Genomic DNA, 50,837 nt, shown 5'->3' with positions numbered 1-50,837 from the left:
GACCTCGGATCCAGGGCCCGGAACCGGAACAGCACCAGGTGCTCGGCCATCTGCGCACGCAGTTCCTCCATGCGCTCGGCGATGGACACCCGCGGGCTGCCCGCGAGCGAGTCCCCGACGAGGGCGGCCACGTCGGACAGCTGCCGCTCCAGCTCCTCGTACTCGCCGACGAGGTCGCCGGCCAGGCACAGCGGGACCGTCTTCTCGCGGCGCCGGGCACCCTTGATGATCGCCTTGATGTCCTGGGCAGGCGGCGGGGTCTGGGTGGGCATCAGGCGACCGCCGCCGCAGTGGCCGGCGCGGTGGTCACCTTCAGCGGGGCCATCCACTTCATGACCTCGTTGGCCGCGGGCGCCTTGTTCGCGCGTTCGCCGCACGCGACCGGGTAGACCTCGACCTGCTGGCCGGAGGCCCACGCGGTGGCGTAGGTGAGGCCGCGGCGGATGACGAGGTAGCCGTGGGCACCGTAGACGAGAGTGGTGTAGGCGAGGTCCTCGGGGGTGGTGGAGCCACGCTTGAGGGTCAGCTCGGCGTCGTACTTGATGCGGCCGACCTCGGTGGTGTCGAACGTGGACGCCAGGGAACTGGTGTCGACGTCGGCGGTGGTCGGGTCCATCTTGAGGCCGTCGGGGGTGAGCCGGGGCGTCAGGTCGAGGCCGCCGTTGAGCTCGGTGGTGGTCGGCGCGTTGATGTTGGCGATGCTGGAGACCCAGGCCACCCGGGTCCTGCCGTCGCTGATGAGGTCGGACATGCGTGCTCCTCAGGGCATGCGAAAGACCCCGGGTGCCCGGGGCCTGCGGGGGGGTGGGTGGGTCAGATCGTCAGGAGCGCGGCGGTGACGCTGGTCGTCGACGAGTACGCCACCGCGCAGCTGCCGTCGACCGCCCCGGCGAACAGCTCGGCGGGGATCGGCCCGATCATCTTGTCGCCGGTGGTGGCGGGGACGGTGACGACCAGGTCGGCGGCGAGCTGGCCCCGGACGCGGCCGGTCGCGGTCAGCGTGACCGTCATCGACGAGCCCGCGGTGTTCTTGACGTGCAGGAAGTTGCGCTCGCCGCACGGCACCGTGGTGCTGGCGACGGCGGCCGAGTAGGTCGGGGTGGTGCCGGCCATGGCGATGGCCTGCGGGACCAGCTGGGGCATGGGGGCCTCCGGGTCAGGCGGGGATGGAGTGGATGGCGTACTGCACGGCGAGGTACCAGACCGCCGGGACGAGGTCGTCGTCGCGGGCGAGCGGCGGCCCGCCCAGGAGCTGCGGGCGCCAGCAGGACCGGCCGGCCACCAGCAGGGCGCCGTCCCAGGCCTGCGCGACCCGGTCAGCGGTGCCGACCGCGCCCTCGGGGGTGGAGCCGACGCACGTGGCCTGCACCATGGCCGCCAGCTCGGTGCGGTCGTCCGCGAGCGAGGCGGCCGAGACGACGCCGGGGTCGGGGTAGAGCACGACGTAGGTGTCCGGCAGCGGCGCCGGCCCGGCCGGGGCGCCGCCGACGTACACCGCGAGCGGCGTGCCGGGCAGCGCGGTGATCGCGGCGGCCAGCGCCTGGACATGCGGCAGGAGCTGAGGCGCCGTCACAGCAGCTCCTCCCCGAGTGCCTCGACCGCGGCCGCGAAGCGGGGCGCCTCGGCGAGCAGTGCGCGGCCGCCGTCGTTGTGCGGTGGGTTGCGCGCCGACCCGAACTCCAGCAGGTTGCCCAACGCGCCCTGCGGGCCGGCCTTGTCCGGGCCGATCTCCGCGCTGGTGCCGTGCCCCGGTCGGACGGTGATGTCGTAGCTGATGCTCAACGGGTACAGCCGGGCGTGCCGCCCAGCCGTCGCCGCCGCGTTGGCCCGCCAGGCGTTCTTCACGTTCAGCGCACCCCGGGCGACGACCTGCTCGGCCCGCCGATCGGCTTCCGCCCCAGCCCGGCCGAGGGCCTCGGCCAGTGCGCGCAGGCCCGTCACGTCCGCGCTCACGACCGGTCCTCCGCCGCGAGCCGCCACGCCGTGGCCGTCGCCGACTCCGCCACCGACGTCACCCACAGGGTCCGGCCAGTCAGCCGCAGGTCCGGCGACGCGTCGACCACCACCTGCACGCCCGGCACCACCCGGGCCGTCGCGACGGCCGACCAGGGCAGCGCCACCTCGTAGCGGCGCTGCACCACCAGCCGCTGACCCAAGTTCGCGTCCTCGGACACCGACTGCGTCGGCTTCACCCGGGCCGGGCCGGAGTACAGCTCGGTGAGGGGGTGCGAGGTCTGCCCAGTGGCCGAGTTGTACACCGGCTGGCCGGGCAACAGCAGCCGGACCGTGTCGATCATCAGCTCCTCGTGGGCGGCCCGGCCCGCGGCAAGGAGTTCGGACAGGGCGCTCATCGGCTCGGCGCCACGGAGAACGCGCTGGCCCGGTAGGGCCGCAGGTCGATCTTCTGCTGCGGGGAGAGGCGGGCGTTGCCGATGGTCTCGGCGGCGAAGGTCCGGGAGTAGTCGTCGATGCTCTCGGAGCGCAGATTTTGAGGGTTGCTCAGGTTCATCACTGCGAGGTCAAGGACCACGTCCTCCACGTCGCCCGGGGTCTCCGGATAGCCGTGGCTGTAGATGATGCGGACGCGCTCCGCCCACACGCCGATGGGGCGGACGTGGGGCCAGCCCATGAGGCGGGTGGGTGCCCAGACCTGGTCGCCGCGGGTGAGGTTGTTGCCGAGGCGGGTGTAGTCCCGGCCCTCGGCGCAGGCGTACTCATAGCCGGTGACACCGACGAGTTCGGTGACGGTGAGCAGGTGGGTGTCGTCAACGATCAGCGGGCGCTGCGGGAGCAGCAGGGTCCGGACGTTGCCGGGCAGGATGATGGTGTCGTTGGTGACGACGGTGAATGTCTGCTGGGTGTAGCTGCGGACGCGGGCGGAGGCGCGGCGCAGGGCGAGGTTGGCGCTGGCGTCGTCGAGGGTGCGGCCGAGGGCGGTTTCGAGGTCGTCCTTGGTGGCGAGCGGGGGCAGGCTCATGGCGCGTACCTCCCTTGGCGGCTACTCCGTGGTGGCGGGTTCGGTGATCTCGGTGAGCTTGGTGACGACGGCCTTGCGGGGCTTGTCCTTGGCCTGCTCGGCGGCGAGGGCCGTGCGGGCGCGCTCAAGGTCGTCGCTGACCCAGGCGAGGAGGGCGCCGATGGTGCCGTCCAGGGGCGGCTCGTCGTCGCTCTCGCCGGGCGGGTTGTCGTCCTGCTCGGGCTTCTGCTCAGGGACGGTGGGCGGTTCGGGGTCCGGCTTGAGGATCTCGACGTTGACGCCGCTGTCGTGGAGGTGGCGGGCGAACTCGCCGTCGTGTTCCGTACCGGCGGCGACGTCGATGACGGTGTAGTTCCAGTAGGTGCGGGTGGACTTCCTGACGCGGACGCGCATGGTCTCTCCTGCTCAGGGCGGCCGGCCGCAGTGGGGGGTGCCGCGGTCGGCCGGTTGGGTGGGGTCAGGCGTGCTCAACGACCACGGCGCGCTTGAACAGGGCGGCGTCGCCGGTGCCGAAGTCGGTGGGCACGCCGTAGTCGCCGACCCACGACCAGGTGGTGGACAGGACCTGCTGCAGGCGGTCCTGCGGGGGGCGGACGATGAGCGCGATGTCGACGCCCGCCGCGACGTTGACGGTCTTGATCTCGGGGACGTCCTGCACGCCGGTGCCGTCCAGGAGCGAGCCGAAGCCGTCCAGCGGCGCGGACATCAGGGCGCCGCCGCCCATCACGATGGGCCGGTGGATGGTGAGGGTGCCGGAGGAGCCGCCGAGGATGGTCGGCGCCTCGTTGTTGCGGACCCAGTCGATGCCCGCGAAGCGGCCGATCGACAGGTCGCGGTAGACCGGGGAATCGACGCGGCCCTGCAGGGCCTGCTTGAAGTCGGCGTCGGCGAACAGCTGCGCCTCGGTGTCGGCGTCGATGTGCGCGATGTAGTAGCCGTTGACCGTCGGCACGTTCATCTTCCGCAGCCGGGCGACGGCGGCGCGGAACATGGCGAAGGTCGCCAGGTTGGAGCCGGTGAGGTCGTAGGCGCTGTTGCCGGTGCCGCGGACGGAGACCGGGGCGTTGGCGGACAGGACGTAGTCGCCCTGGGCGTCGGCGCGGGCGGTGCCCAGGGTCAGGGTGTTAGTGCCGGCGTTGACGCCGACGACGGTGTTGGCGACGCCGGCGATGGTGACGTTCAGCGGGGTGGCGCCGGACACCGGGGTGGGCACGCCGTTGACGAGGACGGTCTCGAAGCCGGCGACCGAGTTGACGATGATCGAGGTGTCGGAGGTGCCGGTGGTGGTGCACCAGGTGCGGCCGCCCGAGTACGCCTTGTACAGCTTGTTGCGGCAAACCTGGTTGATGGACTGGCCGGCGTTGATGCCGAGGGTCTCCGCGTCCGCCATGAACTTGCTGGCCAGCGCGGTGGCGGACACCAGCATGTTGGTGTCCATGGAGTTGCCGTACTGGTCCATGGACACCGACCACTGCTCAATGCCGTACGTCGCCGCGGCCGGGTCGGAGCCGGTGATCGCGGTGGTGACCGGGGCGAGCAGGCCCTTGCGGGTGAAGGTCTTGGTGTCGCCGAGGCCGCCCTGCCATGCCTCGCTGTCGGCGAGCGCCGGGTAGAGGAAGTTCGGGACGAGTGCGTCCCGGAAGACCCGCTCAAGCATGCCGTTCTGCATCATCGGGCGGATCGCGGCGGGGACGTTGGAGCGGATGTCGTGCCGGGCAAGGTCGAACCACGTCGGGACGGCGGACTGGGCGAGCGTGGTGGGGGTCATGTGGACTCCTGGGTGATGTCGATGGACACGAGGTCCGGGTGCTGACGGGCGATCTGCTCCAGGCCGAGCAGGGCGGTTTGGGTGATGGCCGACACGGCGGCGCAGACGCGACCCCCTGCGGCGTGCTCCTCGTGGCCTGTCACCTCGATCGAGGTGCGCCCCGGGCCGAGCTGGGCCTGGATGCGGATCACGAGCGGAACCGGTAGCCGATGGAGCTGAGGAAGGCGTCGCGATCCTCGACGGAGACGTTGCGATAGTCGGTGGGCGGGGCGCTGGGGCGCTGGCCCTGTCCGGGGTCGGGCTTGGCTGCCGGCCGGGCGGGGGCCGCCGGTTCGGGGACCGGCGCCGGGGCCGGAACGGGCTTGGCCCAGTGGGGCTTGCGCTCCAGGAGGTCCTCGAGGTCGCGCTGGATGGCGTCGTTGTCGATCTCGCCGTCGCCGTCGACGTACTTGTCGACGTGGCGCATGAGGACTTCTGCGGCGTCGGTGGGGTCGGCGAAGTGCTCGCGGGCGTTGGACTTGATCTCGGCGGCGACGGCGCGCGCGGCGGCCTTGGCCGCGATCTTCTCAAGGCGTTCGGCCTTGGTGGTGGCCTTCTCCAGGTCGCTCTTGTCGCGGTCTTCGTACTCGCGGGTCTTGGCCTCGGCCGCCTGGCGGGCGCGCTTCTCGGCGGCGAGTTCCGCCTTCATCCGGTCGATGGCGTTCTTGCCCTTGTCGCGGAGCCCGTCGTCGGGGTCCTTGGGCTTGGCAGGGTCCTTCGGCTTGGGTCGGGGGTTCGGGTCGCCGCCGTCGGGGTCGTTCTTCGAAGCCGGGTCCGGGTCGGTGTCGTCGGGCTCGTTGCCCGGTTCGCTGGCCGGCTCGGGCTCCAGGGCCGGGTCGGGGTCGTCGTGGCGCGCGAGGTCGAACCAGGACGGCGCGGTGGCGGGGTAGATGGTGTCGGTGCGCATGGGTGCTCCCGTTGCGGGATCGGTGACCGGCGTTGCGCAGGTCAGATGATGTAGGCGTAGCGGCGCAGCATGTCGATTGCCTTGGCGCGGTCGTCGCCGGCCTGTTTGTAGATCTCCTCCGGCAGGAGACGGTGGGTGGTGAGGCGGAAGCCCTTGCCGGAGGGCGGGATGAGGCCGAGCTGGATGGCGCGTTCGCGTTCGCGGCGGGCGAAGATGCCGCGGCGTCCGGTGCCGTCGTGGGTCGCCCCGGCGCGGGCGCCGCCGGACTCGACGGTGTACATGCCCAGGCGGTTGGCGTCGCGGCGGCGGGCGTTGACGACCTGGGTGATGTCGGCGCCGTCCCGGATCGCCTCCGCGCCCTTGATCGTGAAGATCTTGTCCTGCTCGGCCCGGGAGAGGCTGTCGAAGTAGGTGCGGGGGTTGTTCTCCGGTCCGGCACGGGGCCGCGGGTGGCTGCGGGTGACGGGCATGTGCGTGCAGTCGCAGCGCGGGTGCCGGTCGAAGCCCTGGTTGTAGCGGTAGAAGGTGCCGGCCAGGGCTGCGCAGCGAGAGCAGGACGGCGGGCTGAGGACGCGGACGTAGCCGGTCGTGGTCCGGTTGCTGGTGATGGCGACGCCGGTGGCGCCGCGGCCGGCGTCGGCGACTTCGGTGGTGACGATCCGCAGGAGGTTGTTGAGCCCGCTGAGGGAGGCTGCGCGCGGGCTCTGCTGGCCGGCCAGCAGCTGCCACTTGGTCTCGATGACGGGCTGGTAGAGCAGGGACAGCAGGGAGCGGCCGTCGGCGGCACGGCCGGCGAACGCGCCGGGCCGTACGGTGCCGGCCGGGTCGGAGAAGGCGCTGTCGGCGGCGACGACCGCGGCGACGTAGTCCTGGGACGGCGCTGCGGCCTGAAGCTGGCCGGTGGTGACGGTCTGGGTGAGGGCGGGGCCCAGCGTGGCCCACTCCTGGTCGAGGTTGAGCGGGTCGGCGGCCAGCCACAGCAGTTGCGCGGTGTCGGCAGTGCGGCGGACGGTGCGCTGCTGCTGCAGGTAGTGGGCGGTGCCGATCTCCTCTGCGGTGACGGTGGGCATCGACACCTCCTTCGGTCAGGCCACGGCGGGCTCGGCTTCGGGAGCGGGCGTCGGAGCGCCCGGGGCGGTGTCGGCAGCCGGGTCGGGCCCGTCGGGCAGCGGCTTGGGGCCGTAGGTGGCGGCGAAGTCGCCGCCCATCGCACGGTCGAGGGCGTCCTGCTGCATGCTGCGCATCCGGGCGCGCTGCTCGGCGCTGTAGCCAAGGTCCTCCCACGCCTGCTCGGTGGGCAGCAGCCCGGCCGAGTGCAGCTTGACGACGGCGTCGGCCTTCTGCGCGTACGTCGGGGTAGCCGGGTCGCGCCAGACCGTCTCCAGGCGGCGCGCCCCGGGGCTGACCTCGCCGCCGCGCACGCGCAGGGCGGAGCGCATGGTGCGCTCCCACGGGCCGCCGAGGCCTCGCTGGCGGCGCTCGGCGCGCTTGACGAGGCGGGTCTCGGCGGAGCGGATGCCGTCCGCGGAGGGCGGGTTGTCGGTGGTCAGGCCGAGGTAGGCCGGGGGCAGGCCGGACAGGGAGGCGACGAGCTGGGCCAGCAGCCGGATCGAGTCGTGGAAGTTCGTCAGGGCGGCCTCGGGGAACTGGCCGTACTTGACGTCGGTGCCCTCGCTGACCCACAGCCTGCCGGCGAGCGCGCTGAACGCTCCGAGGGGCTGTCCGTCGGACCCGGCGAAGTCCTCGCGGGCCAGGCCGGTGGCCCACCGGCGCGGCATGGCGTGGAACTCGGCGGCGACCATCATGTCGGAGGCCTGCTTGTTGGCGGCGTCCGACAGCGGCAGCACGGCGCTCATCTCGGAGGTGCCGAGCGGGCACTTGATGCGCGGCCGGTTGGCCAGCACCTGCACGAGCGCGTCGCCGAGGTCGTGTTCCCAGCGGTCCTTCTCGACCCACTTGCCCTTGAGTAGTTCGTAGGTGATCCGCTTGTCGAGCAGGTAGAGGTTGGCGTGCTTGCTGGCCTGTTCGCCGGCGAATCCCGGCTCCTCCCAGCGCTTGATGCCCGCGAGAACGCCGCGGGTGCGCGGGTCGGCGGCGGTGTAGACGTCCAGCGGCGACTCGACGGTGATGAACGGCATGTCGGCGTCGTCCGGGTTGGGGCCGGTGATCGTGTAGGAGCGGCCGAGCCCGATGCTGTCGACGTGGGCCTGCTGGGAGTTCTCGTCGAGGTCGTTGGCCTGCCAGATCCCCCAGATGTCGTCGGCGGTCTCCTCGGCCTTGGCGTAGCGGAAGCCCTCGACGTCGAGGCGTTCCTCGAGGGAGTCGACGACCAGCTGGGGCCAGTTGATGACGACCTGCCGCATCCGGGCGCTGAGCTCGACCAGGAGCTCGGGGGCGAGGTAGGACAGCGGCTGGGTGCCCTCGTAGTAGGCGTTGAGCAGGTTGAGTTTGGGCAGTTCGGCGTCGTGGGCCTTGATGAGGTAGTTCAGCCACTCCTCGGGGGCGGCGTCACGCAGCATGGCGTCACCCCCCTCGGATGGTCATCGCGGTCGCGTCGCAGGCGGCCTCGTGGGCGAGAACCGCGGCGCGATCCGGCTTGGTCTGGTTGTCGTGCCGGAGGGCGTTGCCGGAAAGCGCGGCAAGCAGCCGGGCGAAGGCAGCGCGCATGGCCAGGCGTCGGTACGTGGGCCAGCGCACGATCCGCTTCTCGCCGTACTTCGCCGACCAGGCATCGATCTCGCCCTCCCAGTAGGACGGGTTGAAGTAGCCGCGCACCACGGTGTAGCGGTCCATCAGCTCGTCCAGGGCGGCGTGGACTTCCAGGCGCGGTACCTGGCCGCCCCAGTCAGCGGGGCTCCACACCGTCAACAGTCCCTGAGGTCCGTACGTCGGGGTGAACTGGTAGCCGTCCAGGGTCTCGGCCCGCAGGCTTGCGATGCCAAGCTCCGTGTGAAAGCCGTCGAAGCCGAGGACGACCGCGCTCCCGGGCGGTACCTGGCACTGCTCAGTTCCGATCGGCCAGGCACGACGAAGCGCATCCGCGTCGTCGGAGCAAGCGTCGTGGAGCACCGATGCCTCCTTGCAGGGGCCGGTCAGCGCAGGACGATGGTCCGGCGGGAACGGGCGGGCTTGGCGAGGCCGGCGGCGACGGCGTCGAACGCGGCTTCGTGGGTGAGGATCGACACCACGCTCATGTCGATCTTCTGGTGGGGCGCGGGCTTGGACAGGACGTAGCGGCCGCCGGCCCGGGCGGAGCGGCGGGCGTTGCCGATGTGGGTGCTGGTGTCTTCGCAGCCGTCGTGCCGGAAGGTGGCACTGGCCTTGGTGACGTCGGTCAGCAGGCGTTCGGCCGCGTCGTGCATCTGCACCGTGCGGTAGGTGGCCCAGCGCGCGACCCGCTTCTCGCCGTACTTCGCCGACCAGGCATCGATCTCGCTCTCCCAGTACGGGGGGTCGAAGTAGCCGCGCACCACGGTGTAGCGGCTCATCAGCTCGTCCAGGGCCGCGTCGACTTCCAGGCGCGGTACCTGGCCGCCCCAGTCGGCGGGGTTCCACACCGTCGGCAGCTTCAGCGAGCTGTACGTCGGCGTGAACTGGTAGCCGTCCAGGGTCTCGGCCCGCAGGCCGGTCCAGTCGTCGATGTCGGAGCCGTCGAAGCCGAGGACGACCGTGGTGCCGTCGGGCACCTCGCGCGGTTCGGCGAGGGCGTCCCAGCGGTGCCGGGCGAGCCACGCGCCCACACCCGCGACGATCCGGTTGCCGAAGAACCGTTCGGCCTGCGCCTGGTCCCGCTCCAGCAGCTCCAGGGCCTCGCCCTCGATGACGTCGAGGTCGACCCACCAGGAGTCGCCGTACACGGCCCGGTGGATGAGCCGCCGCTCGGCCTTCTTCCGGTAGTCCAGGTGCCCGGGCGCCTGGGCGAAGTCCCGGTAGATGTCCTTGACCTTGGCCTCGTAGGTGCGCTGCGCGACCGAGTTCTCGGATGGGTCCCAGCCGTTGGTGGTCTCGGTGCTGCGCCCGCCCATGCCGGCCAGGCCGCGGCGCTGGGTGTCGGCGACGCGCTGCATCTTGTTCTGGGCCGTCCAGATGCCGGTCTCGTCCTGGGGGACGAACGTAACGCGCTGGCCGAGCCGGGACTGGGCGGAGGAGGTGACGGTGTCGATCCGGCCGCCGCCGGGGAGGCGGATGAACTCCTCACCGGTCTTGGGGATCAGCTCGGACAGCGGGCCCTTGTCGATCATCGGCTTGAGCGCGCCGTAGATGTTGTCGGTCTGCTCCTCGCTGAACGCGGTGATCTGGATCAGCGGTGTCGGCCAGGGCATGCCCATCGGGTCGCCGGGCTCGTACTCCCACTGCCACCCGCAGTCGCAGCCGTACAGCCGGCAGTCGTACCGCTCCCCGCCCTCGGCCCACCCGGCGAACACCGCCGGGCCGACCGCTTCCACGCACACCTGGCTGGCCGTCAGCGGGCCCTTGCCCCACTTCTGTGGCCGCACCAACTGCGAGCGCCGGTAGTGGAACGCGGAGGCCGGGGAGAGCATGGAGCGCTCGCGGGTGGCGTCCGGCTTGATGCGGTAGTGGCTCAGGTAGAACCACAGCATCTCGTCGGTCAGCTCGTAGGGCTCGCCCGCGGAGAAGCCGTCCGGGATGACGCAGTGCTGCTCGATCCAGTCGCCGACGAGGAAGCCGAGGGTGGGCCAGCGGACGACCCGGTCATTCCCCGTCACCGGAGACGACCTGGAAGCGGCTGCGGGCGCTGCGGCGACCGGCGGCCGACGCGTCGGACCGGGCGGGGCCCGTGGCGGCCGGGGCCGACGGGGCGTCAGCGGGGGCGATGCGCCAGCGGTTGGCGCGCATGCCCGGGATGGTCAGGCCGAGGCCGTCGGCCATCTGACGCACCACGGTGGTCAGGTTGACCGGGGAGTCGCCGCGCTCGGCCTCGCAGAAGCGCCGCGCGTACAGCGCCACCTCGTGCTCCTGGCGTTCGCGCTCCCACACCACCGCCTGGGGCTTCGCCCACAGCACCTCCCACAGCTGCTCCTCGCGGAAGGTCGGGTCGGGCAGCGGCCACTCGGGGGCCGGGCCCTGGCGGCCAGCGGCGGGCAGGACCACCCAGTCGTTGCCGTCGCGGTCGCGGCGCAGGGCGTTCGGGTCGGGGGCGGGTCCGGATCGGGCGCGGGCTCCTCCGCTGGGCATGGTCGTCTCCTCGGGGTGCGCCGTTGCGGCGCCGGTGTCCGGTCGGCGTTGCGCGCGCCCGGTGGTGACGTACGGTCACGGAAACCCATGACCAAGATCGTTTCGGAGGTTTTGAACCTGACGGACCAGGCGGAGCCCTCCCCGGCGGTCCGCCAGCACCCCCGGCCAGGGGGTCGCCCCCCTGGGGGCAGTCACCCAGCGTCACCGAGGTGGCTGGTCCCTGCCTCGATGGCCTGTGCCACCGTCAGCAGGCCGGCGCGCTCGATCCAGCCCAGGCCATCGGAGTAGGCCAGCACTAGCCGCAGGGAGCCGTCCTCACCGACCACCTTGAGCAGCACCAGGGCGCCGGGCACCAGCTCGCCCGGGCCCACGGTGGCTGTGACCCCGAGCGCGTCGATCAGGTCGCCGATCGGCTTGCTCTCCACCTGCTCGTCTGCGTCGTCCATGCTGCTCACCGCCCGCCGTCGTCAGCCGGGGCCGTCGGCAGCCCGAGGGCGTAGCGCAGCGGGAAGGCGGAGACGTCGACCAGGTCCACCGGCACACCCGGCACCGTGTGCTCGTCGACGCTCATCAGCGCCAGCGCCGGCGTCTGCACCGATCGGGCGCCCAGGAGCCCCGTCCAGGACAGACCCGCGGCCCACACCTCGGGGCCCGTACTGCTCACAGCCCGCTGCTCTCGAGCGGCGGGCCACCCGGCAACACCCTGGTCTCCTGCTTGGCGCAGCAGGGGGCGTCGAGCAGGCCGGTCTCGGTGGTCGGCGTGGTGGTGTTGACGACGTCGAGGATGCAGGGGAAAACAATGACGGCCTCGGCGCCGAGCTGGTCGCGTACGCGGCGGGCGTCGTTCTCGAAGGCGAGGGCGTCGCCGATTTCGTCCGCGTCGGTCTGGTCGATGACGAGGGCGAAGGGTGCGGGCCGCCCGGGGCGGGGTGGGAGGTGGAGGATCTGGAGTCGGGCCATGGTCCCGCCTTCCGGGTGAGGGGTGGTATGGAGGGGGTCAGGTGCGGGGCGGCCAGGACCAGCAGCCGGGGGTGGGCTCCTCGGCGTAGGGGACGTTCTCGTCGAAGAAAAGGCCGGTCGGGTTGATCACCGCGAGGCTCGCGAGCCACATCGGCTTGCCCTCGTGGTCGAGCATGCCGTTGGGGCAGCCGTCGTACGGCTCCGCGCGCAGGTACGCGGGGACGGCGGTGATGATCGCCGCGCGCGGATGGGAGGTGTAGCGCTGGGTTCCGTCGGGGAGCACCGGGCTGCCGTGGGAGTGGTAGTGGACGGTGCGTCCGACGGTCGGCTGCTGCACGGTGATCTCCTGAGGGTGTTGTGGCGCTGCTCTGCAGCAGCCGAGCGGTCTACCACGAGGGCTCGTCGCCCTTGGCGAAGGGCCAGGTCCAGACGTTGTGGGCGGTGTTCTCGGCGTAGCCGTCGGTGAGGGCTTGGAGGCCGGCGGCGGTGAGGTCGTGGCCTTCGGCGACCCAGGGGCGGCCGTCGGGCAGGAGGTTGGGGTTGTGCTGGCTCACCGCTTCCGCCTTCCGTGTTGGGGGCAGGCCGGGTTGCCCCGGCAGGTCTTGTTGTGGAGCCGTGCTCGGCAGGTGAGTCGGCGCGGCAGGGCGTAGGCGCCGTCTCGGGCGTTCTCGGCGTCGCGCAGCTGACGCTGGGCTTTGTCGCGCTGGCGGATGACCTGGTCGAGGTAGGTGCTCACGCGTGCCACCCTCCGGGCTGGTGCTGCGCGGTCTCTCGGCTGTGACAGCCGTGGCACAGGCCGCGGCCGTGCTGCGGGTCGTCGGGGTTGAGGCCCTGGGCGGCGAGTTCGCGGCGGGACAGGGGGTGGTGGTCGGCGTGCTTGCTGGGCTGGTGGCAGGGGCCGTTGTGGCCGTGGCCGGGGGTGGTGCACACGCACTGGGGGTCGCGGGCGATGACGGCGGCGCGGAAGCGGCGGGTGTGGGCGGTGCCGTAGCCGCGTTCGCGGGCGGTGCCTCGGCGCTGTTCGGCTTCGCGGCGGTGGTCTTCGCAGCGGCCGCTGTCGGTGAACTCGGGGCAGCCGGGGACGTTGCAGACGGTCAGGGCACGGCGGGGCATCAGTACCGCGCCTCCTCGACCCGGACGGTGTAGTGGCCGGGGGTGTCCTCGGTGGCGGGGTGCCAGGTGAGTTCGAGGTGGAGCTCGGGGTCGGGGAGCTTGAGGTACTGGGCGCTGTAGTAGGCGACCTGGACGCTGGTGTTCTGCGCGGTGGCGGTGAGGGCGTCGAGGGCGTTGGCGAGGTTGCGCAGGTCGGTGGAGGTGATGCGGGGCACGGGGCGGCCTTCCGGTGAGGGGCGCGGCAGCGGCGCGGGCAGGGTGTGCACTCCTGCGCTGTCCGGACACTGCGTCAGCGCTTCCGCGCCGCTGCGGCGTTGGCCAGCCCGGACCAGCCCCCCTCAGAGCGGCCCGGGCCGGCGGCTTGGGTCAGGAAGCGAGGTCGAGTCGCGTCCTGGCGATCTGGGAGTAGTGCTCGGTGATCTCGGTGCCGATGAACTTGCGTCCTTCGGCGAGGGCGGCGGCGCCGGTGGTGCCGGATCCGGCGAACGGGTCGAGGACGGTGCCGCCTTCGGGGACGAGCCGGACGAGTTGCTGCATCAGCTCCAGGGGCTTCTGGGTGATGTGCTGCCGGTTCTTGCCGCGGGGCTGGGAGCCTTCGAAGTGGCCCGGGAGGTAGACGGGGTTGTCTCCTGCGGGCATGGGGCCGTGGGAGCCCCAGACGATGAACTCGCAGTCCTGCTTGAGGCGGCCGGGCTGGGGCCGGGCGAGGGGCTTGTGCCAGACGGCGATGCCTCGCCAGGTCCATCCGGCGGCCTGGAGGGCGTCGGTGGTGGTGGGCAGTTGGCGCCAGTCGGTGAAGACCAGGGCGGCGCCGCCGGGGCGGGTTGCGCGGTGGCACTTGGCGAGGATGAGGGTGAGCCAGGCGAGGTAGCCGCGCTGGTCCCGGTTCTCTCCGACGAAGTCCGGGAGTTCGTTCTTCACCGCGCCGAAGCTGCCGCTGACGTACTTGTCGCGGGCGGTGCGGGTAGTACGTTCGCCCGCGGTGCGGCCGCCGGAGTTGTACGGCGGGTCGGTGATCACCGCGTCGACGGTGCCGCGCGGGATCCAGTCGAGGGCGGCGATGGCGTCCCCAGTGTAGAGCTGCCAGTTCGTGTCCATGTATCTCCCCAGGTATCGGCCGGTGGTGCCGGCCGTGGCGCTGCCGGTGGGCAGCGTGCTGGCGGTGGGGAGGTGCTGGCGCTGGGGGTCAGGCGGCTGTGGCTGCGGTTCGGCCGGGGAGGGGTGGGACGGGGCCGGGGGTGCCGTTGACAGCTGGGGGGAGTTCGTTGAGGTCGAGGCGGACGCCGCGGGGGCCGTGGGGGTGTTTGGTGATGCGGCCTTCGTGGATCCAGCGGCGGAGGGTGCCCTCGGGGTGGCCGGTCCAGATGGAGGCGTCGGCGGTGGTGATGAGGATGGGCGCGGGCATCGCACCTCCGGGCATGCGAAAGGGGCCACTGGTGGGCGGCCCCTTGGCAGAGAAGATCCGATTAGAGCACACGCTATGTTCGGTCGTGGCTGGTCGTCAAGTCGGCGCCGGCGGCGGGGAGGGAGGCGGCGGCGAGGCAGAGGAGGGTGGTGGCGCCCGGTCGGTACCGGTGGACGGGATGGGAGGGCGTGTTGGGCTTTTCGGAGTGGATAAGGCGTAGATGTCCGGTTTTGGGGTTTTCGGGGGCGGGCGACCCGGATTCCTTTACCATCTCTTGGGAATTACGTGACGGGTCGTCAAGGCCCTTTCCCTGCAGCCCTGGTGTCGCAGGAGCGGTACTGCTGCTGGCGCTTGCGGGCTTCGGCACGTGTTTCCCCCACTGTTCCGGTCACGCGCACACCTTGTCTCGGATACTCGGCGTAACCGATGATCTACGCGGATTGCTCATTGTCGTCCGGCCAACAGGCCATTTACAGGGGACGTTTTGGACCCTAAATCGATGTTGGCCACTGTGGGCTACGAGCCCGGTCAGGAGAGCACGTGCCCGCCGCCGATGCCGATGCGCTGCGCCTGCTGCTGACGACGAGGAGGGGGAAGCTCCAGCCGGAGGACGTCGGGCTCCCCGGCCGGCCCCCTGGCGTTCGCGGGCGCACCTCGCTGGGCCTGACCCAGGAGCAGGTCGACGAACTCACCCACCGCAGCACGGGCACGTACAAGCGGTTCGAGAGCGGGCGGTTGAGCGCCACAGAGGAGTACCTGTACGACCTCGGGCGGGCGCTGCGACTCAGCGAGCAGGAGTGGCAGGGGCTGTGGGTGTACCTGCACGGGCGCCAGCCGCCGCGGCCGCTGGACCGGCACGCGAGCGAGGCGGTCCACAGCGGGTGGACTTCGGTGCTGCGGCACCTGAGCTTGCCGGGGTACGTCACCGACCAGGGGTGGAACCTCGTGACGGGCAACGAGTTGTTCATCCGGATCTTCCCGGACGGGATACCCCCGGGGAACACCATGGAGTGGATGCTGCTGTCCCCCGACGGGCGCAGGACCTTGAAGGACTGGGAGACCAGCTGGGCGCCGCTGGTGCTGCCGCAGTTGAGGGCCGCGATGGTGGCGTACCCGGAGAACGAGACGCTGCGCAGGCTCAACGAGATGGTGCGGCGCGACCCGGTGTGCGGGCCGATGTACCAGAACAGCAACGCGGCGTACCTGAACCCCGACGGCGACGTGCGCCGGCTGTTCCATTGGGGCCTGGGCAGGGTGGTGTCGGTGAGGATGAACACTGCGGAGCCGGGCGGCGCGCCGGGGGCCAGGCTGATGGTGCTGGACATCCTCTAGGTACCCGGCACCGGGCGCGGCGGCAGGGCTTCGGCCGGTTCGGGGCGCAGCGGCAGGACGAGGCTGGTGGCGGGCAGGGGGTGGTGGTGCGCTCTGGATGCCGGGTGCGGCCTGTGGCACATTGATCATCGTCAGGTCCGGTTGTTGCCGCAGGCATATCCGCCTGTGGCCCGTGCTGCCCGGGCCGGCAGAGAGGCTTCGCGTGAGCGTCTACGTCGCCCAACCTTCCATACACCTGCCCGAACATCTGGTCACCCGCGACCAGATCCTCAAGGACATGGTCGCCCGGCATCCCGACCATCCGCGGTTGAGCGCGGTGCGGCGCGTCGTCGCGCAGATGCCCAGCACCCGGCGCTGCTCCCGGCCTTGGGAGACGGTCCTGTCCGAGCGGAGTGCTGCTGAGCGCAACGCGGCGGCGTTCGCGGACGTGCGGGCGATGGGTGCGGCCGCGGCTGCCGGGGTGCTGGAGTTGCACGGCGTCGCTCCGGGCGAGGTCGGCTACGTGGTCACCAGCCACTCCACCGGGGACGCGGTCCCGGGCCTGGATGTCCACCTCGTTGCGGACCTGGGGCTGTCGGCGCAGGTGCGGCGGCGGCCGATCACGCAGCTCGGTTGCGGCGGCGGGGCGCACGCTCTGGGGATGGCCGTGGACGCGGTGGCCGCGCGGCCCGGGTCGATCGCGTTGGTGGTGGTCGCCGAGTCGCTGTCGAGCATCTACCACCACGGCGACACCGACATCGAGTTGATGATCTACAAGGCGTTGTGGGGGGACTCGGGGACGGCGTTCCTCGTCTCCGACCGGCAGCTGGGGCCCGGGCTGCGGGTGGATGACACCTGGGAGTACCTGATTCCGGGTACGGCCGGCAGGTACCGGAAGCGGATCGACGATGCCGGGGCGCACTTCGACTCCGACAAGTCCGCGACGCAGTCGGTGGACGAGATGGCTCCGGCGCTGCGCGCCTGGCTCGGGGAGCCGCTTTCGGAGGGGGCGCCGGGCGCTGCGGCCGCGGTAGGGCGGGGTGGCGGGGGCGGGTGGCCGGTGGAGTTCGTGGTCGCGCACACCGGCGGGCCGGCGATCCTCACCGACCTGGCCAAGCAGCTGGGCGTGGACGATGCGATGCTGCAGCACTCCTGGGACTCGCTCGACCAGGTGGGCAACCTCGGTGGGGCGTCGGTGGTCGACGTGCTGGCCCGGACGTACCGGACGCCGCCTGCGGCCGGGCAGACGGGGCTGCTGATCGGGTTCGGGCCCGGATTCTCGGTGTCGGCGGCGAAGGTGACCTGGGTGGGCTGATGGGCCGTCACGGCGGGCCGCGGGTGGGTCGGACCCGGCCGACGCGGGACGGCCGGGCGGGCCGGGTCTCGCCCTGCCGGGCCCGGCCGCTCAGGCCCGGGTGCTCGAGGAGCCGGGTGTGTCGTTCGCGGGGACGGGGCGGGTGCGGCGCGGGCGGGGCCGGGTGGCGTGGGCCCACATCACCTCGGCCGGGGCGTAGAGGGACTGCCCGCCGCGGCCCGGGGCGCGGCCGACGGCTTGGACGCCGAGGCGGGCCAGTGCGCGCTGCGCGGTGTTGGGGTTGGCGGCGCGCATGTGGTCGGTGGCCTGCTGCAGGGTCCACTGCTCGGCGGGGTTGCTGCGTTCCACGGGGGCGGTGTGGCCGTCTGGGTTCGCGGCCCAGCCGCTGGGGGCGTTCCATCCGGCCTGGGTAAGCAGTTCGGTGGCGCGGCCGAGGACTTCTCCGGGAGCGGCGGAGCCGAGGGGGATGTGGAGCAGGGGGTCGCCGATGGGGGTCCAGGCGGGGTGGGTGTGGTCGGTGCTGGTGGCCTTGTCGGCGAGGACGGCGAGGTGGGCGCTGTCGCCGTCGGGCCCGGTGCCGGTGGTGAGGTGAGCGGTGAAGTGAGTCTGCACGGTTGCTTGCCTATCAGAGGCCGGCGGCGGCGGTCTTGATGCCGGCGAAGGTGCGGGCGAGGAGGTCGACGGTGTCGCGGTCGCCGTTGAGGTAGCGGACCTCGGCGGTGTCGGCGCCGTGGTGGCGGGCGTAGAGCTTGCCGTCCGCGGCGTCGAACCAGACCTTCTCGATGAGGCCGAGGAGCCGGGAGGCGCGGCTGTTGGCGATGCCGCGGCCGTCGAGGGAGACGCTGCTGACGTTGCCGGTGCCGTAGTGGGAGACGTTCAGGCCCGCGAACGGGGCCCAGTCGTTGAGGTAGACCCGGTCGTGGCCCGCCTTCTGCCAGCGGCGGCCGCCGAGGGCCACCATCATGTCGACGGTGAGGGTGATCGCCTTGCGGGCCCGGCGCAGGAGGGCGGGGAGCTTGATGCGGTGGGCGAGGGAGGCGGTGTCGATGACCCAGCGGCCGGCACGCTTGGTGGCGGCGACCGCGCCGGTGCGGCACCAGGTGCGGATGGTGGCGATGCTGACTCCGGCGTCGGCAGCTGCGGCGGCGGTCGTGAGGGTCATCGTGGCGGCCTTCCTTCTCGGCAATGACACCACTATGTCCGACCGTCGGACATAGTGCAAGAGCTATGCCCGACGGTCGGACATAAATTTCGGTGCGGCCCCTACACCACACCGCCCCGGCCTCGGCAGCCAGTCGCTTCAGCCGCTCCCCCACCGCTACAGTCCGATCTCCAGCCGAACCAGCCTCCGGAGCGCCCTGCCCATGCCCCTGCCGTCCCTGCTCACCGCGGACCCCTCGGCCGCACCGTCCCCGTCTACGGGCGCTGACGGCCCGTCGTGGACGGACAAGTGGTCCGCCTTCGGGACCGTCGGCGCCACTGTCTTCGCCCTGATCGCGATCGTCGTGACCATCGCCCTGGCCTGGCAGGCCCAGAAGAAGGCCACCGCCCAGCGGCAGGAGGACGACAGGGCCGCCGCCCGGCTACGGCGAGAAGACCAAGACGAAGCCGACCGGCGGCGCCGGGAAGACCTGCAGCGCGCGGCCGAACTGCGGCAGGAGGACCTGGACCGGGCTGCGCGGGAGCGGGAGGAAGCCGACCGGCGACTGCGGGACGAGCGGAGCGCCGCGGACCAGCGCCTCCTGCAGGAGCGCGCGGACTGGGACCGGCGCCAGATTCGCGACTGGCAGGCCGCCTCGGCGATCGCGCTGCTGCACCGGATCGCCGAGGTGCAGTCGTACATCGAAGATGTCGCTCTCGTCACCATGGTGCGCGGCCAGCCAGGATCCACAGCCCATCAGATCCGCCAGGCCGTTGACTCTCTCCAACAAGGCGCTTATACCGACGCCCTGGCGCTGGGCAGCGCAACCGGGACGGAGCTGTACCGCAACCTCGTCTCCCTGGTGGTCAGCGCGCCGGACGTCCTTCAGACGCTACGAGCGGAGAACCCAGGGCTGCACAGGGGTCACGCCTCCGTGGCGATCGGTGTGCACCTGCGGGCGTACTGCCGGTACGTGCGGCTGCGGCTGTGCGAGCTGATCGAGACCGGGGTGATCCCGCCGGAGACCGGAGGCGTGCCGTCGCTGCGCCTGGCCGCGACGGGCGGGGCCACCTGGTCGCCGCTGGTGCAGCCGCCGGGTTGGCAGGAGGACACGAACACCGACCCGGCCGACCCGCAGTTCACGCCACGGTCCTGACGCCCCGTCGGCAAGCGGCCCGGTGTGGTCATGCTGCGGGCCCGCACCCCGAGGTGGGTGCGGGCCCGCAGCGGCAGGGCGCGATGTCAGCCGGCGGTGCGCGCCGCGTCGGCCAGGATCTGGGTGTGGTCGAAGGCGAGGTGCTCGGGGAGGTTGTCGAGCGGCACCCATCGGACGGCGGCGGCATCGTCGCCCGCGACGGCCTGGGTGCTGGCCGGCACCTCGGCCAGGTAGGCCGCGCCGACGTAGCGGCCGCGGGGGTCGCGGTCGAGTGCGTCGTACAGGCCGATGAAGGTCAGGTCCTCCGTGCTGACGCGGATGCCGGTCTCCTCCAGCAGTTCCCGGGCGGCGGCCTGGAGGGCCGTCTCGCCGGAGTCGACGTGGCCGCCGGGCAGGGCGAGCAGGCCCTGGTACGGCGGGTGGCCTCGCTCGATGAGCAGGACGTGGGAGTCGCGGATGCACACCACGTCGGCGGTGTAGCGGATCGTCTCGTCGGTCATGGGGGGTGTCCTTCCTGGTGTTCGGTTGATGGAGGGCCGGGCCGGGGTGTGGTGCCCGGCCCGGGGTGGTCACGAAGTGGCGGTGGGGGTGCTCTTGAGGGGCAGGCCGTACTCGCCGGTGCCGGTAGCGCCGCGGACGACCTGGCCGGCCCGGACGAGCTTGGTGAGCTCGTTCTCGACGGTCTTGCGGGCGACGCCGGTGCTGGTGGCGATGGAGTCGATGTGGAGGTAGGCGACTTCCTGGCCGATCGGGTCGCGGAAGTCGGCAAGGACGCGGAGGATCTTGTCCTTGGCGTTGGGCTCCTTGGTGAGGACGGTGACGGGGGCAGGGGCCCAGAACGCGGTCTCGCTGCTGTCGGCGCCGTCCGGCTCGTCGTCGAAGCCGTCAGTGCCGTCCAGGTCGTAGCCGTCATCGCTGCCCGCGGCTGCCGCGGCAGCGCCCTTGCCGCCGCGCTTCTTCTTCGTGTTGACCGGGGTGGCGGCGATGGCGTCGCGGTCGTCCCAGCGGGGGAAGTCCGCGGGGATCGCGATCCGGTCGGTGTCGAACAGGCCGGCGGCGGACTCGAGGATCCAGGCACGCATCATCTCGGCGCGCTCGTCCGGGCCGACGACGTAGCCGACGCCGAAAGTGCGGGTGGGGTCGTCCTCGGCGACGGTGGGGTCGTAGATGAGGGAGTCGTCGTCGGTGCGCCAGAACGCGGGGATCTGGGAGGGGTCGATGCCGTCGAAGGCGGTCGGCAGGTCGACGCGGTTCTTCTGGTCGCTGTCGCTCCTCAGCAGGACGAGGGCGCCGCCGTAGAAGATGTTGTCGCGGATGGCGGTGTCGGAGCCCATCTTGTCGAGGTTCATGATCTGGCCGCAGAGGAGTTCGGCCATGCCGAGGGAGCGGCCCTGCTCGGCTCCGGCAGCAATGATCATCGCGGCTTCCTCCTGGTAGGGGGATTTCTCGCCGAGGAGCTGGGCGAACTCGTCGAGGATGAGGACGATGTAGGGCATGTCGGCGGTGGGGGTGAAGTTCTTCATGCGCAGGCGCTGGGACTGCGCGACGCGGTGCTGGAGGATCGCGTAGAACAGGCGCAGGGCGCCCATGGCGCCTTCGAGGCCGCAGCCGGCGTAGGCGGCCATGTCCTCGACGTCGGGGTTCGAGGAGCCCTTGGGGTCGGCGTAGATGATGGCGACGTTGTTGACGTGGTAGGCGAGGGCGAGGATCTGCAGGACGCCGCCCTTGCCGGAGCCGGTGACGCCGATGATCGCGCCGTGCTTGGCGCCGCCCTTGGGGTCGAACAGCTGAAGGCGGGCGGGGCGGCCGGAGATGCCGGTGCCGATCTGGACGAAGCCGTTGGGGTTGGTGCGCAGGGTCTCGGGGCCGGGCAGGGGCTTGCCGTCCTCGAGCGGGGAGCGTTCCATCTTGCGGAGCTTGGCGCGGCGGGGGTTGGCGGTGGGCTCGACGGAGACCAGCAGGGTGGTGGTGCGCAGGGCGCCGGCGAGGCGGTACTGGTCGGGGGCGGTGATGGCGTCGGTGTTCTCGTCGGCGACGATCCAGGCGGCGAAGCCGCCGGTGGCGGGGTCGGGGGTGATCTCTTCGAGGTGGGTGCCGGGCATGCAGCCTCCGGTGCGGGCGACCTTGGTGTTCCACAGGGCTTGGAGGCCGGTGTGCTTGGCCTCGTCGGCGGTGGGCGCGGTGGTGCGGACGGTGATGTTCTTGGAGCTGCCGTAGGGGCCGTCGGTGATGGTGATCCAGGCGGTGGGGACGCGGTAGACGCCGGAGACGGTGTTGGTGGTGACGGTGACGGCGTGGCCGGGGGTGGCGTTGATGATGCCGGTCCAGGCGTCGGGGCTGAAGCCGGTGAGGTCGAGGTCCTGGCAGGGGTTGGTGCCGCGGGGGTTGGAGATGTAGGTGTGCCAGCGGTTGATGATGTCGGCGACCGGTCCGAGTAGGCCGGGCTCGTCGGGGGCGGGCTGTTCGCCGGCGGCTGCGGGGGTGGAGGTGGCGGGGCGGCGGCGGGGGAAGAGGACGTTGCGCAGGGAGGAGGCGACGTAGGCGACGGTGCCCCACCAGACGAGGGAGACGATGCCGGTGGCGGAAGGCATGGTCATGAAGCCAGCGGCGAGGGTGTCGGTGCCGGCGGTGCCGTTGAGGGTGCAGGCGGCGGCGGCGAATCCGGTGGCGAGGGTGGAGGCGAGGAAGGGCCGGCGGTGCGCGCGGAGAATGTCGCCTCCGGGGACCTGGTCGAGGAGTCGCTGGTGGAGCAGGCCGGTGGCGTTGGCGGCGGCGACGAGCGCGGGGGCAGCGAGGAAGGTGCAGACGGTTGCCTGGGCCTGGGGGTCAAGAGCGGGCATCAGGACCGCGGTGATGAGGGGCGCGGCGGTCTCGACGGCAGCGAATGCCTTCTCGGGGGCGGGGCTGCGGTGGGCGTGGCCTTCTGCGGCGGCAGCGGGTCGGGGTTCGGTGGTGGTCATCGTCTACTCCTGTCCGTACCAGGTGCGGTCGGCCATGGGGACCGGGGCGCGGTCGTGGGCTTCCTGGATGCCGTTGTGGGTGGCGGAGGTGGTGCTGCTGGCGGCGTCGGCGGTGCGGGCCATCTCCTGGGCGCAGGTGCGGTAGCCGGTGGCAGCCTGGTGGAGGTCTTGCAGGATGCGGCTGGTCTCGCGGGTGTCGGTGATGGTGGCCGCGTCGACGTGCAGGGTGGCGATCTGGTCGGCGACGCGGCTGATCTCCTCGGCTTCGTAGCCGATCTGTCCGGCGACCTGGTCGTGCCGGTTCGCGGAGCGGCGTGCGTCGTGGGCAAGGGCACGGGTTTCGCGCAGGAGCTGACGCAAGGTCATGTCGGTGGCCATGTCACTGTCCCTGGCTGTCGAGGTAGAAGGACCGTTCGGCGGGGGCGGTGAGGGGGCTATCGACGACGGCCTGGTAGATCCCGCCGTGGCGGACGTCGGCGTTCAGCACGGTGCGGCGGACCTGTTCGCTGCTGCGGCCGGCGCCGCGCTGGACGGCGAGGGCCTTGGTGCGCAGGCCCTGGGAGGCTTCGGCGAGCCGGGACAGGGCGCGGACCACGGTCTCGCCGCCCTTGACTCCCTTGGCGGCGGCGAGGAGGTCTTGGGCTTGCTTGGCCTGGGCTTCGGCTTCGGCGACGGTGCTGCGGCTGCTCTCGACGAGGCGCTCCAGCGTGCCGGCCTTCTCGGCCAGGCGGCGCTGGAATGCCTTGAGGGTGCGGACCTCGCGGCGGCTGGCGGTGTGGATCTCGCCGGTGGCGCCGTCGGCGTACTGGATGGCTTCCTCGCCGACGGAGAGGACCTGGGCGGGGACGGGCGGCGGGTCTTCCGACCTGGGGCCGGTGGTGGCGGGCGGGCCAGGCGGCGGGGTGTTGCCGGTGCGCGGGCCCGGCATCGGGCCGGCAGCATCGGTGCCGGTCTGCACCGTGGTCTGGGCGGTGGCCATGCTGGCGGTGGCGGGCTGCCGGGTCGGGCGCCAAGGGGTGTTCTGGGCGGGGTCCGGGGTGGTGGTCTTCACGGGGGCCTTCTGGTTCTTGGTCACGGAGACGGAGTCCGGGTCCTGGCCGGCTGGGTCTGGTGCGCCCGGGCTCTTCGCCAAGGTGGGGCCCGGTCCCTCGGCGGGAGCCGCGTCCGGGGCGGCCGCGGCGTCCTTGGCCGTGGCCTCCGGGTTCGGCTTCGTCTTCGGGTTCCGGCCAGCCGGCCCGGCCGAGTCGGTGCTCGCTGCGGCAGCGGTGCCCCTCGCCTCGGTGGCGGGGTCCTGCTTCACGTCCGGGTCCTGACCGGTCGAGGCGGGCTTCGCGGCTTTGCCGGTGTCGGCCGGGGGCGGGGTCTTGGAGTCGCCGGGGGTGGCGGGCTTCTCCTGGCCGGTGCGGAGCTTGGCGCTCGAAGCGTCGAGGACCGGCTGCAGCTTCTTGGCCAGGTCGGGCTTGAGGGCCAGGGCGTTGGTGTCCCGGGCGGTGTCCATACGGTGCTTGTCGTCGGTGTCCTTGGCGGTGCGGTGGTCCCAGCCGTCGCGGGTGCCGTCGCGGTATGCCTTGACGTGCCCGACGACCGCAGCAGCGCGGGTGCCGTCGCGGAAGCCCGCTTCGCGAGAGGGGCGGGTGCGGATCGTGGGGCCAGGCGGGGTGGTGGCGGGCTTGGTGTTCTGGCCGCCCCCAGGCACGTCGGCACGGCCGTCGCCGGTGCGGGAGGGGGCGCTGCCGGTCTTGGGGGGCCGGGAGGTCTTGTCGGCCGTGCTGTTGTTGCCCGTGGTGTTCGTGCCGCCGGTGCCAGCGGGGGTGGGGGTCTTCGGCTGGGGGCCGGCGGGCGGGCTCTGGGGGGCCTGGTCCGCTCTGCGGTCCGCCGGGCCGTTCTTCCCGGACCGGTCGCCGCGGTCCGCCGTGCCGTTCTTCGCCGTGCGGTCCGCGCGGTCCGTGTGGTCGGTGGAGTTGCTCTTCGTGGAGCGGTGGTGGTCCGAGGAGTCGCTCTTGGCCGCGCGGTCGTTGTGGTCCCGGCCCGAGTGGTCCCGGCGGGCGGAGGCGTCGTTCTTCGCGGACCGGTCGTTGCGGGCCGACTGGTCGGTCTTGGCGGCGTGGTCCCGGTGGTTCTTAGTGTCCTGCTTGTGCTGCCCGCTGTGCTGGGCGGTCTTGTTGTTCAGGTCGGCGAGCTTCGTGTCCCGGTCGTTGCGGTGCTGTTCGGTGCGATCCGCCTTCGTGGTGTTCGAGGCGGTGGAGGTGGAGCCAGAGGCTCGCTGCTCCTTGATCTCGTGGGTGCGGCGGGTGGTGCGGGCGTTGCCGGTGCGGGCGAGCCGGGTGGCGAGCGCGCGCAGCAGCGCGCCGAACGGGCCGTCGCCCGCGGCGGGGGCGGCGGCGCCGGTGGCGGTCCTGCCCTTCGTGTCGCCGGTGCCGCTACCGGCCGCCGGGGCGCCCACGTCCGAAGCGGCGTTCTGGCGCAGTGCTGCGGTGGTCGCGATCGGGGTGGCCGGCCGTGCCGGGGCGACGGCGGCGAAGACTCTCGCGAGGCCGCCGGGCTGTGCGGCCGCAGGGCCGGGGGCCGGGTGGCCGGCCGGGCCCGCAGGGGCGGCCGGGGCCTGCGAAGCGGCGGGGGCCGGGGTCGTTGCTGCACCCGTCACGGTCGGGCTGCTCATCAGTTCCTCACTTTCGGTCACGATTCGGGCTTTCCCTCCCGACTCCCTCCCTCTGCTAGCGACTTCCCTGGATACGTTCCGCGAGGCTTAGACCTGTGCGAATGCCTGTCGGGGGCCGGGGGAGGCACGGGAGGAGGGAGTCGGGAGGGAAATGGGAGGTGACGATGTGTTACTGGCTCGCGTGCTGGGCGGCCCACTTGCGGACGTAGCCGACGGCGAGTACCGCGCCCACTCCGCCGAGCACCCACAGGCCCGCGCCGGACGTCTGGCCGCCGGAAGCGGCGCCCGGGGCGGCAACGTTCTGCGCGGTGTTGACCATGCCGGTGGCGGGGTCAAGCGCCGGATATGCCTTGCCGCAGTCGTCGACAGCGTTGATGGCGGCGCCGGCCTTCTCGATGCACGCCTGCACCGCCTCGCGGCGCGCGCGCTGCGCGTCGGTCTCGTGGCTGGCCGCAGCCGCCGCTTGCGCGACCTGGGCGGCGTTCTGCTGCTGCCGCTCCAGGTCCAGGCGCTGCTGGTCGAGGGCGAGCTGTGTCTTGCGGACGTCGGCGTCGGCCTGGGCGGCCTGGTAGTGCGACCAGGCGAACATGCCGGAGACGACCAGGACGGCGCCGCCGACGCCGACCGCGGCCTTCGTCCGGGAGGAGAGGCGGGCGCCAGGGGCGTAGGCACCGTGCAGGGGCGGGGTGGGGGTGGTCTTCCAGGAGGGGACGGAGGTGATGTCGTAGGCGGGGTCGTTGTAGACCGAGTTGTCGTAGGGGCTCTGGTGGCCGGTCATGGCAGGTAGCTCCGGGGGGGAGGGTGGACCGGTCCGGACCGGGTGGTCCGGACCGGCTGTGAGCAAGGGGTCAGGCGGCCTGCAGGGAGCGGTGGTGCCGGGCGATCTCGGCGGCGCGTTCCGAAGCGATGGACCGGCCCAGTTGGTTGCGGACCACATCGGCGACGTTGCGCTTACTGACGGTCCGGCCCGCGGCCCGCAGGATCTGGAGGGCTTCTTGCTCGGTCTCGGTGAGCTCCAGGTCCACTCCGGCGGATCGGTCCGGGTGGTCCGCGTCCGGCGGTCCGGCTGGCCGGGCCGCCGGGGCAGCCGGTCCGGTCCGGGTGGTCCGCCGGACCGTGGTGGTGTTCGGTCCGGTCTGCTGGTCCGGTCCGCCAAGGTGGCCGGTCGGGTTCGCGGTCCGGCCCGCAGGCTGGTCCGTGCGGTCCAGGGCGGTGCTCTGGTCCGTGTGGTCCGAGCCGTGCGGTCCGGGCCGGACCGCCTCCGCCGGACCGCTTCCGGAGGCCCGGTCCACCGGACTGGGCCGCTCGTCTCGTACGGCGGTCCGGACCGGACCGGACCGGACCGGGTGGTCCGCGTTCAGCGGTCCGGCGGTCCGACGGGCCGGTCCGGACGGTCCGGCCGCCGCGGCCCGGTCCAGCGGACCAGCGGCCTGGACCGAGTGGTCTGCCGGACCGGAAAGCCGGTTTACCGCTGCCGCGGCCCGGACCTCCTCCGGGTGGTCCGCCCGGTCCGGACCGGGCCGGGCCGCCGAGGCCCCTGCGGACCGGCGGTCCGCCTTGCGCAGCGCCCGGTCCGTCTTACGGGCGTACCGGACCGCGGTCCGCTGCAGACGGCGGTCCGTGATGCGGTGGTCCGCAGCGGTCCACGCATCGTCGAGGGTGCGGTGGCCCTCGAGGATCGTCAGGGACCACGCGGTCCAGGACCGGACCGGGTAGCGGGCCCAGCGGACCAGCCCGATCCGCGGGCGGGCCGGGGACAGCTTCCCCTCGGCCCGCAGCGTGCGGCGGTGCAGCAGCCGGGCCCGGCCCTCCCACAGCAGCACCCCGACGGCGGACATCACCGAGTAGGTAACCGCCCGCGGGGTGGCGTCCCAGTGGTCCGAGTAGTGCCACCATTGCTGGACCGCCGCGCCGGCCGCGAACACCCACGTGCCCAGCCGGTACTCCCAGCCGCTGTCGCCATCGGTGCGCGCCTGGTGGTAGAGCCACGCCCAGTACACGGTCGTCAGCTCGTACGCGGCCGCGTACAGCAGGCTCGCTATGAACGGCCAGTTGAGGATCTGGATCGCGAACTGCGACTGCCCCGTCCACGCCACCGCCATCGGCGCGAGGATCGGGCCGACGACCAGCACTCGCTGCGCCAGAACCATGAGCGCGGTTTGCAGCCGGGCCTGCGCGGCCGCGCGGTCCGCCCGCCGCTCCGCCCGACGGGCCCGGTTCTGCTCGCGGTCGGCGGCGCGTTCGGCGCGGACCGCGGCCCGCTTCTCGCCCCACACCGCGACGGCGTCGTGGCGGTCGGCCCGCCGTTGCTCCGCTTTCACGGCGGTCCGGGTGGACCGGCGGTCCGGCACCAGGGGGGTCTGCTTGTCCTCGGCGGAGGTGGCCGGGACGAGGCTTCTCGCGTCCTGCCGCTGGCTGTGGGACAGATCGACGCTCACCGTCGCCCCTCCTTTCCTGTCTTGGTACGGGCCCTGCCGTAGCGGCCGGGCCGGTGGGCGGTGGGGGTCAGCCGTGGCGGACGTCGCGGGCGATGTCCTCAAGGTCGCTCAGGTGCTGGAAGCCCAGGCGCAGCAGGGTGTTCTCGGCGCCGGTGGTGTTCAGGGCGTCGGAGAGGTACGTGTGGGCGACGTGGAGGACGTCGGCGGCGCCGCGGAAGCCGGTGCCGGGGAGGGATTCGAGGGTCTCGACGGCCTGGCCGAGGAGGTCGGTGAACTGGCCCGGGGTGAGCGGCTCGCTCCCGGTGTCGGCGTCGGGGCGGGTGCCGCGGTTGGTGATGGTGAGCAGGTGCGTGGTGCAGCGGGTGATGATGTTGGGCCAGGTGGGTTCGGCGATGTCGTGGGTGTTCATGGTCACGGCTGCTGATCTCCGGTCAGTTCGGCTGAGCGAGAGGGGTGTCGAGGTTGGCCTGCTGGAGGGCGTAGAGCTCGCTGCCGTCAGTGGTGCGGGTGTTGTAGCGGTCGACGACCTCGGCGGTGATCTGTTGGCAGAGGGTGTCGTTTCCGGTGCGGCGGGCCTCGCGGTAGGCGTCGGCGGTCTCGTCCGGTTCCACGGCGGTTCTCCTTCGGTCAGGTCAGGTGCGGTTGCTGGCGAGGCTGTCGACGGTGCGCACGTGCTCGCGCTGGCGCTCGATGTCGGCCGAGACCTGGCGGTGCATCGGGCACTCGCGCTCCGTGTGGTGCTGGTAGTCGGTGAGGGGGCCCAGCGGCCAGGCGGGGTCGACGCCGAGGCGCTGGAAGTCCTCAAGCCCCCAGAGCAGTCGCCGCTCCGCGGTGCCGATGAGCCCGACGATGCCGCTGGCCTCCGCGTCCCAGGTGGTCGCGGCCTTCAAGGCCTGGGTCTGGGCGGTGACGAGCTGGAAGACGGCGGAGCGCCAGCGGGTGTCGTCGGTCTGGGCGAGGTTCGTGAACGCCTGGTGCATCTCCTGGCGGGCGGCCGTGAGGGCGGTCCAGGCGGCGGCGACGGTGGTGGTGCAGTGCTGCATCCGCTGGGTGAGGTGGGCCTCGTCCCAGCGCTGGGCCGCGACGTCGTACTGGTCGTCGAGGAACTGCTTGGCCTCGTGGGCGAGGTCCGGCTCGAACCAGAGGCCGGCCAGCCGCTGGGGGCGGGGCTCGTCGCCGGTGAACGGCTTGAAGTACCAGTAGGTCCCGCCGTCGGCGGCGGTCGCCTTCACGAAGTGGGGGTGGTTGCGGTCGGCGACCTCCTCGGCGAGGCGCTGCAGGTCGGCGGTGGTGAGCTCGCTCACGGCTACTCCAGTCGTGTACATGCCAATTGATGGGATCTGAAACTCCGCGCCGGCCCGGCCGCCGCAGGGGGCGGCCGGGGTGAGGGCAGGTCCTGCGGTCAGGCGGCGAGCGGGAGCTGCTCGTCCTCGTCGGGTTCCGGCCCCGGGGCGCGCTCCCCGTCCCCCGGGGCCTCCAGGTCGGGGACCACGCGGTGCTCGGCGAAGAACTCCTCCACCGGGCGCACCGCCCACGGCTCCTCGATGGCCTCGACCACCTCGGCGCCGATCTGGGCGGTCAGGCCCTCGGCGACTGCGGCGGTGTGAAACGCCGTCACCGTCTGGAGGATCTCGGCAGCCGGGGCCGGCAGCTCGGCGAGCACCGGGTTGGCCACCGGGTCGCCGAGGTTTTCCGCAGCCTGCGACAACCGCTCGGCCAGGCTCAGCCGGTCCGGCTCGCCGCCGCCGAGCAGCGCCGCGACCACGTCGCGGGTCTCCGCGAGACTCCCGGGCCGCCACTGCGCCAGCTCCAGCAGCAACGTCTCGATCTGCTCCACCAGGAGCATCCCGGTGCTGCGCTGCTCACTCACCCTGGCCACCACCCTGCTGCGTACCGCCCTGCTGGGCCGGGGCCTGGGTGGACTGGGAGGAGGCGCTGGAGCTGGCGACGTGCGGGTCGGCGCCGCCCGGGATCACCGGCGGCTCGACGCGCTGCGGCTCCATCCCATACGAGCCGTTGAAGTTCCAGTCAGCCACGCCGCCCACCGCCCTTCAGCGTGCCGGCCAGGACGGCGATCGCCCGGCCCAGCTTCGCCACGTCCACCTTGATCTCGCTCACCGGCGGCACCGGCGCCGTGCGCTGCAACAGCGCCCTCACGCCGTCGCCCCGGGTGCTCACCGCTCACCCACCGGGGCGTGCAGAACGGTCGCGGCCGCCAGTGCGGCGGCGAGCTTGTCCGCCAGCGCATCGGTCAGCTGCGCGACGCCGGTGATCCCGGGCGGCGGCGCGTCGACGATCTGGACGGAGAGCAGCACCGTGGCCGGCGACTCCTCGTCGAGCATCTCGAAGTCCCCCAACGCCCTGAGCAGGCGCAGCGTGGGGGTGGACTTGGTGGGGAGCCCCTGCGGGGGGCTGCCGTTGGCCTGGCTATCCTTCATGTGGATCGCCTCCTGTGTGAGCAGGGTGGTTGGTCCTTCAGCCCTGGGCCGGTGCTCGCTACACCGGTCCAGGGTTTTCTCGTTACGGGGCCACGAGGGCCCGGGTGTTGCGGCGCTTCAGGTAGTCGACGAAGCTCGCGTGCCCCACGCGCAGCGCCCCGCGGGAGGCGCCAACGGAGATGGCCTCCAGGTCGCCGTTCGCGATGGCCGCGTAGAGGGTGCTGGCGCTGACCTCCATGAGGTCTGCCAGGTCCGAGACCTTGTAGAACTTGCCGAACGTCGCGGTGAGTCCGACGTCGGCCTCCGGGTCCATGGGTTCCATGGAGTCGTTGGCTTCCATGGGGACCACTGTATAGTGCTACACATTGAAGAGCAAGCACTACACATGAGACTGGCCGTCCGTCATCATGGCCAGTGCCGAGCAGATCACTACACTCGGAAGGAAGAGCACTACACCCGGGGAGTTGACCATGAACACAGAACGTGGCCCTGGCTACGCCGACATCGCTGGCCATTACCGGCAGCTGATCAGCGACGGGGCGCTCCAGCCCGGCGACGCGCTGCCTTCCCTGAGGGAGGTGTGCGAGCAGTTCAGCGTGTCGATCACGACGGCCAACCGGGCCTTCGGCCTGCTGAAAGCCGAGGGCTTGACCATCGCGCGACCGGGCGTCGGGACCGTCGTCGCATCGCGTCAGACCGCGGTTTCCACCGGCGCGGCGCGCATCGACCGCCTCGAGCGCACGGGCAAGGAGTACCAGCCCGGGGAGACCAGCACCGGGCACAGGGCCGTCCGCATCCACTGCAGCGACCCCAGCATCGCCGAGCTGCTCGAGATCGACCTCGACGACGAGGTGGTGATGCGCTACCGCGTCTTCACCAAGAACGGGACGCCCACCAGCGTGGGGTACTCGTACATCCACATCCGCGCGCTGGAGTCGGTTCCGGAGGTCCTCCAGCAGGGGTCGCTCAAGCCCTTCTGGCACAAGACCTACAAGGAGCGGACCGGCCTCGACATCTCCCGTTCCCCGGAGCGGCGGACCGCACGGATCGCCACGCCGGACGAGCTGGCGGTCCTCGAAGCCGGCTTGCCCAGCCAGGCTGTGGCCGCGGCGGTCCTGGTCACCAGGACGACCTTCCACGACGAGCACGGCCCGATCGAGGTCTGGGAGGACATCTGGGCACCCGGCCACTGGCAGGAAGATGGCCAGTAGCAGTACATGACGAGCGGCCAGCCGGGTTCGGGGCCCAGCTGGCCGCTCGTCACATGCAGCGAGCGGGAACTCGCTGCTGAACGCAACCCACCAGGTGAAGGGAAGGTGCGCGGTGAGCGTACCCGGGGAGGCACTGCGCCCCAATGTGTTCTGGAGCGGTTCACACAGCGTATCGAACAGGGGCGACAGGTGAGCTCGGAGAACGCTCCTGAAGACGAGATCGTCGCTGTGGACTGGCCTACGTACTTCACGCAGGTGCCGGTCTGGCTCCTGCTCGCGCCGATCAGCGCGCAGGCGTACCGGATGTACGCGTTCCTGGCCGAGCACATCAACAACCGCCAGCCCGGCCGACGGATCTCCTGCCCGAAGCAGAGAACGATCGCTCAGGTGCTCCAACTGAAGAACCCGCGCCAGGTGGCGCGCTACGCCGCCGAGCTCCAGGACGTCGGCGCGGTGCGGGTCGAGGAGTACCGGTACGCCGGAGGGATGCGGCGCGGGTACCGGTACCACGTCCGCTTCAACCCGCCGGTCGGCCACGTCGGGCCGGTCGCGCTCAGCCAGTTCTACGAGGCGGCCAAGGAGGCGGATCCGGCCCCCGCTCAGGGCCGCGTAGCGGTGGCTCTTGGTAAAACCGCAGGTCACGCCGGAGGTACTGAAAACAGTACCTCCGGAGGTACTGAAAACAGCACCGCGCGCGGTGCCACCAGTAGCACCGCAAAACGAGACCAAGAAGAACGAGACCAACGAGAACGAGACGCGGCGCCTTCGGCGCGAAGCGCCCCGGACGCCCGTAGGGCACCTACAGGTAGTAGCGCGCGCGAGGCTAGCGGCTGCGCCGCGTCCGTTGCCCTCGGCGAGGAAGTTCACGGGGTGTCTCTCAGTCCCCCCGGCAAGACGAAGTCCCCGCGGCTGACCGCTGCTCAGCGGGTGCTGGTGCGCGAGGTGCTGGAGCTGCTGCCGGACGGTCTGCGGGGCGTGCCGGAGCTGGCGCGGCCGCCGCAGGTGGTGCAGGACGCGGTCCTCGAGGCGCTGGCGGTCGGCGAGCCGTGGGAGCGGACCCCAGAGCAGCTGGTGGAGTTCCGGGTGCGGCCGCGGTGGGACCGGCACTGGGCGGCCCTGCTGTTCGCCCGCGGCCTGGCGCGGCCGATCGGGCCGCTGGTGGCGATGCTGAAGCGGGACCCGCTGTGCAACGACCCGCGGTGCGACGAGCACGTCGAGGTCGACTCCGGCCAGGGGTGCCGGGTGTGCGCGTCGCTGCGGCAGGACGCCCGGGCGCAGCGGAGCACCAGGGCGCCCGCCGGGGAGGCCGAGGCGGAGCCCGCGGCCGAGGTCCCTGCGCTGCCCGCCGGAGCGGCGGTGCTGCCCGGCCAGCGCGGCGGCGACCGGGAGCGGATCCCTGCACCGGCCTGGGTGCGCGGGATCGGCGACGGGGACACCCCGAACGAGGAGTACCTGCGGCAGCGGGAGGCGCTGCGGCTGCGCCGGGCCGGTGGGTGAGCCCGCTCTCGGCCAGCCCGGTGCGCCGCTCACCGCGGGCCCGCCTGGTCGCTGGGGTCGGGCAGCGGGATGACGGTGGCGCCGCCCTGGTCCCGGCGCCGGACGCGGGCGTGTTCGAGGAGGGCGTCGGTGTCGGTGCCGGCGGCGGCCAGGCAGCGCAGGGTGGCAGTGCCCGCGGGGAGGCGGTGCGGGGTCGTAGGGGCGCAGTGCGGGACGGGCCCGGCATCCGTTCCCGTCCCGGCCTCGGGCTCGGCTTCCTGCCCGGGCCCGGGGCCCGGGCAGGGGTGGGGGTGTTGGGTGGGTGCGGGCTGCACGGTCTCGTTCCTCCAGGTGCCGGGGCTGACGGTTGATCACGATGCCTGGCTGGTGGAGGGGTTGGGAGGGCGGCGGCGTCTTCACCCGTGGCTGGGGGTGGCTTGAATACGGCTGGCCTGGGCTGGTGGCCGCGGGGTGTGGCGCGGCTCTACGCTGTGCGGTCTCGAGGGAGGGGGCCGGATGGCGGCAGGGAAGAGGCCGGGGTGGGGCCGCGTGGTGGTGTTCGGTGCGGCCATTGTGGCGGTGATCGTGATGTGGGTGGTGAGCGCGAACAGCGACGACGGGCCGCCGGCGGAGTTGCCGACGGCGCGGGGGGTGGAGCGGTCGGTGACGAGCGCGGACGTGTCGCCGTGGCCGTTCACGGTCGACAGCGGGGTGCTGCGGTGCCAGCCGGCGTCCGGGGCGGTGACGTTCCAGCCCGGTGGGAAGGGCGACAGGTACGCGCTGAACGGCGCGGCGAAAACGATCGGGTACCCGGGCGTGGAGACGTACTGGGCGCTGGACCCGCAGGCTCCGGCGGGCAGCGGGCTGCGGGTGGGCTTGACGGCGGCGATCGACGCGGGCGCCGCGCTGTGCTGAACCGTCCTGGCGGCGGGGCGGTGCGGCGTAGGCGTCTTCACCGCCCGCTGGGGCCGGGCTGAATACGGGAAGCGGGGGCGGTGCGGTGGGCGGCGGCGGGACACTCGAGGGCGTGATGGATTTCCCGAAGCTGCTGCGGATGCTGCGCCTGAACGCGGGCTTGTCGCTGGAAGGCCTGGCCGGGCGGGTGCACTACTCGCGTGGGCACGTCCACAACGTGGAGTCCGGGGCCCGGGCCGCCACCGGGGAGTTCGCGGCGGCCGCGGACCGGGCGCTGGAGGCCGGGGGCCTGCTGGAGCACCAGTGGCGGCGCGATCAGGGCCGGGCGCGAGATGCGCAGCTCGCGGGGACGATGGCGGCGGCGCTGCGGCGCTCGCAGGACCTGGCGCAGATGCCGGGCCTGGCCGTCGACGACCTGGCGGCGGATGCGGCGGATCTGGCGGTGGCGTACCTGGCGGCGCCGCCGGGGCCGATGCTGGAGCAGGCGCACCTGGTGCGGCAGGAGGTGACGGGCCGTCTGCGGCAGCGCCACCACCGGCCGCGGGAGCGCGCGGAGTTGTACGTGGCGGCGGGTCGGCTGTCGGGGGTGCTGGCGTATGCGGCGCTGGATCTGGGTGATCCGCGGGCGGCGATGGAGCACTGCCGGGCGGCGTTGCGGTGCGCGGAGTTCGCGGGCGACAGCGAGTTGCTGGTGTGGGTGCGTGGGACGCAGTCGCTGGTCGCCAGGTTCGAGCAGGACTACGCGGCGGCGGTCGCGTTCGTCGACGAGGGGCTGCGGTGCGCGCAGCGGGTGCCGGGGACGGGGCTTGCCCGCCTGCTGTGCGGGCGGGCGCAGTGCTTGGCGAACCTGGGTGACTCGGCCGGGGCGAACGATGCCCTGGATGCGGCGCGGGCGGCGCGGGAGTCCGCCGCCGGGCGGGACGCGGTTGGCGGGCTGTTCACGTTCTCCGCGGCGAAGGAGCGCTACTACGCCGGGTCGGCGCTGATCTGGCTGCCGGGCAGGGCGGACAACGAGCGCGCCGCGGCGGAGGCGGAGGCGGCGATCGCGTTGTGGCAGGAGCAGGGCCCGGCGGAGCGGTCGGTGGACGACGAGCACCTGGCGCAGGTGTACTTGGCCACCGCGCGGGCGCAGCTGGGGGATGTGGAGGGTGCGGCGGCTGCGGTGGAGCCGGTGCTGTCGCTGCCGGCGGAGTTGCAGATCTCGTGGATCGTCAAGCGCATGGGGCGGCTGGCCGGGATTCTGCAGGGGCAGCGGTTCGCGGGCAGCCGGGCCGCCGCGGAGACGGTGGAGGCGATCCGCGCCGCGGGCTGAGCATCCCTCTGTGGCGCCGGGCCCGGCAGCACGCCGACCGTCCGGCCCGTCCTGTCCGGCCCGTCCCAGCTTGGCCAGGCGAGGCGAGGCGGACTTGGCTGGGCAGCGTGCTGCCGGGCGGTCAGTTCTCCGGGTCGGCTCCGGCCATGATGAGGCGCTGGACGTCGTCGCGGCGCACGACCATGGCTCCGCCGGCGCCCGGGTAGTAGGTCGCTGGCGTCGCCTGCCGCGGGTGCTCGCGGTGCAGGCGGCGGTCCAGTTCGCAGCGGGCTTCGTCGAGCGCCGTGATGGCCTTCTGCAGCATCCGGGCCGCGGCACCGTCGGCCCCGGTGCGGGCGTAGGCGTTCTCCAGGCGGACCTTTCGCTCGAGGATCTCGTTGCGGATCCCCGTGAGGACCGCGCCGAAGTCCTCGTGCTCGGCGAGGGTCAGGGGCGTCTTCGTGGGCATGGCCCTGATCGTCGCGGACCGGGCGCCGCCTTGGTGGGCGAAGCTGCCGGAGGTCACCCGATCGGAGCCGTGCCCGGCGGCAGGGCCCGGGCGCCGGGTCAGTACGGCGCGGGCCCGCTCCCGGTGACGACGACCAGCGTGCTGCCGGCGGAGCGGCTGGTGCAGATGACCGTTCCGACCGATCCGTCCGGCAGCGTCAACAGGGCCTGGTGCGCCGCAAAGACCGTCCAGGCGTCGACTTCGTCGTCGAAGTGCAGACGGCCCGCCCAGGAGCGGAGGGCCCCGGTGCGGTCGGTGCGCAGCTCGGCGCGCACGTCGACGGTGGTGGTCTCGGTGGTGACCGTGGCCGGTCCCGAGTAGCTGTCCATGGGCAGAGCGTAGGGGCCGGGTCGGACGGTCCTGGCCCGGCCCGCCGAGGGGTGTCCGGTCAGCAGGGCGGGGGTGCCCACTCGGGCTTGTAGCCGAGCCGGTCGGCGTACGGCAAGGCCAGCAGGCGAAGCGTCGGACACGGGAACGCATGCTCAGGGAACTGGGGTGGTTCGCAGGATCGGCACACCGTGGTGGTGTCGAAGTACCGAGCACCCGCCCCACCGCGCAAGACCACAGGTGCATGCAGCGCCACGATCCGCCGCTTGGCGGCGACGTCGGCCAGCATCTGCTGGGGGTGGTGGTGGGCAGTGTGGACGCTTGAGGCGGCGGTCATGCACAGGATGCTGGTGCCCTCGCAGTCCCACAGCGGTTCGCCGTCCGCGGCGAAGACCATGCCGCTGCCTTGGCCGGTCCGAAGCCCGGAGTCCTCGCGCGTGCTCGCGCTCGCGCGCCAGGGCCCGGGATCCGCGGCGTGCGCGGCCCGCGCGATCCGTTCGGCCTCGTCGAAGCGTTGGCCCAGGAACAGCAGCAGGGCCTGGGCTTGGGGGTCGGTGCTGAGCGCGGAGAGGTCCATCATGCCTCCGGGGTCTGGGGCGGGCGGCCGACGCCGACGATGGTGATCCGGTAGGCGCCGGTGTGCGGGTCGGGCAGGGGGCCGCGGATCAGCGCCTGGGCTTCGTTGCCGTCGGTCAGGCGCAGGGTGAGCGGGCCGTCGAGGCACTCCAGCAGCAGGCGCCCGACGTGTTCGGGTTCGACGGTGGCGGTGCCACCCCAGGAGCGCCGGTCGGCCAGTACCTGCTCCAGGGTGCAGATGCTGAGCCCGTAGCCGCGGTGGGCATCCTCGCGCAGGTCGACGTCGGTCAGCAGGATCGTCCCGGCGCCGGTGATGAGGGTCGCGGTGCCGGTGCAGCGGAACCCGGCGTCGCGCACCGCCTCGTCGGTGGCGCGGCGGTGGGCTTCGACGAGGTCGGCTGCGGTCGGGCTGCTGCCCGCGTGGAGGCCTTGGGCTTCGAGGAGGATCTCGCTGGCCCGGCGCCGGGAGAGGCCGAGGTTCGCTGCGGCGAGGCGGTAGTCCTCGAGCGCCAGGGCGCCTTCGAAGGCGGTGCGGAACATGCTGGCGACGCCGCCGTGGAAGGCGACGTAGGAGCCGAGGGTCTTGAAGACGTGGGCTGCGGCCGCGAAGCCAGCCAGGGCCTCCTTCGCGGAGGTCCCGCACCGTACGAGAGCGGTCGAGGCGGGATGCGGTCGGTCGTCGGGGCCGGGCGGGGTGGTGGGCACGTCAGCTCTCCTGGTTCGGGCTGTCGGTGGCGGGGGGCGAGCATCGTGCGGGCATTCCTTGGCTGACGGGGCGAGGGCCCCGCTGTTGTCCGGGGGTCAGCCGCGGTTCCGCGGCAGGTACTTGGACAGGTGACGCCAGGTGCTTCCGTCGTCCTTCGCGCTGGGGGCGGGAACGGGTGCGACGTGCTGGCTCTGGCGGACGGGCGGTTGGTGGCAGCCGCAGGGGCGGTCACCGCCAGCGCAGGGCCAGCAGAACAGCTTGCCCTGGTAGTTCTCGTAGAAGGCCCGGCCGCTGTGCTCGGTTGTGCCGCACTCGCAGCAGCGCTGTTCGGTCTGCAGGTTGGTGATCTGGTCGGGGCCGAAGCCGAAGCCCCACGGCCGGATGTAGACCTGGCCGATCGGTGTCATCTCGGGGCCGAGGGGTGCCGGGAGCGGGGTCGCTGCGGGCGTGCCGTTGATGACGGCGAGCTGGTCGCCGTAACGGACGACGGTGTCGATGCGCGGGTGCACGGGGTTCGGCGGGAGGAGCAGGAGTTCCACGTCGAGGCTGATGGTGGCGACAACGGCGAGACGTTCGGGGTGCTGCCGATCGGCGGGGCGGATGCTGTCGGGCATGGGCGGTCTCCTGACGGACGTCAGCGGTTAGGTGGCGGGGTGCTGGCGGGCTGGTAGTCAGCGATGTCGCGGAGGTTGACCGCGGCACAGTCGGCCTTGCGGGGCTTCTCGCGGGCCGGGATGTATGGCTCTTCGGCCAAAGCAGCTTCGGCCCGGGCCCGCGCCTCGGCCTCCTGGGCGGCGGCGGACGGTTCGGTCGTCACCGGCGGCCGCGCTTCTTGCCGGCTCGGGCGATGGCGCGGCGGGTCTCCCGGTTCGGGTGGCACGGCTGTAGCTCGTTGTGGCCCGGGGCGACAGTGTCGGGGACGACCTGCTCGACCGGGCGGACGGTGGTGTCCCAGGTGGCCCCAGGGCTCGGGGCGTGTTCGCGGGTCATGGCTGCGGCTCCTGTCCGGGAGGGCTGAACCGCCGCTGCGGGGGCTTTGGCAGCCGCGGGGTGGAGGTGTAGACGACGCTGGAACCGTGACGTTCCCACAGCAGCGGGGTGCCGTTGTTGCCGAGAATGATGCCGAGGTCATCGGGCTGGTCGAGGTTCACGACACCTCTCCCAGCCAGTAGACGGCGCCGGTGTTGATGGCCAGGTGCATCGTGTTGTCGGCGATGATCATCAGCCAGACGGCCATCCACACCGGCTTCTCCGGCGGGTAGCCGGTGGCCGAGCACTCCGCCCACGGCTGCCGCCACTGCTTCGGGGCCACCAGGTTCTTGGCCCAGCAGACGTGCCGGGCGAGCCGGTACCGGTCGAGAACGGCGTGCGTCACCACGATTGTTGAACGACTCTCAAGATGCCGACGAGAGCGGCGGTTTGGGGGCATGATGTGCGCCGATCAGATTCGGAGCATGTCCGGGAGGGCCCCAGGTTCGTTTGGGGCGGCACCTTGCCGACGAAGGGCATGCGAAGGCCCTCCCGGTTGTCTTTTGGCGGAGTCGCCCGGGAGGGCCGTGTAGCGCGCGGAGGCGCTGTGCTCACGGTAGGGGCGAACGCGGTTGAGGTCGAGGGGCGACTTGCCAACTCTGAGTTGGCGTGCCCGGATTGCGGGGATTTGCTGGCTCCTTGGGGGTGGGCCCGGTCACGGGTCCTGCGGACCGGGTCGGGGCGGGTGGAGGTGCGGCCGAGGCGGACTCGGTGCGTGGGCTGCGGCGTCTCGCATGTCCTTCTTCCGGTGTTCGTGCTGGTCAGGAGGGCGGATCTGGCGGAGGTGATCGGGGCCGCGCTGGCGGCGAAGGCGGCCGGGGCCGGGGCGAGGGTGATCGCCCAGGTGATCGGGCGGCCGGTGGAGACGGTCCGCGGCTGGTTGCGGCGCTTCGCCGGCCAGGCCGAGGAGGTCCGGGTCGCCTTCACGGTGCTGCTGGTGGACACCGGCCTCGATCCGGTGCCGCCGGCGGCCGCGGCGACGCCGTTCGCGGACGCGGTCGCGGCGGTGTTCGGGGCGCGTTCGGCGGTCGCCTCGCGCTGGCCGGACGTCGGCGAGGTGTCGCCCTGGTGGCTGGCCTGCGCGGTCACCGGCGGGAGGCTGCTGGCCCCTTCCCGTCCTTGATCAACGATCAACACGAGCCGCCCCTGATGTTCGAGCGGCGGGTCCTGCGAGCCTTCGCAGGACCTGTCATGTGATGACCCATCAGGAAGCGCGCGTTGACGAACACCGACACTGACCAGGCAACACGCGCGGAACGGGCGATGCAGATCGGCCTGTTCCGCTACATGCTGATCCGGGAGGCAGCCGATCCGACCCTGACCGGCCGCCAGCGCGGCGCGCTGGTGCGCGCTCTCGCCGGCGTCCCGCACACCGACCCCGAGGGACGGACCGTCTGGATCACCCGCTGGACGCTGGACCGGTGGATATCGGAGTGGCGCCGGGGCGGCTTCGACGCCCTGGTCCCCTCCACCCGCCAGTCCCAGCCCCGCACCCCGCCCGAGGTGTTCGAGGTCGCCCGGGCCTTGAAGAAGGAGAACCCGTCCCGGTCGGCCGCGCAGATCCGCCGGATCCTGTCGGCCCAGCACGGCTGGGCGCCGGACGAGCGCACGATCCAGCGGATGTTCGTCCGCGAGGGCCTGACCAGCCTGAAGGCCCCGAAGGAGCCGGCCGTCTTCGGCCGGTTCGAGGCCGACCGGCCGAACGAGATCTGGACCGGCGACGCCCTGCACGGGCCCAGGATCGGCGGCCGCAAGACCTACCTGTTCGCGTTCGTCGACGACCACTCCCGGGCCGTCGTCGGGCACCGCTGGGGCTTCGCGGAGGACACCGTCCGCCTGGCCGCGGCGCTTCGTCCGGCGCTGGCCGCGCGCGGCGTCCCCGAGTACGTCTACGTCGACAACGGCTCGGCGTTCGTGGACTCCTGGCTGCTCAAGGCATGCGCGAAGCTCGGGATCAAGCTGGTGCACTCCGCGCCGGGACGACCGCAGGGCCGGGGCAAGATCGAACGGTTCTTCCGCACCGTCAACGGCGAGTTCACCGTCGAGATCGCCTCCGGCGACGGCGAGCCAGGCCGCGAGCTGCGGGACCTGGCGGAGATGAACCGCCTGTTCACGGCCTGGGTCGAGAACGTCTACCACCGCCGCGTCCACTCCGAGACCGCCATGGCCCCCCTCGCCCGGTGGATGGCCGGCGCCCCGTTCCCGGTCCCGGCCCCGGCCGACCTCGCGGAAGCCTTCCGCTGGTCCGAGCACCGCACCGTCTCCAAGACCGGCCTGGTCTCGCTGCACGGCAACCGCTACCAGGTCGACCCGGTCCTGGTCGGGCGCCGCATCGAGCTGGTCTTCGACCCGTTCGACCTGACCTTCCTGCGGGTGCGCTCCGAGGGCCTGGACGCGGGCACCGCGCTGCCGTTCCAGATCAGCCGCCACTCCCACCCCAAGGCCCGCCCCGAGGTCCCCGCGGAGGAGCCGAAGCCGACCACCGGCATCGACTACCTCGGCCTGATCGACACCCGGCACTCGGCCGAACTCGCCGACAAGGTCAACTACGCCGCGTTCGGCTGGGCGACCGCCCCGCCGGTCATCGACCTCGCGGCCGACCCCGAATAGCCCCTTGACCAGCCACTTCATCCACTGAGGATCAGCGTGATCGAGAAACTGCAGGCCCACTACGGCTTCAGCAAGACCCCGTTCGGCCGCGACCTTGCCCCCGGCATGCTCCATCGGCACGCCTCCCACAACGAGGCGGTCGCCCGCATCAGCTGGTGCGTCACCGAGCGGTCCATCGGCGTGGTGACCGGCGAGGTCGGCGCCGGCAAGACCGTCTCCGTCCGCACCGCGCTGGCCGGCCTCGACCCGTCGAAGTTCACGATCATCTACCTGCCGAACCCGATGATCGGCGTCCGCGGCATCCACGAGGAGATCGTCAACGCCTTCGGCCAGACCCCCGCCCACCTCGGCTCGCGCCTGATGGTCCAGGCCACCAAGGCCCTGATGTCCGAACGCGAGGAGCGCGGACGCACCCCGGTCCTCGTCCTGGACGAGGCCCACCTGCTGGCCTACGAGGCCCTGGAGGCGGTGAGGATGCTCACCAACCACGGCATGGACCAGGAGTCGCCCCTGTCCTGCCTGCTGGTCGGCCAGCCGACCCTCCGCCGGACCATGAAGCTCGCGGTCCTGGCCGCTCTCGAACAACGCACTGCCCTCCGTTACACGATGCCTGGGATGACCTCCAGCGAGACGGCCAGCTACATCTCCCATCACCTGAAGCTCGTCGGGCGCCCGGACCAGCTGTTCACCGAGGACGCCGTCTCCTTGATCCACACCACCTCGCGCGGCTTCCCGCGGGCGGTCAACAACCTGTCGCTCCAGTCGCTCGTCGCCGCGTTCGCGGCCGGCAAGAGCCTCGTCGACGAGGCATCGGCCCGCTCAGCGGTCAGCGAGGTGATCGACTGACCGACCGGCACCTTGCCGACGAACGACGACACTTCGCGACGAACACCCCGCCGGAACCCCTCCCGGCGGGGTGTTCTCACCTCACGACGTCGGCATCGTGAACGCCCGCTTCATGGGGATTTTCAGCGTCGGGCAACACCCGGTGGCGTCGGCCAGGCGCTTGAGCGGCAGGCGCCTGTCAGCGACGTAGTGGGTGGCCATCGAGAGGGCGAGCGCAGCGGCGACGCGGCCGGGGCGCAGGTTGAGGCCGAGGAGCTTGGAGCCGGCCAGCAGCGCGGCGGCCTGGGTGGCGCCGTAGGAGGCGACGTGTGCGGCGCAGGCCCGGCGGCCGGCCGCGCTGGACTGGCCCTCGACGTGGTCGTGCTGCCCCTTGGTGGCGGCCTGGTGGTCGCTCTGGACCCAGTGATCGGCGATGTCCGCGGCGGCGCGGAGGAGGATGGCGGTGGCGGCGAAGCGAGCGGCGGCGGTGTTCATGGGGTGGTGTCCTCTCCGGTTCGGCTTTGTGCGTGGGAGTCGGGCCCGGGGCGGCCGGCTGGTTGCGGCCTGTGACGGCCGCCCCGGGGCGGGGTTCAGGCGCGAGCGCGGCGCGGGGCCGGGCGGCGGCGGTTGAGCCGGGTCCACAGGGCGCCGGTCCCGGCCTGCAGGCCGAGGTAGGCGATCAGCGCCGAGCCGGCGGTGACGGCGGCGAGCATGCTGCGGTTGTCGCCGTCGACCGGGGCCCACAGCAGGACGGCCAGCGCGATGGCGGCGGTCACGGTCTGGATGGCCTTGTCGGTGACCTTGCGGACCTTGCGCGGCATCTTCGCCATCGGGGGTTCCCTCCCTCGCTGCCGTAGGGTTTTCCCTACAGCTCCTAATGTAGGGTCAGCCCTACATGCTGGCAAGGGAGTTGCCCATGATTCTTTCCGCAATCCCGGAATCCCGGGACTCCGGAACGCCTCGTCCCGGCGCTGTCCCAGCACCCGTGAAGCACTCCCACCAGGGAAAATAGGCTGGGACAGTCCCAGGACCGTCCCAGCAGAACGGGCGAAAAGGACCCCCTGGGACACGCCGTCTCAGGGGCCGGAGCCGTCAACCCTGGGTGGGCGGCGTCCCCCTACCAGGTACCCAACCGCCGCAGCCGGCACGGCTTTCCAGGCCTGTCACCCGATCCGGCGACCTGCCGTCGGTGCGATGTGCCACGGTCAGCACATGACCTCCCGCACCGCCGCCGCACCCGCCCGGGCCAAGCGCCTCACCGCGGCCGACCTGCCCATCCGGATCCCGTTGATCGACGGCGAGACCCTGCTGTCCTTCACCGCCCGCACCGCCGCCGCCAACGGCCTCGACACCGCCCGACTGCTGAAGGCCCTTCACGCCGGCCGCGCGAGCTTCCCGGCCGGCCCGCAGCCGCAGAAGCTGGAGGCCCGCCTCACCGCCGCGGCCCTGGAGCGCCTCGCGCACCTCACCGGCCGCACCCCGGACGAACTCCGGCACGCCCTGCCCGGCGCCCGCCCCGGCCGACTCCTGGACGACCAGGCCGCCGCCACCCGCCTCACCCCGTGGCCCGACGAACCGGGCCGGGCCCCGCTGCCCGCCTGCCCGCTGTGCATGGAAGACGGCGCCTGGCTGGAGGCCTCCGGCCACCGCTGGCTCCCCTGCCCCTGCGGGCGGCGCTGGCTGGCCGGCGACGACGACGGCTACCTCATCGACACCACCCCCCTGCCGGACCTCGGCCGCGCCCTGGCCCGCCACCACGCCCTCTTCGACCGGCTCGGCTACGCCGGTGACGCCCTGGTCGCCGACGCCCACCAGGTCACCCTCTGGTGGTGGGTCAGCCGCCAGGTCGCCCAGGACACCTGGCGGACGCGGGAGGATGCCATCGGCTTCGCCCGCCACCGTCGCCGGGCCGCTCCCGCCGTCGTCTATCCCGAGGCGCTCCAGCTCGCCGATGCGATGGACCGCTGGGAGCAGCAGCGCGGAAGTCGCCGCGCCGACGAGCGGGCCTGGCTTGCCTACGTCGCCCAGAAGCTGGCCGCGCCCGGCATCGCCGACGGCGGCCGGGAGGCGGAGCCGCTGCGGCATTGGCTCGCCCTGCATCCCGCCGCCACGTCGGCCGCCGACCGCTGGGAGCAGCTGCCCACTCTCCACCACCACCCCCACCACAGCCGGCTGTTCGAGGTGAACTCCTGCCTGCGCTGGACGTACGGCAGGCCGCTCACCACCGTGGAGGCGCTCTGCCCGCACTGCAACGGCCGCGCCGCGACCTGCCTGTGGGCGCCGGCCGACGACTGCCCCCAGAAGCCGGAGCAGCTCACACCGGCGTGATGGGGCCGCGGGACTGCGCAGTTGCGGGACCGCGCAGTCGCTCACGCTCCAGCCTGCGGCGCTGGCCCTGCACGACGGGCCCCAGGCGCTCGCGCTCGAAGGCGATCGAGCGGAGGATCTCCTGCAACTCCTCGTCCGGGCGGGCGTCGGGGTCCTCCACGTCCGGGTTGACGCCCTCGGCGATCGCCCGGATCAGCTGCACCTCGTCCGCTCCGGCCGCGAGCGCCGCCCGGACCAGGTGCTCCTCCGTTCCGTGGTTCAACTGGCGCTCCTCGCAGACGCCGAATGCCCAGGACCGCACCTCCCACAGCGCCTGGCGGGCGTCGTCGAAGGCGGTGTGCCGTCCGCACCGCCCGTCGAATTCCACGTGCCACCCGCAGCCCGCGGCGCCGCACAGTTCCCAGACGTCCCCCTGGCTCAGGCCGACCTCGAAGCGCCGCCCGCCGACGCGCACCTGCACGTCGTGGCCGGGGCTCAGCTCCTCGACGGCCAGGTCGTCGTCCAGGCCTGCGCGGCGAGGGCCGCGGGCGAGCGCGCCGACGAGCTGGAGCACGCTGTCGTAGGGCACCGGCGTGCCGAGCAGCTGCGAGAAGAACCGGGCGGGGACGGTACAGACCTCGCACTCGCGGCAGTCCCAGCCGAAGCCCTCGGGCCAGCACGGCCCCCGGTAGGCGGGCTGGGTGGAGCACTCCAGCAGCAGCATGCCCACCGTGAGGTGGGCGGTGTCCGCGCGGACGGCGCGCAGCGCGTCGGCGTAGCGGATCTGGGCCTGCTCGGCGAGGGCGCGGGCGCGCTTGCTGGCGGTGGTCTGGCGCTTGGTCACGGTCAACTCCGCATCCGGCGGCGGCCCACGCTCCCCGCCGGCGAAGGACGACCTGGTGAAGGGAGGAGAAGTCGGTGCCCGCGGGTCCCGGGAGACCTTGGCCATCGGCGTCACCCGGCGGCGTGGGCGCCGGTGACAGTGGCTCGGGCGGTGCGCGTCCAGCCCTCGGCGGGAACTGTAGCGCAGCACCGGCAGGCCGACCCCCTCCCCGCGTGGGTGTTCACCCGCGCGTCGGGATCGGCGGCATTGCGCAGTTCCGGGACTCCTCCATCCCGGTAGCGTGACCGGCATGCCGAAGAAGAAGCTCCTGCTCCCACCCGAAGGCCGGCGCATCGGCGTCTTCGGCAAGGGAGGCACAGGCAAGACCACGACCCTCGGGCACCTGCTCGCCCACTGGTCCGACAAGGGAATCCCCGTCGCGGCCTCCGACCAGGACGTGCCCGGCGACGGCGAGGTCGGCTCGCTGCTCACCTGGGCCCGCCTGCAGAACCTGGGGGGCCTCGTCCACCCGGCCATCAAGCACGACCAGCTGAGGGAGGAGTCCCGTAAGCACACCCCGCCCGGCGGGATCTTCGCCATCGACACCGACGCCTGGCGCAGGATCGCCGGTGGCCCGCACTTCACCGCACTCGCCTCCGTCGACCTGGCGGTGCTCTTCATGAAGCCCACCAACATGGAACTCGAACGAGGCGGGTCGATTTTCGAGGCGGTCGACCACCTCAAGGCCGTCGGCGCCCCCAACGTCCCGCGCCTGGTCGTCGTCCTGTCGATGGTCAACAGGTCGGCCAAGTCCCACAGCCAGACCCGAGCCTCCCTCGTCAACGAAGACCTGCACGTCCTGGAGACGATGATCCCGCTCTCCGACGCCGAGGACGGCTACGCCCAGTCCTTCCCCGGGCCGATCCGGCTGGTGGACGGCTCCCCGATGGACGACCTCGCCACCGAACTCCTGGAAGAGATGATCAAGTGAGCAACACCGCGAAGGGCACCCAGCCCGCGAAGAAGACGCCTGCGGCGAAGAAGGCCGCCGCAGGCGTCGAGGGCAAGTCCGCTGCCCTTCGGAGAGGACGCGCAGCCCGCACTCTGGGAGGAGGGCCCTCCGCAGCAGCTCCCGTTCCGCAGCCCGCCGAGCCCGCCACCCCGGCACCCGCGCCGAATCCCTCCCCCGCGCCCACCCGCCGGGCACCCGACGGCGAAGGCCGTCGAGGACACCTGCGCAAGATGAGCCTGGAGATGACCCCCGACGAGCACTACCAGCTCCACAGCTGGCTGCTCACCGCCTTCGGCTCCACCGCGAAGGCGACCCCCGTCCTCAAGGCGATGCTCCAGGAGGCCTACCACGACACCGCCTTCACCGACCGCGTCCGCAAGCGCCTCCAGCGCGAAGCCGCCGGCCAGGCCTGACCGCCCTTCTCCCGAGGTCCCGGAGCATCCCCGCTCCGGGACCTTCGCGCTGCCCGGCACGAGTGACGGACCGTGAACAACCAAGCCGGGCCACCCCCTCCCCGCGTCCGCCGGAGAGAGGGCGAGCTGACCCTGACCTCGACCCTGCGCGTTTTCTCTCTTACGTACCTGCGAAAAGAACGAGAACTACGAGAACTACGAGAACCATGCAGGTCAGAGGCATGGAAACCGGAGGGCCTCTGAGATCAGCGCGGAGAACGAGAACCATGCAGGTCAGAGGCCCTTTGATTCTGACCGGCCAGGGTGGGCGGTCCAGGTCCGCAAGGCGCTGACCTGCACGGTTCTCGTAGTTCTCGTTCTCCGGACCCGGATCGAGAACCAGATCGAGAACCAGCGAGGTGCTTGACAGCCCCGATAGGATCGCCACCAGGCACGCAGAGCGGCCACCAGGGCGGGTCCAGGTTCTCGATCCGGTTCTCGTTCTCGTTCTCCAGACCCTGAGCGGCCCTGTGCCCGACCTACCGGTGTAGGTCGGGCACAGGGCCGCTCAGGGTTGGGAGTGCGGATCAGGCTCGCAGCTCACGACCCGTCAGCCAGGTCAGGTACTCCTGGCGGACGTACGCGCGGGCGCCGTCCGGGCCACCGCGCCACTCCACCGAGCCGGGCGGGTACGGGCCGGCCACCTCGTCGCCGTGCTCCAGGTCGTGCGTCATCAGCCGCGCGGCCGACTCCCGCGCCGCCTCCAGGTCGCCGTCGTTGCGGGTCATCCACCACTGCCGGTCGTCCACCGCGGCCAGGCGCAGCAGCACCTCCCGCCGCTCCGCCATGCTGGCGGGCGGGTAGAAGGCCGACCGGTGCCCCGGCTCCAGCTCCCGCAGCAGCCTTGCCACGGTCACGGCCTCCGGGCCGAACTCCGGCGCCTCGGCGTAGGCCTCGTCGGCGCTGGGGGCGTCGAACGCGAGGTACGTCATCGTGCTTTCCTTCCCGTCCGCGGTTCAGGCGCGGCGCAGTTCGTGGCTGTGGCAGAGGGTGGGGCCGATGAGCAGCCCGATGCCGTTGACGGTCCATCGGCCCGCGGTCAGGGGGCCGGGCTCGACCTCGTCCACGATGTACCCGGTGCGGCCGATCGCCCGCGGGTCGTCCTCGCACGCGACGATGAGCACCTTGTCGCCGGCGTTGAACATGGGGTTCCTCCCAAGTGGGGTCAGAGGGGCGGCGCTGGGCCGCCCCTGAAATGTTCGGCAGTCCCGTGATCCCGGGACTGAGGGACGATCGCCTTGCGCCCGGCAACCCTCCCGGATCCATGGCCCCGGCCGGTGTTCTCCGACCGGGGCCGCACCGTGCTTGGCTACGCGGGCTCGACCTCTTCGGGGAAGAACCCGTACTTCTGCCCGGGGGCGGCCGGCTCCGATCCGCTCAGCCCGGCCACGATGACCGTCTCGCCGACGTAGCCGCTCACCTGCCCGACCTGCCCGACGAACGAGTGCGCCCCGTCCCCCGGGTAGGAGTCGCTGGAGACCCGCACCGAGTCGCCCTGCCTGAACCTGCCTGCCATCACGTTCTCCAATCGAGAGATCCTGCGGTCCCGCACTCCCGGGACCCCGATGCCACCCGGCCCGACGACCGGAAACCTACGACGCCGCGCCCGAGCGCTCCGCCTCGTCCCGGAGCCGCAGCTCGGCGAGGGTGATCCGGTGGACGACGCCCTTGCGCTGCTCGCGCAGGATCGTCACGTCCTTGCCCAGGTGGTCCCGGATCTCCTGCTCGCGCCGCTCGGCGTACGCGAAGGCCTCCGGGTCGGTGCGCAGGGTGCGCAGGAACGCGCCCTTGCCGCCCCGCACGCACAGTCCGCGGCAGTTGTTGTGGCTGTGGCCGTCGCGGTACAGCTGCGGGATCTCGATCCCGCACGCCCTGGCCTCCTCGAACAGCTCCTCCTTGCCGGCGGGCTGCTCGTCCCACTCGGCGACGGGGAAGACCACCGGCCAGGGAGACCAGCCGCGCACGATGGACGGCATGCGGGCCCGGTCGTGCGCGGTGCCCTCGATGCCGACGTACAGGACGGTGTCGTCCGGGTCGCAGTTCGCCTCGATCCAGTCCCGGCAGGGCTTCTGCTTGAGCCAGTAGCTGCACGGCGCGAGCCGGTTGTTGCCCAGGTACCTGACGTTCAGGAACACGTCCCACGGGTCGCGGCCCTCGGGGTCGGCGACCACGGTCAGCGGCACCTGGAAGTGCGCGGCGACGTCGTCGGCGAACCTCCACAGGTCGGGGTGCTCGGCGTGCGCGTCGGCGATCAGCAGCACCATGTCGTCGGTGCCGTGCCGCTCGGCGACGCGCAGGGCGGCGGCGAACGAGCCGATCCCGCCGCTGAACTGCACCACGTGCCTCATCAGCTCTCCTCTCACAATTTTTAAGTCCCGGGATTCCGGGACTGCGCGATCCGGTCTGAGGCCTTGCCGGTGCGTTTGCGGTCAGCCGCGCAACGAGCCCAGCAGTGCCCGCCGACGGCGCGGGGCCCGGGGCGGCTCGGGCAGGGCCGGGGAGGCGGACTCGATGGCGGCCTGCTCCGGAACGACCAAGGCGACCCGGGCCGACAGCGGCGTCGACTGCTGGCGGCTCGCCCCCGCAGCCATCGCCACACCCCTGTAGCCCTCGGCGACCTTCTCGGCGGCGTCCAGGATCCGCCGGGCCTCCGCCACGCTGGTCACCCGCCACTCGTGCCGGACCGGCTCGTCCTGGCCCACAGCACCGAGCGGCAGCATCAGCTCCACCGCCAGCAGGACGGGCAACGCGCCCGCCTCGGGCGAGAAGGGCCTGTCCGGGCCCGCGTCCACGGCGTACGCCCGCAGGGTCGACTTGGCCGCCCACAGGATCTGGCCGGCGCTCTCGGTCGTCCGAGCCGACCAGCGGTACTCGATCGTGCTCTGCATGGTGGATTCCTCTCTTCCGGAAATGAGCTGTCCCGCAATCCCGGGACAGTGGGAACAGCAGTCAGGCGACCGGGTCCGGCGCGGGCCGGTACTTGCCGCGGAACAGCGCGCCGAGGGTGCAGTCCGCCACCCCGGCCTCCTTGGCCAGAGCGGTGATGGTCGCGCCGGCCTGCCAGTGCTCCCGCAGCTCCTCGACCTCGGATACGGTCAGCCGGCGGTGCCCGCTGGACGCGCCGCCCGACCGGCTGTGCACCCGGGTGGGCCGCCACACCTTCGATGGGGCCTCGCCCTCGTGCCAGGCCTGGAGGAAGTGGCGGCGCCCGTCCTGGACGAGCTTGTTGAACGTCCCCTGACTCCGGCCGCAGGCCTTCGCCCCCAAGGCGTAGTCCCCCGTGGCCGCCAGCGCGCCCAGCGCCTGGCGCTCCGAGGGGCGCAGCGTCGGCCAGATCTGCGCGAGCGCGGCCCGCTCGATGACCCGGGCCTCCGGCGACGGGGTCGGGCCGCCGTGCCAGTAGCGCTGGTAGGCGGGCATCGACTCCCGGCCCGCGCCGAGGTTCTTCTCCACGTAGCCGTGGTGGTGCAGCTCGTCGCGAACCGAGCTGGCGATGGCGGTGTGGGCGGCCTGGAGCAGCTGGAGCGTGGTCGGCGCGCTCTCGGCGGAGCACAGGTGCTCCACGATCGCGCCCCACGCGGTCTCCAGCTGCTCGGCGATCGTGCCGGTCGCGTGCCAGAAGCCGCGGCGGACGGCGAGGCGCGTGATGCGGCTGAGGTGGTCGACGGTGTATCCGTGCCGGACTTCCTGCCCACCGGCGGGCAGAACCGCGTTCCAGGCCATGAGGACTCCCTTACGACAGCTGACGGATCATCGGATAGAAGAGTTGAGGAATCCCGGGATTCCGGGACCGAGGGATCTAGGAGACGGCGAGCAGTAGCCCGCCGACCAGGCGCAGCAGGGCCCCGGCGATCAGGAACGGCGAGCGCACCAGCACCGCCAGGGCTGAGCAGCCCACGGACTTCGCCAGCAGCGAGGCGACCACCGCGTAGGCGACGCCGGCCGCCGTGGGCGGCGAGATGGTCCCGCACCGGTAGGCCCACAGGGCCGCGAGGGCGGCGCCGAGCGCGGACAGGACGGTGATCACGTTCAGGGTGGGTCGGTCGATACTCACGATGCCCCTCCTCCGGGCCCGTGCGCAGTCCCGCAGTCCCGGGACTCCACAGCTGCGTCAGTAGTCCTCGGCGTCGAGTTCGTCGACCAGCTCGACGTCGCACCAGCGGCACGGAACCCCGGCCTGGTCCAGCTCGCGGTGCAGCAGCTGGCCCGCCAGGCCCGCCACCACCAGCACGACCGTGAGCGGACCGGCCGACACCCGCAACCACTCCGGCACACCGAGGTCGGTGACGTCCAGCGTTCCGACGGCGAGGATCGGCAGCAGTGCGGCGATGCTGTTGTGCCGCAGCCAGGTCAGGGCCGAGCGCAACCGCCAGGACCGGATCACCAGAAGGAGGTTCATGCTCAACCCTTCGTTTGTCTGGCCAGACGGGTTCTTGTGCACAGATTGGCCAGGTGGGACGGTAGGTGTAGTGCAAGATGTAGTGCATCATGCAGGGCCAAGTTGGCTGCACACATGAAGCATAGAGCTAAGCATGGACTCATGTATAGAGGGAGGTATATTGTCTAGCGCAGACGACAAGGAGAGGGATGACATGATCGAGGAACTGGACGCTCTACTGAAGCCCTCCAAGAGGGACCTTCCGGGGCCCGAGGACCGCGTCCGTATCCGAAAGGCGGGGGGCATCCGCCAGGAAGACCTCGCCGAGGTGCTGAAGGTCAGCCGGCTCAGCGTCAGCATGTGGGAACAGGGCAAAACCGAGCCCAGCGGCGCGAACCGGCAGAAGTACGTCCGCGCGCTGAGGCACATCGCGGAGAGCGTCGGAGTTCCTTGGGAGTCTGATGAGACGGACGACGGTCCAACCGGCGAGTAAGAACGAAGAAGCTCTACAGCGCTGCTGGGCAGCGAAGAGGGGGCGGCACCAAGTGCCGCCCCCCCAAACCACATATCAAAATAACACAACAAAAAACAAATCACAAACCCAGCAA

The 50,837-nt window shown here is 72.1% G+C and carries 76 protein-coding genes (1 of these 76 running past the window's edge); 14 read left to right on the top strand and 62 right to left on the bottom strand.

From position 1 onward, the window contains the following. The 26 genes from ACWEO5_RS02570 to ACWEO5_RS02445 all read right to left on the bottom strand — a co-directional run. Positions 1 to 272, bottom strand: the 5' portion of a protein-coding gene (locus ACWEO5_RS02570; RefSeq protein ID WP_452159423.1) for a hypothetical protein. It extends 268 nt beyond the left edge of the window; the window shows 272 of its 540 coding nt (coding positions 1–272); it begins with the start codon at positions 270 to 272; the stop codon falls past the left edge of the window. Further along, a complete protein-coding gene (locus ACWEO5_RS02565; protein ID WP_452159421.1) occupies positions 272 to 751 on the bottom strand; it encodes a phage tail tube protein in 480 nt (159 codons plus the stop codon). The genes ACWEO5_RS02570 and ACWEO5_RS02565 overlap by 1 nt, the downstream gene beginning before the upstream one ends. A 62-nt stretch (positions 752 to 813) precedes the next feature. Further along, positions 814 to 1,143: a hypothetical protein gene (locus ACWEO5_RS02560; RefSeq protein WP_452159419.1), complete on the bottom strand. Its 330-nt coding sequence runs from the start codon at positions 1,141 to 1,143 to the stop codon at positions 814 to 816. Positions 1,144 to 1,156: 13 nt separating this feature from the next. Then, the gene (locus ACWEO5_RS02555) at positions 1,157 to 1,573 is read right to left on the bottom strand and encodes a hypothetical protein (protein WP_452159417.1); all 417 of its coding nucleotides are present in this window, start codon (positions 1,571 to 1,573) and stop codon (positions 1,157 to 1,159) included. Beyond that, positions 1,570 to 1,953, bottom strand: coding sequence for a hypothetical protein (locus tag ACWEO5_RS02550; RefSeq protein WP_452159415.1), 384 nt, complete (start codon positions 1,951 to 1,953; stop codon positions 1,570 to 1,572). The genes ACWEO5_RS02555 and ACWEO5_RS02550 overlap by 4 nt, the downstream gene beginning before the upstream one ends. Next, positions 1,950 to 2,351: a DUF6093 family protein gene (locus tag ACWEO5_RS02545; protein WP_452159413.1), complete on the bottom strand. Its 402-nt coding sequence runs from the start codon at positions 2,349 to 2,351 to the stop codon at positions 1,950 to 1,952. Before ACWEO5_RS02545 ends, ACWEO5_RS02550 begins: the two co-directional genes overlap by 4 nt. Beyond that, positions 2,348 to 2,977 carry a hypothetical protein gene (locus tag ACWEO5_RS02540; protein ID WP_452159411.1) on the bottom strand — a complete coding sequence of 210 codons (630 nt, stop codon included), beginning with the start codon at positions 2,975 to 2,977 and terminating at the stop codon, positions 2,348 to 2,350. Before ACWEO5_RS02540 ends, ACWEO5_RS02545 begins: the two co-directional genes overlap by 4 nt. Before the next feature lie 21 nt (positions 2,978 to 2,998). Continuing rightward, positions 2,999 to 3,370: a hypothetical protein gene (locus tag ACWEO5_RS02535; RefSeq protein WP_452159409.1), complete on the bottom strand. Its 372-nt coding sequence runs from the start codon at positions 3,368 to 3,370 to the stop codon at positions 2,999 to 3,001. Positions 3,371 to 3,434: 64 nt separating this feature from the next. Further along, positions 3,435 to 4,745, bottom strand: a complete 1,311-nt coding sequence (locus ACWEO5_RS02530) for a hypothetical protein (RefSeq protein ID WP_452159407.1) — start codon at positions 4,743 to 4,745, stop codon at positions 3,435 to 3,437. After that, positions 4,742 to 4,936: a ribosomal-processing cysteine protease Prp gene (locus ACWEO5_RS02525; RefSeq protein WP_452159405.1), complete on the bottom strand. Its 195-nt coding sequence runs from the start codon at positions 4,934 to 4,936 to the stop codon at positions 4,742 to 4,744. The genes ACWEO5_RS02530 and ACWEO5_RS02525 overlap by 4 nt, the downstream gene beginning before the upstream one ends. Continuing rightward, positions 4,933 to 5,691 carry a hypothetical protein gene (locus tag ACWEO5_RS02520; protein WP_452159403.1) on the bottom strand — a complete coding sequence of 253 codons (759 nt, stop codon included), beginning with the start codon at positions 5,689 to 5,691 and terminating at the stop codon, positions 4,933 to 4,935. Before ACWEO5_RS02520 ends, ACWEO5_RS02525 begins: the two co-directional genes overlap by 4 nt. Before the next feature lie 41 nt (positions 5,692 to 5,732). Continuing rightward, positions 5,733 to 6,761, bottom strand: a complete 1,029-nt coding sequence (locus tag ACWEO5_RS02515) for a hypothetical protein (protein ID WP_452159401.1) — start codon at positions 6,759 to 6,761, stop codon at positions 5,733 to 5,735. Positions 6,762 to 6,776: 15 nt separating this feature from the next. Beyond that, positions 6,777 to 8,210, bottom strand: a complete 1,434-nt coding sequence (locus tag ACWEO5_RS02510; protein WP_452159399.1) for a phage portal protein — start codon at positions 8,208 to 8,210, stop codon at positions 6,777 to 6,779. A 4-nt stretch (positions 8,211 to 8,214) separates the two neighbouring features. After that, complete coding sequence (locus ACWEO5_RS02505) at positions 8,215 to 8,760, bottom strand: hypothetical protein (RefSeq protein ID WP_452159397.1); 546 nt, start codon at positions 8,758 to 8,760, stop codon at positions 8,215 to 8,217. Between the two features lie 23 nt (positions 8,761 to 8,783). Further along, positions 8,784 to 10,418, bottom strand: a complete 1,635-nt coding sequence (locus tag ACWEO5_RS02500) for a hypothetical protein (protein ID WP_452159395.1) — start codon at positions 10,416 to 10,418, stop codon at positions 8,784 to 8,786. Continuing rightward, positions 10,405 to 10,887 (bottom strand): hypothetical protein, encoded by a 483-nt coding sequence (locus ACWEO5_RS02495; RefSeq protein WP_452159393.1) that lies wholly within the window; start codon positions 10,885 to 10,887, stop codon positions 10,405 to 10,407. Before ACWEO5_RS02495 ends, ACWEO5_RS02500 begins: the two co-directional genes overlap by 14 nt. Positions 10,888 to 11,078: 191 nt before the next feature. Next, on the bottom strand, positions 11,079 to 11,333 hold the full coding sequence (locus ACWEO5_RS02490) for a hypothetical protein (RefSeq protein WP_452159391.1): 255 nt from the start codon (positions 11,331 to 11,333) through the stop codon (positions 11,079 to 11,081). A gap of 5 nt (positions 11,334 to 11,338) precedes the next feature. Continuing rightward, positions 11,339 to 11,551 carry a hypothetical protein gene (locus ACWEO5_RS02485; RefSeq protein WP_452159389.1) on the bottom strand — a complete coding sequence of 71 codons (213 nt, stop codon included), beginning with the start codon at positions 11,549 to 11,551 and terminating at the stop codon, positions 11,339 to 11,341. Then, entirely contained in the window at positions 11,548 to 11,847 is a 300-nt protein-coding gene (locus tag ACWEO5_RS02480) for a hypothetical protein (RefSeq protein WP_452159387.1), read from the bottom strand. The genes ACWEO5_RS02485 and ACWEO5_RS02480 overlap by 4 nt, the downstream gene beginning before the upstream one ends. Positions 11,848 to 11,884: 37 nt before the next feature. Then, positions 11,885 to 12,184, bottom strand: a complete 300-nt coding sequence (locus ACWEO5_RS02475; protein WP_452159385.1) for a hypothetical protein — start codon at positions 12,182 to 12,184, stop codon at positions 11,885 to 11,887. 49 nt (positions 12,185 to 12,233) lie between these two features. Then, positions 12,234 to 12,401, bottom strand: a complete 168-nt coding sequence (locus ACWEO5_RS02470; RefSeq protein ID WP_452159384.1) for a hypothetical protein — start codon at positions 12,399 to 12,401, stop codon at positions 12,234 to 12,236. After that, a complete protein-coding gene (locus ACWEO5_RS02465) occupies positions 12,398 to 12,583 on the bottom strand; it encodes a hypothetical protein (RefSeq protein WP_452159382.1) in 186 nt (61 codons plus the stop codon). Before ACWEO5_RS02465 ends, ACWEO5_RS02470 begins: the two co-directional genes overlap by 4 nt. Further along, positions 12,580 to 12,960 carry a holin gene (locus ACWEO5_RS02460; RefSeq protein ID WP_452159380.1) on the bottom strand — a complete coding sequence of 127 codons (381 nt, stop codon included), beginning with the start codon at positions 12,958 to 12,960 and terminating at the stop codon, positions 12,580 to 12,582. Before ACWEO5_RS02460 ends, ACWEO5_RS02465 begins: the two co-directional genes overlap by 4 nt. Then, positions 12,960 to 13,175, bottom strand: coding sequence for a hypothetical protein (locus ACWEO5_RS02455; protein ID WP_452159378.1), 216 nt, complete (start codon positions 13,173 to 13,175; stop codon positions 12,960 to 12,962). Before ACWEO5_RS02455 ends, ACWEO5_RS02460 begins: the two co-directional genes overlap by 1 nt. Positions 13,176 to 13,326: 151 nt before the next feature. Beyond that, complete coding sequence (locus ACWEO5_RS02450) at positions 13,327 to 14,058, bottom strand: DNA-methyltransferase (RefSeq protein WP_452159376.1); 732 nt, start codon at positions 14,056 to 14,058, stop codon at positions 13,327 to 13,329. 88 nt (positions 14,059 to 14,146) lie between these two features. Beyond that, positions 14,147 to 14,365 (bottom strand): hypothetical protein, encoded by a 219-nt coding sequence (locus ACWEO5_RS02445; protein ID WP_452159374.1) that lies wholly within the window; start codon positions 14,363 to 14,365, stop codon positions 14,147 to 14,149. Positions 14,366 to 14,905: 540 nt separating this feature from the next. Here ACWEO5_RS02445 and ACWEO5_RS02440 point away from each other — a divergent pair. After that, positions 14,906 to 15,697: a helix-turn-helix domain-containing protein gene (locus ACWEO5_RS02440; protein WP_452159372.1), complete on the top strand. Its 792-nt coding sequence runs from the start codon at positions 14,906 to 14,908 to the stop codon at positions 15,695 to 15,697. 202 nt (positions 15,698 to 15,899) lie between these two features. After that, the gene (locus ACWEO5_RS02435; protein WP_452159370.1) at positions 15,900 to 16,991 is read left to right on the top strand and encodes a 3-oxoacyl-[acyl-carrier-protein] synthase III C-terminal domain-containing protein; all 1,092 of its coding nucleotides are present in this window, start codon (positions 15,900 to 15,902) and stop codon (positions 16,989 to 16,991) included. A gap of 90 nt (positions 16,992 to 17,081) precedes the next feature. Here ACWEO5_RS02435 and ACWEO5_RS02430 read toward each other — a convergent pair whose 3' ends face one another. Continuing rightward, positions 17,082 to 17,603 carry a hypothetical protein gene (locus ACWEO5_RS02430; protein WP_452159368.1) on the bottom strand — a complete coding sequence of 174 codons (522 nt, stop codon included), beginning with the start codon at positions 17,601 to 17,603 and terminating at the stop codon, positions 17,082 to 17,084. A 13-nt stretch (positions 17,604 to 17,616) separates the two neighbouring features. Beyond that, on the bottom strand, positions 17,617 to 18,153 hold the full coding sequence (locus tag ACWEO5_RS02425; protein WP_452159366.1) for a hypothetical protein: 537 nt from the start codon (positions 18,151 to 18,153) through the stop codon (positions 17,617 to 17,619). 202 nt (positions 18,154 to 18,355) lie between these two features. Between ACWEO5_RS02425 and ACWEO5_RS02420 the strand changes: the two genes are divergently transcribed. Then, a complete protein-coding gene (locus ACWEO5_RS02420) occupies positions 18,356 to 19,288 on the top strand; it encodes a hypothetical protein (RefSeq protein ID WP_452159365.1) in 933 nt (310 codons plus the stop codon). Between the two features lie 86 nt (positions 19,289 to 19,374). Here ACWEO5_RS02420 and ACWEO5_RS02415 read toward each other — a convergent pair whose 3' ends face one another. The 13 genes from ACWEO5_RS02415 to ACWEO5_RS02355 all read right to left on the bottom strand — a co-directional run bounded on the left by ACWEO5_RS02415 (position 19,375) and on the right by ACWEO5_RS02355 (position 30,123). Next, positions 19,375 to 19,788, bottom strand: a complete 414-nt coding sequence (locus ACWEO5_RS02415) for an NUDIX domain-containing protein (protein ID WP_452159363.1) — start codon at positions 19,786 to 19,788, stop codon at positions 19,375 to 19,377. Positions 19,789 to 19,857: 69 nt separating this feature from the next. Further along, on the bottom strand, positions 19,858 to 22,248 hold the full coding sequence (locus ACWEO5_RS02410) for a hypothetical protein (RefSeq protein ID WP_452159361.1): 2,391 nt from the start codon (positions 22,246 to 22,248) through the stop codon (positions 19,858 to 19,860). A 3-nt stretch (positions 22,249 to 22,251) separates the two neighbouring features. After that, positions 22,252 to 22,626 carry a hypothetical protein gene (locus ACWEO5_RS02405; RefSeq protein ID WP_452159359.1) on the bottom strand — a complete coding sequence of 125 codons (375 nt, stop codon included), beginning with the start codon at positions 22,624 to 22,626 and terminating at the stop codon, positions 22,252 to 22,254. 1 nt (position 22,627) lies between these two features. Beyond that, the gene (locus ACWEO5_RS02400) at positions 22,628 to 24,928 is read right to left on the bottom strand and encodes a hypothetical protein (RefSeq protein WP_452159358.1); all 2,301 of its coding nucleotides are present in this window, start codon (positions 24,926 to 24,928) and stop codon (positions 22,628 to 22,630) included. Between the two features lie 148 nt (positions 24,929 to 25,076). Continuing rightward, on the bottom strand, positions 25,077 to 25,685 hold the full coding sequence (locus tag ACWEO5_RS02395; protein ID WP_452159356.1) for a hypothetical protein: 609 nt from the start codon (positions 25,683 to 25,685) through the stop codon (positions 25,077 to 25,079). A gap of 70 nt (positions 25,686 to 25,755) precedes the next feature. After that, entirely contained in the window at positions 25,756 to 27,345 is a 1,590-nt protein-coding gene (locus ACWEO5_RS02390) for a hypothetical protein (RefSeq protein WP_452159354.1), read from the bottom strand. A gap of 67 nt (positions 27,346 to 27,412) precedes the next feature. Continuing rightward, positions 27,413 to 27,754 (bottom strand): hypothetical protein, encoded by a 342-nt coding sequence (locus ACWEO5_RS02385; protein ID WP_452159352.1) that lies wholly within the window; start codon positions 27,752 to 27,754, stop codon positions 27,413 to 27,415. A 22-nt stretch (positions 27,755 to 27,776) separates the two neighbouring features. Beyond that, a complete protein-coding gene (locus ACWEO5_RS02380; RefSeq protein WP_452159350.1) occupies positions 27,777 to 27,956 on the bottom strand; it encodes a hypothetical protein in 180 nt (59 codons plus the stop codon). A gap of 21 nt (positions 27,957 to 27,977) precedes the next feature. After that, positions 27,978 to 28,649 carry a hypothetical protein gene (locus ACWEO5_RS02375; protein WP_452159349.1) on the bottom strand — a complete coding sequence of 224 codons (672 nt, stop codon included), beginning with the start codon at positions 28,647 to 28,649 and terminating at the stop codon, positions 27,978 to 27,980. A gap of 98 nt (positions 28,650 to 28,747) precedes the next feature. Continuing rightward, the gene (locus tag ACWEO5_RS02370; RefSeq protein WP_452159347.1) at positions 28,748 to 29,215 is read right to left on the bottom strand and encodes a hypothetical protein; all 468 of its coding nucleotides are present in this window, start codon (positions 29,213 to 29,215) and stop codon (positions 28,748 to 28,750) included. Then, complete coding sequence (locus tag ACWEO5_RS02365; RefSeq protein WP_452159345.1) at positions 29,208 to 29,381, bottom strand: hypothetical protein; 174 nt, start codon at positions 29,379 to 29,381, stop codon at positions 29,208 to 29,210. The genes ACWEO5_RS02370 and ACWEO5_RS02365 overlap by 8 nt, the downstream gene beginning before the upstream one ends. A gap of 138 nt (positions 29,382 to 29,519) precedes the next feature. Then, positions 29,520 to 29,783, bottom strand: coding sequence for a hypothetical protein (locus ACWEO5_RS02360; RefSeq protein WP_452159343.1), 264 nt, complete (start codon positions 29,781 to 29,783; stop codon positions 29,520 to 29,522). A gap of 82 nt (positions 29,784 to 29,865) precedes the next feature. Further along, positions 29,866 to 30,123: a helix-turn-helix domain-containing protein gene (locus ACWEO5_RS02355; protein ID WP_452159341.1), complete on the bottom strand. Its 258-nt coding sequence runs from the start codon at positions 30,121 to 30,123 to the stop codon at positions 29,866 to 29,868. A 130-nt stretch (positions 30,124 to 30,253) separates the two neighbouring features. Here ACWEO5_RS02355 and ACWEO5_RS02350 point away from each other — a divergent pair, with 130 nt between their 5' ends. Then, positions 30,254 to 30,994 carry a GntR family transcriptional regulator gene (locus ACWEO5_RS02350; RefSeq protein ID WP_452159339.1) on the top strand — a complete coding sequence of 247 codons (741 nt, stop codon included), beginning with the start codon at positions 30,254 to 30,256 and terminating at the stop codon, positions 30,992 to 30,994. An 870-nt stretch (positions 30,995 to 31,864) separates the two neighbouring features. Further along, positions 31,865 to 32,491, top strand: a complete 627-nt coding sequence (locus ACWEO5_RS02345; protein ID WP_452159337.1) for a hypothetical protein — start codon at positions 31,865 to 31,867, stop codon at positions 32,489 to 32,491. 29 nt (positions 32,492 to 32,520) lie between these two features. Here the strand turns inward: ACWEO5_RS02345 and ACWEO5_RS02340 are convergent, their stop codons facing one another. Next, positions 32,521 to 32,805, bottom strand: a complete 285-nt coding sequence (locus ACWEO5_RS02340) for a hypothetical protein (protein ID WP_452159335.1) — start codon at positions 32,803 to 32,805, stop codon at positions 32,521 to 32,523. A gap of 181 nt (positions 32,806 to 32,986) precedes the next feature. Here ACWEO5_RS02340 and ACWEO5_RS02335 point away from each other — a divergent pair, with 181 nt between their 5' ends. Both ACWEO5_RS02335 and ACWEO5_RS02330 read left to right on the top strand, forming a co-directional pair. Continuing rightward, positions 32,987 to 33,385 carry a hypothetical protein gene (locus ACWEO5_RS02335; protein ID WP_452159333.1) on the top strand — a complete coding sequence of 133 codons (399 nt, stop codon included), beginning with the start codon at positions 32,987 to 32,989 and terminating at the stop codon, positions 33,383 to 33,385. Positions 33,386 to 33,500: 115 nt separating this feature from the next. After that, positions 33,501 to 34,697, top strand: coding sequence for a helix-turn-helix domain-containing protein (locus tag ACWEO5_RS02330; RefSeq protein WP_452159610.1), 1,197 nt, complete (start codon positions 33,501 to 33,503; stop codon positions 34,695 to 34,697). A gap of 121 nt (positions 34,698 to 34,818) precedes the next feature. Here ACWEO5_RS02330 and ACWEO5_RS02325 read toward each other — a convergent pair whose 3' ends face one another. The 9 genes from ACWEO5_RS02325 to ACWEO5_RS02285 form a co-directional block, all read right to left on the bottom strand. After that, positions 34,819 to 35,145, bottom strand: coding sequence for a hypothetical protein (locus ACWEO5_RS02325; protein ID WP_452159331.1), 327 nt, complete (start codon positions 35,143 to 35,145; stop codon positions 34,819 to 34,821). 98 nt (positions 35,146 to 35,243) lie between these two features. Continuing rightward, positions 35,244 to 35,513, bottom strand: a complete 270-nt coding sequence (locus ACWEO5_RS02320; RefSeq protein ID WP_452159330.1) for a DUF4873 domain-containing protein — start codon at positions 35,511 to 35,513, stop codon at positions 35,244 to 35,246. 59 nt (positions 35,514 to 35,572) lie between these two features. After that, positions 35,573 to 36,091 (bottom strand): DUF6221 family protein, encoded by a 519-nt coding sequence (locus ACWEO5_RS02315; protein ID WP_452159328.1) that lies wholly within the window; start codon positions 36,089 to 36,091, stop codon positions 35,573 to 35,575. Continuing rightward, complete coding sequence (locus ACWEO5_RS02310) at positions 36,088 to 36,792, bottom strand: hypothetical protein (protein WP_452159326.1); 705 nt, start codon at positions 36,790 to 36,792, stop codon at positions 36,088 to 36,090. The genes ACWEO5_RS02315 and ACWEO5_RS02310 overlap by 4 nt, the downstream gene beginning before the upstream one ends. 96 nt (positions 36,793 to 36,888) lie before the next feature. Beyond that, positions 36,889 to 37,407 carry a hypothetical protein gene (locus tag ACWEO5_RS02305; protein ID WP_452159324.1) on the bottom strand — a complete coding sequence of 173 codons (519 nt, stop codon included), beginning with the start codon at positions 37,405 to 37,407 and terminating at the stop codon, positions 36,889 to 36,891. Between the two features lie 20 nt (positions 37,408 to 37,427). Further along, positions 37,428 to 37,610, bottom strand: a complete 183-nt coding sequence (locus ACWEO5_RS02300; protein ID WP_452159322.1) for a hypothetical protein — start codon at positions 37,608 to 37,610, stop codon at positions 37,428 to 37,430. After that, complete coding sequence (locus ACWEO5_RS02295; RefSeq protein WP_452159320.1) at positions 37,607 to 37,783, bottom strand: hypothetical protein; 177 nt, start codon at positions 37,781 to 37,783, stop codon at positions 37,607 to 37,609. The genes ACWEO5_RS02300 and ACWEO5_RS02295 overlap by 4 nt, the downstream gene beginning before the upstream one ends. Continuing rightward, positions 37,780 to 37,944: a hypothetical protein gene (locus ACWEO5_RS02290; protein WP_452159318.1), complete on the bottom strand. Its 165-nt coding sequence runs from the start codon at positions 37,942 to 37,944 to the stop codon at positions 37,780 to 37,782. The genes ACWEO5_RS02295 and ACWEO5_RS02290 overlap by 4 nt, the downstream gene beginning before the upstream one ends. Next, complete coding sequence (locus tag ACWEO5_RS02285) at positions 37,941 to 38,168, bottom strand: hypothetical protein (RefSeq protein WP_452159316.1); 228 nt, start codon at positions 38,166 to 38,168, stop codon at positions 37,941 to 37,943. The genes ACWEO5_RS02290 and ACWEO5_RS02285 overlap by 4 nt, the downstream gene beginning before the upstream one ends. Before the next feature lie 402 nt (positions 38,169 to 38,570). Here ACWEO5_RS02285 and ACWEO5_RS02280 point away from each other — a divergent pair, with 402 nt between their 5' ends. The 3 genes from ACWEO5_RS02280 to ACWEO5_RS02270 all read left to right on the top strand — a co-directional run bounded on the left by ACWEO5_RS02280 (position 38,571) and on the right by ACWEO5_RS02270 (position 41,278). Continuing rightward, positions 38,571 to 38,945: a hypothetical protein gene (locus ACWEO5_RS02280; RefSeq protein WP_452159314.1), complete on the top strand. Its 375-nt coding sequence runs from the start codon at positions 38,571 to 38,573 to the stop codon at positions 38,943 to 38,945. A 95-nt stretch (positions 38,946 to 39,040) separates the two neighbouring features. Next, complete coding sequence (locus tag ACWEO5_RS02275; RefSeq protein WP_452159312.1) at positions 39,041 to 40,432, top strand: DDE-type integrase/transposase/recombinase; 1,392 nt, start codon at positions 39,041 to 39,043, stop codon at positions 40,430 to 40,432. 36 nt (positions 40,433 to 40,468) lie between these two features. Then, positions 40,469 to 41,278, top strand: coding sequence for an ExeA family protein (locus ACWEO5_RS02270; RefSeq protein WP_452159310.1), 810 nt, complete (start codon positions 40,469 to 40,471; stop codon positions 41,276 to 41,278). A gap of 81 nt (positions 41,279 to 41,359) precedes the next feature. Here ACWEO5_RS02270 and ACWEO5_RS02265 read toward each other — a convergent pair whose 3' ends face one another. Both ACWEO5_RS02265 and ACWEO5_RS02260 read right to left on the bottom strand, forming a co-directional pair. Continuing rightward, positions 41,360 to 41,752, bottom strand: coding sequence for a hypothetical protein (locus ACWEO5_RS02265; RefSeq protein ID WP_452159308.1), 393 nt, complete (start codon positions 41,750 to 41,752; stop codon positions 41,360 to 41,362). 95 nt (positions 41,753 to 41,847) lie between these two features. Further along, complete coding sequence (locus ACWEO5_RS02260) at positions 41,848 to 42,087, bottom strand: hypothetical protein (protein WP_452159306.1); 240 nt, start codon at positions 42,085 to 42,087, stop codon at positions 41,848 to 41,850. A gap of 382 nt (positions 42,088 to 42,469) precedes the next feature. Between ACWEO5_RS02260 and ACWEO5_RS02255 the strand changes: the two genes are divergently transcribed. After that, positions 42,470 to 43,585, top strand: coding sequence for a TniQ family protein (locus ACWEO5_RS02255; RefSeq protein WP_452159304.1), 1,116 nt, complete (start codon positions 42,470 to 42,472; stop codon positions 43,583 to 43,585). Here the strand turns inward: ACWEO5_RS02255 and ACWEO5_RS02250 are convergent. Next, entirely contained in the window at positions 43,572 to 44,408 is an 837-nt protein-coding gene (locus ACWEO5_RS02250; RefSeq protein WP_452159303.1) for a hypothetical protein, read from the bottom strand. The two genes, ACWEO5_RS02255 and ACWEO5_RS02250, sit on opposite strands and share 14 nt — an antisense overlap. A gap of 289 nt (positions 44,409 to 44,697) precedes the next feature. Here ACWEO5_RS02250 and ACWEO5_RS02245 point away from each other — a divergent pair, with 289 nt between their 5' ends. Both ACWEO5_RS02245 and ACWEO5_RS02240 read left to right on the top strand, forming a co-directional pair. Further along, the gene (locus ACWEO5_RS02245; RefSeq protein ID WP_452159301.1) at positions 44,698 to 45,378 is read left to right on the top strand and encodes a nucleotide-binding protein; all 681 of its coding nucleotides are present in this window, start codon (positions 44,698 to 44,700) and stop codon (positions 45,376 to 45,378) included. A 251-nt stretch (positions 45,379 to 45,629) separates the two neighbouring features. Continuing rightward, complete coding sequence (locus ACWEO5_RS02240) at positions 45,630 to 45,812, top strand: hypothetical protein (RefSeq protein WP_452159299.1); 183 nt, start codon at positions 45,630 to 45,632, stop codon at positions 45,810 to 45,812. A 566-nt stretch (positions 45,813 to 46,378) separates the two neighbouring features. Here the strand turns inward: ACWEO5_RS02240 and ACWEO5_RS02235 are convergent. The 8 genes from ACWEO5_RS02235 to ACWEO5_RS02200 all read right to left on the bottom strand — a co-directional run bounded on the left by ACWEO5_RS02235 (position 46,379) and on the right by ACWEO5_RS02200 (position 50,250). Continuing rightward, complete coding sequence (locus ACWEO5_RS02235) at positions 46,379 to 46,783, bottom strand: hypothetical protein (RefSeq protein ID WP_452159297.1); 405 nt, start codon at positions 46,781 to 46,783, stop codon at positions 46,379 to 46,381. A 24-nt stretch (positions 46,784 to 46,807) separates the two neighbouring features. Then, a complete protein-coding gene (locus ACWEO5_RS02230; RefSeq protein WP_452159295.1) occupies positions 46,808 to 46,996 on the bottom strand; it encodes a hypothetical protein in 189 nt (62 codons plus the stop codon). Between the two features lie 164 nt (positions 46,997 to 47,160). Then, the gene (locus tag ACWEO5_RS02225) at positions 47,161 to 47,367 is read right to left on the bottom strand and encodes a hypothetical protein (RefSeq protein WP_452159293.1); all 207 of its coding nucleotides are present in this window, start codon (positions 47,365 to 47,367) and stop codon (positions 47,161 to 47,163) included. A gap of 76 nt (positions 47,368 to 47,443) precedes the next feature. Further along, a complete protein-coding gene (locus ACWEO5_RS02220) occupies positions 47,444 to 48,199 on the bottom strand; it encodes a hypothetical protein (protein ID WP_452159291.1) in 756 nt (251 codons plus the stop codon). Between the two features lie 81 nt (positions 48,200 to 48,280). Further along, positions 48,281 to 48,739, bottom strand: coding sequence for a hypothetical protein (locus tag ACWEO5_RS02215; protein WP_452159289.1), 459 nt, complete (start codon positions 48,737 to 48,739; stop codon positions 48,281 to 48,283). Between the two features lie 61 nt (positions 48,740 to 48,800). Then, the gene (locus ACWEO5_RS02210) at positions 48,801 to 49,574 is read right to left on the bottom strand and encodes a hypothetical protein (protein ID WP_452159287.1); all 774 of its coding nucleotides are present in this window, start codon (positions 49,572 to 49,574) and stop codon (positions 48,801 to 48,803) included. 76 nt (positions 49,575 to 49,650) lie between these two features. After that, positions 49,651 to 49,905 carry a hypothetical protein gene (locus ACWEO5_RS02205; RefSeq protein WP_452159285.1) on the bottom strand — a complete coding sequence of 85 codons (255 nt, stop codon included), beginning with the start codon at positions 49,903 to 49,905 and terminating at the stop codon, positions 49,651 to 49,653. A 57-nt stretch (positions 49,906 to 49,962) separates the two neighbouring features. Further along, positions 49,963 to 50,250: a hypothetical protein gene (locus tag ACWEO5_RS02200; RefSeq protein WP_452159283.1), complete on the bottom strand. Its 288-nt coding sequence runs from the start codon at positions 50,248 to 50,250 to the stop codon at positions 49,963 to 49,965. Positions 50,251 to 50,443: 193 nt separating this feature from the next. On the opposite strand from ACWEO5_RS02200, the gene ACWEO5_RS02195 reads away from it, so the two are divergent. Beyond that, a complete protein-coding gene (locus ACWEO5_RS02195; RefSeq protein WP_452159281.1) occupies positions 50,444 to 50,722 on the top strand; it encodes a helix-turn-helix transcriptional regulator in 279 nt (92 codons plus the stop codon). Positions 50,723 to 50,837: the final 115 nt, after the last annotated feature.

The organism is Kitasatospora sp. NPDC004272 (genome assembly GCF_053603035.1).
The sequence above is the reverse complement of the archived record's forward strand: the minus strand, read 5'-3'. Positions and strand labels throughout refer to the sequence as shown.

Coding starts and splice junctions, on each gene's coding strand:
- ACWEO5_RS02565 (WP_452159421.1), bottom strand. CDS start 751: ATGTCCGACCTCATCAGCGACGGCAGGACCCGGGTGGCCTGGGTCTCC.
- ACWEO5_RS02560 (WP_452159419.1), bottom strand. CDS start 1,143: ATGCCCCAGCTGGTCCCGCAGGCCATCGCCATGGCCGGCACCACCCCG.
- ACWEO5_RS02545 (WP_452159413.1), bottom strand. CDS start 2,351: ATGAGCGCCCTGTCCGAACTCCTTGCCGCGGGCCGGGCCGCCCACGAG.
- ACWEO5_RS02540 (WP_452159411.1), bottom strand. CDS start 2,977: ATGAGCCTGCCCCCGCTCGCCACCAAGGACGACCTCGAAACCGCCCTC.
- ACWEO5_RS02535 (WP_452159409.1), bottom strand. CDS start 3,370: ATGCGCGTCCGCGTCAGGAAGTCCACCCGCACCTACTGGAACTACACC.
- ACWEO5_RS02530 (WP_452159407.1), bottom strand. CDS start 4,745: ATGACCCCCACCACGCTCGCCCAGTCCGCCGTCCCGACGTGGTTCGAC.
- ACWEO5_RS02520 (WP_452159403.1), bottom strand. CDS start 5,691: ATGCGCACCGACACCATCTACCCCGCCACCGCGCCGTCCTGGTTCGAC.
- ACWEO5_RS02515 (WP_452159401.1), bottom strand. CDS start 6,761: ATGCCCACCGTCACCGCAGAGGAGATCGGCACCGCCCACTACCTGCAG.
- ACWEO5_RS02510 (WP_452159399.1), bottom strand. CDS start 8,210: ATGCTGCGTGACGCCGCCCCCGAGGAGTGGCTGAACTACCTCATCAAG.
- ACWEO5_RS02495 (WP_452159393.1), bottom strand. CDS start 10,887: ATGCCCAGCGGAGGAGCCCGCGCCCGATCCGGACCCGCCCCCGACCCG.
- ACWEO5_RS02490 (WP_452159391.1), bottom strand. CDS start 11,333: ATGGACGACGCAGACGAGCAGGTGGAGAGCAAGCCGATCGGCGACCTG.
- ACWEO5_RS02480 (WP_452159387.1), bottom strand. CDS start 11,847: ATGGCCCGACTCCAGATCCTCCACCTCCCACCCCGCCCCGGGCGGCCC.
- ACWEO5_RS02460 (WP_452159380.1), bottom strand. CDS start 12,960: ATGCCCCGCCGTGCCCTGACCGTCTGCAACGTCCCCGGCTGCCCCGAG.
- ACWEO5_RS02450 (WP_452159376.1), bottom strand. CDS start 14,058: ATGGACACGAACTGGCAGCTCTACACTGGGGACGCCATCGCCGCCCTC.
- ACWEO5_RS02445 (WP_452159374.1), bottom strand. CDS start 14,365: ATGCCCGCGCCCATCCTCATCACCACCGCCGACGCCTCCATCTGGACC.
- ACWEO5_RS02425 (WP_452159366.1), bottom strand. CDS start 18,153: ATGACCCTCACGACCGCCGCCGCAGCTGCCGACGCCGGAGTCAGCATC.
- ACWEO5_RS02420 (WP_452159365.1), top strand. CDS start 18,356: ATGCCCCTGCCGTCCCTGCTCACCGCGGACCCCTCGGCCGCACCGTCC.
- ACWEO5_RS02415 (WP_452159363.1), bottom strand. CDS start 19,788: ATGACCGACGAGACGATCCGCTACACCGCCGACGTGGTGTGCATCCGC.
- ACWEO5_RS02410 (WP_452159361.1), bottom strand. CDS start 22,248: ATGACCACCACCGAACCCCGACCCGCTGCCGCCGCAGAAGGCCACGCC.
- ACWEO5_RS02405 (WP_452159359.1), bottom strand. CDS start 22,626: ATGGCCACCGACATGACCTTGCGTCAGCTCCTGCGCGAAACCCGTGCC.
- ACWEO5_RS02395 (WP_452159356.1), bottom strand. CDS start 25,685: ATGACCGGCCACCAGAGCCCCTACGACAACTCGGTCTACAACGACCCC.
- ACWEO5_RS02385 (WP_452159352.1), bottom strand. CDS start 27,754: ATGAACACCCACGACATCGCCGAACCCACCTGGCCCAACATCATCACC.
- ACWEO5_RS02360 (WP_452159343.1), bottom strand. CDS start 29,783: ATGAAGGATAGCCAGGCCAACGGCAGCCCCCCGCAGGGGCTCCCCACC.
- ACWEO5_RS02355 (WP_452159341.1), bottom strand. CDS start 30,123: ATGGAAGCCAACGACTCCATGGAACCCATGGACCCGGAGGCCGACGTC.
- ACWEO5_RS02350 (WP_452159339.1), top strand. CDS start 30,254: ATGAACACAGAACGTGGCCCTGGCTACGCCGACATCGCTGGCCATTAC.
- ACWEO5_RS02335 (WP_452159333.1), top strand. CDS start 32,987: ATGGCGGCAGGGAAGAGGCCGGGGTGGGGCCGCGTGGTGGTGTTCGGT.
- ACWEO5_RS02330 (WP_452159610.1), top strand. CDS start 33,501: ATGGATTTCCCGAAGCTGCTGCGGATGCTGCGCCTGAACGCGGGCTTG.
- ACWEO5_RS02325 (WP_452159331.1), bottom strand. CDS start 35,145: ATGCCCACGAAGACGCCCCTGACCCTCGCCGAGCACGAGGACTTCGGC.
- ACWEO5_RS02320 (WP_452159330.1), bottom strand. CDS start 35,513: ATGGACAGCTACTCGGGACCGGCCACGGTCACCACCGAGACCACCACC.
- ACWEO5_RS02315 (WP_452159328.1), bottom strand. CDS start 36,091: ATGATGGACCTCTCCGCGCTCAGCACCGACCCCCAAGCCCAGGCCCTG.
- ACWEO5_RS02305 (WP_452159324.1), bottom strand. CDS start 37,407: ATGCCCGACAGCATCCGCCCCGCCGATCGGCAGCACCCCGAACGTCTC.
- ACWEO5_RS02295 (WP_452159320.1), bottom strand. CDS start 37,783: ATGACCCGCGAACACGCCCCGAGCCCTGGGGCCACCTGGGACACCACC.
- ACWEO5_RS02265 (WP_452159308.1), bottom strand. CDS start 41,752: ATGAACACCGCCGCCGCTCGCTTCGCCGCCACCGCCATCCTCCTCCGC.
- ACWEO5_RS02260 (WP_452159306.1), bottom strand. CDS start 42,087: ATGGCGAAGATGCCGCGCAAGGTCCGCAAGGTCACCGACAAGGCCATC.
- ACWEO5_RS02255 (WP_452159304.1), top strand. CDS start 42,470: ATGACCTCCCGCACCGCCGCCGCACCCGCCCGGGCCAAGCGCCTCACC.
- ACWEO5_RS02245 (WP_452159301.1), top strand. CDS start 44,698: ATGCCGAAGAAGAAGCTCCTGCTCCCACCCGAAGGCCGGCGCATCGGC.
- ACWEO5_RS02240 (WP_452159299.1), top strand. CDS start 45,630: ATGAGCCTGGAGATGACCCCCGACGAGCACTACCAGCTCCACAGCTGG.
- ACWEO5_RS02235 (WP_452159297.1), bottom strand. CDS start 46,783: ATGACGTACCTCGCGTTCGACGCCCCCAGCGCCGACGAGGCCTACGCC.
- ACWEO5_RS02230 (WP_452159295.1), bottom strand. CDS start 46,996: ATGTTCAACGCCGGCGACAAGGTGCTCATCGTCGCGTGCGAGGACGAC.
- ACWEO5_RS02225 (WP_452159293.1), bottom strand. CDS start 47,367: ATGGCAGGCAGGTTCAGGCAGGGCGACTCGGTGCGGGTCTCCAGCGAC.
- ACWEO5_RS02220 (WP_452159291.1), bottom strand. CDS start 48,199: ATGAGGCACGTGGTGCAGTTCAGCGGCGGGATCGGCTCGTTCGCCGCC.
- ACWEO5_RS02215 (WP_452159289.1), bottom strand. CDS start 48,739: ATGCAGAGCACGATCGAGTACCGCTGGTCGGCTCGGACGACCGAGAGC.
- ACWEO5_RS02210 (WP_452159287.1), bottom strand. CDS start 49,574: ATGGCCTGGAACGCGGTTCTGCCCGCCGGTGGGCAGGAAGTCCGGCAC.
- ACWEO5_RS02200 (WP_452159283.1), bottom strand. CDS start 50,250: ATGAACCTCCTTCTGGTGATCCGGTCCTGGCGGTTGCGCTCGGCCCTG.
- ACWEO5_RS02195 (WP_452159281.1), top strand. CDS start 50,444: ATGATCGAGGAACTGGACGCTCTACTGAAGCCCTCCAAGAGGGACCTT.